This window comes from Micromonospora sp. NPDC003816, from assembly GCF_042874705.1.
Taxonomy (GTDB): Bacteria; Actinomycetota; Actinomycetes; order Mycobacteriales; family Micromonosporaceae; genus Micromonospora.
Window position 1 is genome coordinate 798,506 of record NZ_JBIANP010000002.1, and the last position, 55,092, is coordinate 853,597.

Consider the following 55,092-nt stretch of genomic DNA (forward strand, 5'->3'; position numbering starts at 1 on the left):
CTGCGACAGGTCACCCCGGGCCACCGCCGTGGAGACCTGGGCGATGTTCCGGACCTGGGCGGTCAGGTTCGACGCCATCGAGTTCACGTTGTCCGTCAGGTCCCGCCAGGTGCCGGCGACGCCCTTCACCTGAGCCTGACCGCCGAGCTTGCCCTCGGTGCCCACCTCTCGGGCCACCCGCGTGACCTCGTCGGCGAAGGACGAGAGCTGGTCCACCATCGTGTTCACGGTCGACTTCAACTCCAGGATCTCGCCCCGGGCGTCCACCGTGATCTTCTGCGACAGATCGCCCTTCGCCACCGCCGTCGTCACCGACGCGATGTTCCGCACCTGACCGGTCAGGTTCGACGCCATCGAGTTCACGTTGTCCGTCAGATCCCGCCAGGTGCCCGAGACACCCTTCACCTCGGCCTGACCACCGAGCTTGCCCTCCGTACCCACCTCACGGGCCACCCGCGTGACCTCGTCGGCGAAGGACGAGAGCTGGTCCACCATCGTGTTGACCGTCGACTTCAACTCCAGGATCTCGCCCCGGGCATCCACCGTGATCTTCTGCGACAGGTCACCCCGGGCCACCGCCGTGGACACCTGGGAGATGTTCCGCACCTGGCTGGTCAGGTTGCCGGCGAGCTGGTTGACGTTCTCGGTCAGGTCCCGCCAGGTGCCGGAGACACCGCGCACCTGGGCCTGGCCGCCGAGCTTGCCCTCGGTGCCCACCTCGCGGGCCACCCGGGTCACCTCGTCGGCGAACGACGACAACTGGTCCACCATCGTGTTCACGGTGTCCTTGAGTTCCAGGATCTCGCCCTGGGCGGCCACCGTGATCTTCTGCGACAGGTCACCCCGGGCCACCGCCGTAGAGACCTGGGCGATGTTGCGGACCTGGGCGGTCAGGTTCGACGCCATCGAGTTGACGCTGTCGGTCAGGTCCTTCCAGGTGCCGGCCACCCCGGGCACCTCCGCCTGACCGCCGAGCTTGCCCTCGGTGCCCACCTCGCGGGCCACCCGGGTCACCTGCTCGGCGAAGAGACGCAGCGTGTCGGTCAGCGAGTTCATGGTGTCGGCCAGCGCCGCCACCTCGCCGCGCGCGCTGACCGTGATCTTCTGCGACAGGTCACCCTTCGCCACCGCCGTCGCGACCTGGGAGATCGACCGCACCTGGCCGGTCAGGTTCGAGGCCATGGTGTTCACCGAGTCGGTGAGGTCCTTCCAGGTGCCGGCCACCCCGCGGACGTCGGCCTGACCGCCGAGCTTGCCCTCGGTGCCCACCTCCCGGGCCACCCGGGTCACCTCGTTGGAGAAGGACGAGAGCTGGTCGACCATGGTGTTGACCGTGCGGCCGATGCGCAGGTACTCGCCGCGCAGCGGGCGACCGTCGATCTCCAGCGCCATGTGCTGGGAGAGGTCGCCGTCGGCGACGGCCACGATGACCCGGGCGATCTCGGTGGTGGGCCGACCCAGGTCGTCGATCAACGAGTTGACCGCGCGCTGCCCCTCCGCCCAGGAGCCGTCCAGCCCCTCCTCGTCCAGGCGTTCGGTCAGCCGACCGTCGCGACCCACGACGCGGCTGATCCGGCGCAGGTCCAGATGCTGCCGCTCCTGGAGCGACACCACGTCGTTGAAGGCGTCGGCCACCTCACCGGCCGCCCCCGAACGCCGGGGCAGCCTGACCTTCAGATCGCCTCCGCGGACCCGCCGCAGCGCCTCGGCCAGCTCGGTGAGGACCGCCTCGTGGTCGGCGGCGGAGGTGTCCGCGATCGCCGACTGTTTCGCCGTGGTCATCATTCCTCGCACTCGCATCGGGGTACACCGGCTCGCGCCGGCCACCCCATCATTGTCCCCGTGACCTCGAAACCGCCACGGCGCACCGCCGTCCGTATTCCGGACCCGACCCGTGATCGGCTTGGCACGGGCCGGGTGCCGGGGCAGGATACGGGAGTGTCAGCGGCGGTGGGGCCAACGACGGACGGGGGCCCGGAGGAGCACGTCCGGCGGGTCCGGCTGCCCGCCGATCGGCGTACGCCGGCCGCCGCGCGAGCCGTCGTCCGGTCCGTACTTGCCGAGGCGAACCTGGACGAACTTCTCAACGAGGCGCTCCTGCTCACCACGGAGCTCTCCACCAACGCGGTCGAGCACGCCCGCACCGAACTCGACATCGAGGTCAGCGCCGACTCGACCGGGCTGACCGTGACCGTGTCGGACTTCGCCTCCGGGCCGGTCGACGAGCTGACCGTCGGCGTCCGGAACGTGGAGACCGACATCACCGAGGTCGCCGAGCGCGGGCGCGGCCTGCTGCTGGTCGACCACTTCGCGAGCCGTTGGGGCACCACCTACCTGCCCAGCGGCAAGGGCGTGTGGTTCCGGTTGGAGCGCGACGGGCCGCAGCCCGGACGCCCGGACGACTTCGCCCCGCCGATCGGCCGTTCGGACGGCGGCCACTCCTCGGTGCCGAGCGCCGGGGCGATGAGCGCCCTGATGCAGCCCACCCCCGACCCGTACGCGGACGATCCGCTGCCGGACTTCGCCACCAGCCTGCTCACCCGGGTGGCGGAGATGGTCGGCGCGGCCGGCGGGGTGGTGCGCCTGGACCGGGGCGACGGGCACGGCCCACAAGTCCTCGCCCGGTACGGCCGACAGCCCCGCCCCGGCAACGACCTGCTCCGGGTGCCGCTGGCGGTGCACCGCCCGTACGCCGGTGAGCTGGAACTCGACGCCGCCCCCACCGCGTACGCCCGGCCGTTGGCCCTGCTGACCGCCGAGCGGCTGTCGCTGCACCTGGAGAACGACCGGCTGCGCCGCGCCGACGTCCGGCGACAGGCCTGGTTGACCTTCCTCGCCGAGGCCAGCGAGCTGCTCGCCCAGTCCCTGGACGTGGAGCTCACGATGGCGCTCGTCCCGCAGCTCGTGGTGCCCCGGCTCGGTCAGTGGTGTGCCGTGCACACCACCGACGAGTGGGGTCGGCTCAAGCTGGCCGCGGCCAGTCACGCCGACGAGTCGATGCTGCCGCATCTGCACGCGACGCTGCGCGAGGCGGGACCGGACTCGGTCCAGTCCCGGCTGCGCGAGGCGAGTCGCAACGGCACCCAGACGCCGTTGGGCGCGCCGATGGAGGGCTTCGCCGTGCCGCTGATCGCCCGAGGTCAGCGCCTCGGCACGCTGGCCGTCGGCCGGCATCAGCGGCACCGGCACGATCCCGACGAGATCGCGGTGCTGGAGGACGTGGCCCGGCGTGCCGCCCTGGCGATCGAGAACGCCCGCATCCATGCCGAGCGTCGGCGGGTGGCACAGACGTTGCAGCAGTCGCTGCTGCCACCGGTGCTTCCGGTGGTGGAGGGCATCGGCTTCGCCGCCGAGTACGTGCCGACCGGCGACGACGCCGAGGTCGGCGGCGACTTCTACGACGTGGTGCCGATGCCGGACGGCCGTTGGCTGGTGGTGATCGGCGACGTCTCCGGCAAGGGGGTGCAGGCCGCTGCGGTCACCGGGCTGGTCCGGGACGTGATCCGGGTGCTGGCCGGGGACGGCAAGCCGCTGCCCGAGGTGCTGTCCCGGCTCAACGAGACGCTCGTCGAGCGGGGTGCCGGACGGTACTGCACGTTGGCGCTGGCGGCGGTCGGGCAGGGTGAGAACGGGCAACTCGACGTGGGGCTGCACCTGGCCGGCCACGACCGGCCGGTGCTGGTGCGCGCGTCCGGTGGCCCGGCCGCGTTCGTCGGCACCGGCGGCACCGCGCTCGGCCTGCTCGACACGATCACCTCGCCGACCCTGGACATCGCCCTCGATCCCGGCGACTGCCTGGTCTTCTACACCGACGGCGTGACCGAGCGACGCCGGGGCCGGGAACTGTTCGGCACCGGTCGGCTCCGGGACGCCGCCGGGCCGCTCGCCGGCTACTCGGCGGACGTGGTGGCGGCCCGGCTGCGCGCCACCGCGATCAACTTCTCGGTCGAGGCACCCCGGGACGACATCGCCATCCTGGTCCTGCGCAACGACGCGGTCTGACCGACGGAGCTGCGCTTCGTCTCCCCAGGGCTGCGCAGCGCCACGGCCGGCGTGGCTCAGAGGCCGCCGGGGAGGCGACCTGGGGCCAGCCGGTGACCCGGGTCGAGGTGCTGCTTGACGGCGCGCATCCGGGCCACGCCGGTCAGCTCGCCCCACAGGTCGACGGCTCGCCGGACGGCGGGCGGCGCGGAGAGCACCAGGCAACGCCCCTGTCGGGCGAGCAGCACGCCGCGCACCGCGACCAGGATCGACGCCACCCGGTCGGGTGCCATCGTGCCGGGCAGTGCGGCGTGCACCACGCCGAGACCGGCGGAGCCACGGACCGGCACCGGCGAGCCGGCCGCGTCCCGCAGCGCGTAGACGGCGGCGTGCAGGTCACTGATCGGCACCTCCAGCCGGAGCGCGGTGTCACCGGGGGCGAACGGGTAGCTGCGCCACCAGGACGGTGCCGATCGGGCGACGACGGCCCGGGAGCCGAGCATCGACCGGAGCCGGTCGGCGCGCTCCGCCACGTCGGACGGCCCGCCTTCGAGCAGCACCACCAGCGAGCCGGCCCCCGCCGGGCCGGTCGACGGGCGCCCCGTCATGGACGGATGGCGCGCCATCGACTCGGCCCGGCGGTCCCTCGGCCGGGGTCCCGTGCCGGCCGGCAGGTCCACCTCGATGGCAGCCGGGTCGAGCCGGGCGGCGAGCACCGCCCGGACCAGGTCGTGCACCTCCAACGGCGTCCACACCGGGCGGGTCACCCAGACCCGGCTGGCCGGCAGGGGCTGCACCCGCAGGGTGGCGCTGACCAGCACGCCGAGCGCGCCCTCCGACCCGCACAGCAGCCGGGCCTGGGCCAGCCCGGCAGCCCCGCCACCGGCCTCGGCCAGGTCACCGTCGGCGGCCAGGTAGCGCAGGCCGACGAGCTGGTCGCAGGCGGTGCCGTGCCGGTGGCGCAGTGGACCGGCCTCGTCCGCGGCGAGCACCCCGCCGACCGTGGCGCCGGGCGAGGGCGCGTCGAGCGCGAGCCGTTGACCGGTGCGTTCCAGGCTGGCCTGCACCGCGCGCAGTGGCGTGCCGGCACCGACCTCGGCGGTGCCCCGCTCGGACGGCTGGTGACCGATGCCGGCGAGCCGACCGGTGTCGAGCATGATGTCGACCCGTTCCGGAACGGCGCCCCAATCGATCTTGGTGCCGGCACCGCGCGCCACCACCGTCAGGTCGTGCCGCGCGGCGAGCCGCAGCACCTCGGCCGCCGCGTGGGCGCCACCGGGCACCGCGACCCAGCGGGCCGGTCGCCCGGCCACCTCGTCGGCTGGGCCGGCGAACCGGGCGAAGCGGGAGCCGCAGATGTCGGTAAGGCGACGGGCGATGTCGAGGGCACCGGACCCGCCGGTGGAACGCGCTGGCACCATGGCAGCGATCGTACATGTGTTCGAACGACGAAGTGGGCATTTGCGCCGCCCGAGACGCCCGGCCTGCCGGTAACGTGGCGCCGTGACCACCGAGACCCCCGTACCCGTAGCCAGGCAGGTGCCGAGCGAACGCGTCCACCACGGCGACGTCGTCGTCGACGAGTACGCCTGGCTGGCCACCAAGGACGACCCTGAGACGATCGGCTACCTCAAGGCCGAGAACGCCTGGACCGAATCACGTACGGCGCACCTCGCCGACCTGCGCACGGAACTGTTCGAGGAGATCCGTCGGCGCACCCAGGAGACCGACCTGTCGGTGCCGACCCGCAAGGGCGGGCACTGGTACTACTCCCGGACGGTCGAGGGCAAGCAGTACGGCGTGCACTGCCGTCGGGCGGTCCGTGACGGCGAGACCACGCCGCCGATCAGCCCTGCCGGTGCCCCGCTGGAGGGCGAGGAGGTGCTGCTCGACGGCAACCTGCTCGCCGAGGGCCACGACTTCTTCTCGCTGGGCGCCTTCGACGTCAGCCCGGACGGCCGCTTCCTGGCGTACTCGACCGACTTCTCCGGCAAGGAACGCTTCACCCTCCGGATCAAGGACCTCACCACCGGCGAGCTGCTGCCCGACGAGATCCCGGACACCTTCTACGGCACCGCCTGGGCCGCCGACGCCTCGGTGCTGTTCTACGTGACGGTGGACGACGCCTGGCGTCCGCACCGGGTCTGGCGGCACGTGCTCGGTACGGCCGCCGCCGACGACGTGGTGGTGCACTCCGAGGACGACGAGCGGTTCTGGGTCGGGGTCGAGCTGACCCGCTCGGAGCGCTTCATCCTGATCGACATCGCCAGCAAGCTCACCAGCGAGGTACGCGTCATCCCGGCCGGCAACCCCACCGGCGAGCCGGCCGTGATCGCCCCCCGCCGGCAGGGCGTCGAGTACTCGGTGGAACACCACGGGCACCGGTTCCTGATCCTGCACAACGACGGCGCGGAGGACTTCGCGCTGGCGTACACCTCGGCCGACGCCCCGGGCGACTGGGTGCCGCTGATCGCGCACTCCCCCGGCACCCGGCTGGAGGCCGTCGACGCCTTCGCCGACCACCTGGTCGTGACGCTGCGCGCCAACGGGCTCACCGGGTTGCGGGTGCTGCCGGTCGGCGGCGGCGACGGGCACGACATCGCGTTCCCGGAGTTGCTGCACACGGTCGGGCTGGACTCGAACCCGGAGTACCGCACCGGGCGGGTACGCCTGCGCTACACCTCGCTGGTCACCCCGGACTCGGTGTACGACTACGACCTGGTGACCCGCGAGATGACGCTGCTGCGGCGGCGACCGGTGCTGCCCGGACCGGACGGGCGGGAATACCGCCCGGAGGACTACGAGCAGCACCGGGACTGGGCGCTGGCCGACGACGGCACCAAGGTGCCGATCTCGCTGGTCTGCCGCCGGGACACCCCCCGCGACGGCTCCGCACCCTGCGTGATCTACGGGTACGGCTCGTACGAGGCCAGCATGGACCCCTGGTTCTCGGTCGGCCGGCTGTCCCTGCTGGACCGTGGAGTGATCTTCGCGGTGGCCCACATCCGGGGCGGCGGCGAGCTGGGCCGGAGCTGGTACGAACACGGCAAACTGCTGGCCAAGAAGAACACCTTCACCGATTTCGTCGCCTGCGCCCGGCACCTGGCCAAGTCGGGCTGGACGTCGTCGGACCGGCTGCTCGCCCGGGGCGGCTCGGCCGGTGGACTGCTGATGGGCGCGGTGGCCAACCTGGCGCCGGACGCGTTCACCGCGATCGTCGCGCAGGTGCCGTTCGTGGACGCGCTCAGCACGATCCTCGACCCGTCGCTGCCGTTGACCGTCACCGAGTGGGAGGAGTGGGGCAACCCGCTCGCCGACCCGGAGGTGTACGCCTACATGAAGTCGTACACCCCGTACGAGAACGTGGCCGACCGCGACTACCCCGCGATCCTGGCGATGACCAGCCTCAACGACACCCGGGTGCTCTATCACGAGCCGGCGAAGTGGATCGCCCGGCTGCGGGCCGTCGCGCCGCAGGGTGAATACCTGCTCAAGACCGAGATGGAGGCGGGCCACGGCGGGCCCAGCGGTCGCTACGACGCCTGGCGGGAGGAGGCGTTCGTCAACGCCTGGACCCTGGACCGGCTCGGCCGCGCCTGACCGTCCCGTCATCCGGCCACCGGACGCTCATGGCCCAGGGCGCGCCTGCCCTGGGCCATGGCGGACGCCGTCTCAGGTGGTTCGTAGTTCCTCCATCGCGGTGTTGGCCCGCAGGAACAGCAGCCCCAGCCCGACCGTGACCAGCACCGCGAGCAGCGCACCGCCGCCGACCAGCGCGAGCTGTTCGAGGGGTACGTCCGGCGTGCGGACCACGCTCTCGACCGGCACGAGTTCGACGTGCAGCGGGCGGGTGGCCGGGTCGTCGCACAGTTCCGCGCGCGCCCGGCACACCTCCTGGGTGTAGCCGCCGCTGACCACGTCGCCGGTGAACAGCCGCCCGACCGCGTACCCGACGCCGACCGTGAGCAGCACGGCGGGCACCACCGGCGCGAGCACCTGGACCAGGATCGAGGTGCCGATGGTGGTCCGGGGCACCCCGGTGGCCACCAGCGCGGCGTACGCCCGGCGGCGGGAGACGATGCCCTCCACCAGCGTGACCAGCAGGCCCGCCGTGGCGATGACGACCGCCACGAGGACCGCCAGGTCGATCAGGTCCATGGTGTTCAGATAGAAGGACCGGTCGTCGCCGACGTATCCGGCGGCCAGGCTCTCCTCCTGTTCGATCCGTTGCCGGAGCTGGAAGTAGGCCCGGAACGCCGCCGCACCGGCACCGATGAGGACGCTGGCCAGCAGCGCCGCGAAGGTGCGGCTGCTGGTCCACGGGTCGTCGGTCAGCCGTCGCGCGGCCAGCAGCGTCGCCGGACCTCGGGCGAGGCGGTGCAGCAGCCGCCCGGCGGCGTGCGACAGCCATCCGGTCCCGAGCACCACCCCCGTCACGACGGCGAGGAGACCGAGGGCCAACAGGATCGCGATCCAGTCCGTGTCGACGCCCTCGACTGCCTCCCGCAGCGGCTCGGCCAACGCGGTCACCACCACACCACCGCCGATGAACAGTGCCGGCCAGGGTTGGGGTGACCGGGTCCGACCGGCCCGCCGGAACACGCCCAGCGGTGTGGTGGCGACCCGGCGCAGCAGCAACGCGGTGCCCACCGCCGCGAGCAGCGGCAGCCCCAGCGTCACCGCCGCGATCGCCGGCACCGAGGGCAGGACGTCGGTGGGCAGGGCGAGCTGACCCTGGGCGTCCGGGCGGTGCAGCAGTTCCCGCCCGCCGAGGTACACCGCCAGGCCGACAAGCGTCCCGACCAGCGCGGCGAGGCCGGTCTCCAGCATCGCGACCCGGGTGACCTGACCCGGGGTCGCGCCGGCCAACCGCAGGGCGGCCAGGCGGCGGTCCCGGGCCGGGGCGCCGAGCCGGGCACTCTGCCCCGCCAGAGCCAGCACGGGTACGGCCAGCAGCAGCGCGAAGGCGGTGCCGCCGCGCAGCCCTGGCTCGCGCAGCAGCGCGTTCGCGTACTGCTGGGACTGCTCCCAGTCGTGGCCCGGTGGCTTCTCGATGGCCAGCACGGTCATCGCCGCCAGCCCGGCGAGGGCGGCCAGGGTGGCGCTCAGCGCGGTCAGGACCACCCGGGCGGCGTCGGTGCGGTTGCCGGCCAGGGCCAGCCGGGCCAGCGTCCCCGGTCTCACCGCGCGCCGCCGGTCAGCGGCGCGTCCAGCCCGAGACCGGTGTGGTCGATGACGCCGTCGCGCATCACGATCTCGCGGTCGGCGTACGCGGCGATCCTGGGCTCGTGGGTCACCAGCACCACCGCCGTGCCCTGCTCGCGGGTGAGCCGGACGAGTGTGGTGAGCACCTGCTCGCCGGTGAGCGAGTCCAGCGCCCCGGTCGGCTCGTCGGCGAAGAGCATCCGTGGCTCGGTGACGAGGGCTCGTGCGGTGGCGCAGCGCTGCTGTTGCCCGCCGGACATCTCGCCCGGCCGCACGTCGGCGCAGTCCGCCACGCCCAACCGGTCGAGCCAGGTAAGCGCCGCCGTCCGCGCTGCTCGCCGCCCCGTGCCGGCGAGCAGCAGCGGAAGCGCGACGTTCTCCGCCGCGGTCAGCTCCGGGACGAGCTGACCGAACTGGAACAACACTCCGAACTCGGTACGCCGCAGGCGCGACCGGGCCGCCTCGGACCAGGTGTCGATGCGGTGGTCCCGCCAGGTCACCTCACCGGCGTCGGGCCGCAGGATGCCCGCCAGGCAGTGCAGCAGGGTCGACTTGCCGCAGCCGCTCGGCCCGGTCACCGCGACGATCTCGCCCTCGGCGACGTCGAGGGTGAGGCCCCGCAGTGCGGGTGTCGGCCCGTACGACTTGACCAGCGCGCGTGCCTGAAGTTGCGTCACGAGTGCACCTCCCGGTGCCAGTCGGCGACCCGCTCCAGGGTGGTGCGCAGCCAGCGCAGGTCGGCGTCGAGATGGGCGATGGCGTAGTCGGCTGCCACGACGTCGTCGACGGTGGCCTCCGGTGCCGTTTTGAGCGCGGTCAGCTCGCGCAGCCGATCGGTGTGGGCCCGCCGCTGCGCGACGAGGTATGTCCGGGCCCGGTCCGCGTCGGCGTCCAGGAGCGCCACCACCACCTTGGCGAACAGCGCGCTGTTGACGTGCGGCATGGGTGGCTCGACGCTGCCCAGCCACTGGTCCAGTGCCGCCCGTCCCTCGTCGGTCAGCGCGTAGGCGGTGCGGTCCGGTCCGGCGAGGCGTTCCTGCCCCGCCGGGACCACCAGACCGTCGCGGAGCAGCCGGTTGATCGTCGCGTAGACCTGCCCGAACGCCAACGGGCGGGCCTGCGGCAACCGCTCGTCGTACGCGCGCTTCAGCTCGTATCCGTGCATGGTGCCGGTGGCGAGCAGCCCGAGCAGAACGTGCGACGTGGACACCAGCCCACTATTCACTCAGCGAATAGCTGCCGTCAAGCACTCCACGCCGAGTCCCGTCCGGTCGCTCCAAGTAGCCGGGACAGCTCCGTCAGGGCGGGGCCAGCGGTCACTTCCTCGGCGAAGACACCCATCTGGCGGCCCTGCGCGCCGAGCTGTGCGACCAACTCGCGCAACACCGGTACCGTCTGCGGGGCCGCCTCGTACGGCTGGCCGGTGGCGACCGCCAGGTCCCAACCGTGCACGGTGAGGTCGAGCAGCGCCATGCCGCCGACCACGGGCTGCGGCATCCCCATCCCCGGCGAGACACCCTCCTCGCTGGCCGGGTCCGACCAAGCCGCGACCAGTCGACGGGTCTCCGCCTCGAACCGGTCCCGCCAGCCCTCGCGCAGGTGATCGGGCTTGGCGGCGAAGGTCACCTGCTCCCGGGCGGCGAGCGCCTGGAAGGCGACCACCACGTCGTACAGATGGTTGAGCAGATCGCGGACGGCGTAGTCCCGGCAGGGCGTCGGCAGGTGCAGTTGGTCGTCCCGGACCGCCCGCACCACCGCCACCGTACGCGGCGCCGCCAGCGCCAGGAGATCGCTAGTCTGAGTCGCCATATGGGCAGCGTATGAGGGTGGTCTTGAAGAAATGCGACAGCTGCGCGGGGACAGCCGGGGCATTCTCGAACCGGCCGGGCTGATGCGACGGGTCCGCTTCCGTCGGCACCTGCCCGCCGCACCGCTACGCCCATGGGTCGAGCACTACTGGCTCGTCGACTGGGCTCTGACCGAGCCGTTCGAGCAGCGGGTAGTGGCGCACCCAGCGGTCAACGTGGTGTTCGCGCGCGTGGGTGACGGTCCGGAACACGCCGAGGTGGCCGGGCCCGGCCTGAGCCTCTTCTCGACCACACTCGCCGACACCGGGCAGGTCTGCGGTATCCAGTTCCGGCCGGGCGGCTTCCACCCGTTCTGGCGTCGCCCGATGGTGGAGTTGACGGGCCGACGCCGGTCGTTCGCGGACTTGGCCGACCACTGGCCGCCGGCCGCCGCACCGAGCCCGGCGATCTGCGCCGGTACGGATGCCGCCCGCTGCCGCGCCCTCGACGACCTTCTGACCGGCTGGGAACCCCGGCCCGCCCCGGTCACCGACGAGGCGATGCGGCTGGCCGAGGCGATCCGGACCGACCGGAACGTACGGCGGGTCGACGGGTTCGCCCGCGACAACGGTCTCTCAGTCCGCCGACTGCAACGCCTCTTCCTCAGCCAGATCGGTGTCGGCCCGAAGTGGATGATCCGCCGCTACCGGCTGCACGAGGCGATCGAGCGAGCGGCGGGCAACACACCCGACTGGGCCGCCCTCGCCGTCGAACTCGGCTACAGCGACCAGGCACACCTGATCCGCGACTTCACCGCCGTCACCGGCGTCTCCCCCGGCGCGTACGCCGACCAGGATCGCGCTCGGCCATCTTCCCGGCGACACTGACCGCGTCGCCACTCGCGCCGACGGAGGCCCGCCAGGGGGTCTTGGTCGGCGGCGTGAGCGGTCATCGGGGCGGATTGCGGACCCAGCCGAGGAACCGGACGTAGAAGTACAGCGGCTCGGGTGGCGCTCCGAGCCGGGTCAGGTCGGCGGTCGCCTCGGTGAGCAGGTCGGCCATGTCCAGCGCGAGCAGTCGACCGGGGCCGTAGTCGGCCGCCAGCTCGACTCGGGCCGGCGCACACGGCCAACCGTGCGCACAGGCGGCACAGAACCAGAGGGGTCTGACGGGGGCGTGCCGTTGCGCCATTCGGGGCTCCTCCCGGGGGTGGGACGGGCGGCAAGCCCTCGGCCGCCGGGCTCGGCCTCCAGCAGCCGAGGGGCCTACCCCGATCCCAACCCAACACCGCCACCCCTGTCAACATTGGCGCGCCCCCAAAGGTGTACCCACTCATGCGCGACCCTATTGACAGGCTACCGTGCGCCTACCTTCCTTGACATGGGCAAGGACCGTGGGCCAGGGCCTCTGGTGGCCGCTGGCGAGATCCTGGCGATGCTCGGTGTCGGCCGATCCCGCTTCCGCCAGATCGCCGCGCATCCGAACTTCCCGCAGCCGTACCAGGTCCTGTCGGTTGGCAAGATCTGGCTACGCGCTGACGTCGAGGAGTACATCCGCCAGTACCGGCAGCCACGCCAGGCGGACGACGACGAGCAGGGGTAGATCGACGCCTCAGCGGCGGCGGAGGGCGACGACGGCGACGTCGTCCTGGATCTCGTGCGGGGCGAGTTCGACGAGCAGGCGCTCGCAGAAGCGGTCCAGGTCGTCGTCCACCCGGGACGCGCTGACCGACAGGGCGGCCAGTCCGTCGTCGATGGTGGCGTCCCGCCGTTCGATCAACCCGTCGGTGTAGAAGACCATCGTCGCGCCGGCCGGCAGGACGAACTCCAGATCCGCCGGACGGGGCGCGCGTACGCCGAGCAGCGGCGCGGAGTGCTGCACGTACTCGACCTTGCCGTCCTGATTGATCAGCGGCGGCAGGTGCCCGGCACTGGCCAGCCGGACGTGTCCGGTGGACGGGTCCAGCAGCAGCACACAGATGGTCGCCAGCTCGTCGGGCAGCAACGTCCGCATCAACTCGTTGACCCGGTGCAGGATCTCGCCCGGCTGGTGTCCCTCCACCGCGTACGCCCGCACCGCGTGCCGCAGCTCGGCCATCACCGTCGCCGCGTGCAGCGAGTGGCCCGCCACGTCGCCGATGGCCAGCAGCAGGTGGCCGTCGAGCATCACCAGCTCGTAGAAGTCGCCGCCCACCTCGGTCCGGGCGCTGGCCGGCTCGTACCGGACGGCCAGGTCGAGCCCGGCGATCTCGGGGATGCGCCGTGGCAGGAGGCTGCGTTGCAGGGTCACCGCGATCCGGTGCTCCTCGTCGAAGGAGCGCTGTGCCTCCGCCGCCGACGCCACCGCCTGCGCGAGCTGGACCAGCACCGGCGTACGGGCGGTCTGGGTGCCGGTGGGGACCACGATGTAGATCGGCGCGCGGTCCTCGCGCAGCCGGGCGGCGGCCACCGTGACCGTGTCGTCGGTCGGCCAGTCGGCGAGCGCCCAGTCGGCGGGATCCTGTACGGAGACGACGGTGCCGGTCGGTACGCCGGTGTCGTCGACCACCCAGGGCACGATGCGGCCCTCGGCACCGGGACCGGTGGAGACCCCGGCCAGGCAGTCACCGTCGAAGGTCTCGGCGACCACTGCGGCCGGGCTCTTGAAGATCTCGGCGGCTCCCGCCGCCGCCGATTCCAGCAGCCGGGCGAAGTTCGGCGCGGAGTGCACCGCCAGGGTGGTGTCGGCCAACCCGGTGAGGCGTTCGGCGAGCAGTTCGGCCCGTTGTCGCGCCTGGTAGTAGCGCAGCACCGCGTGGGCGGTGGCGATCAGTTCTTCCGGCTCGATCGGCTCCGCCAGGTAGGCGTCCGCCCCCCGGGTCAGCCCCTGGGTGCGGTCGGCGGTGTCGATCGCGTGCGCGGAGACGTGGATCACCGGCAGCGCCGGGTGCGCCGCCTTGATCTGCTCGCAGACCTCGAAGCCACTCATGTCCGGCAGCCGGACGTCGAGTACCACCAGGTCGACCGGGTCGACCCCGACGCGGCGCAACGCCTCGCCGCCCGTCTCGGCTTCGAGCACGGTGAAACCGGCCCGGGTCAACCAGCTCACCAACAGGTAGCGCTTGGTCCGGCTGTCGTCGACCACGAGAACTGTCGCGGCGCCGTCCACGTCAGACTCCGTCCGCTGGCAGCGAGACCGTGAAGGTGCTGCCCCGGCCGGGTTCGCTGGCCAGGTCGAGGGTGCCGCCGAGCAGGGTCACCAGCCGTCGGGCGTACGGCAGGCCGAGGCCGGTGCCGCCGGTCCGCGTCGGGCCGGGTGCCTGGTAGAACTCCTCGAATACCCGCTCGTGCAGCTCGGCAGGGATGCCCGCCCCGGTGTCCGACACGGAGAGTCGCCAGCCACCGTCGTGCTGCTCGGCGCGCAGCCGCACCTCACCCTCGGCGGTGAACTTCAACCCGTTGTGCAGCAGGTTGCGCAGCACCTGGGCGAGCAGCACCTCGTCGGTCCGCAGCGTGGCAGGTGCCGGCGGCTCCTCCACCACCAGCGCCACGTCACCGGCGGTGGGCAGCGCCCGCAGGGTGCCCCGCAACTGTCCGAAGAGGGCCTTGAGGTCGACGTCCGCCATGGCCGGCTCGATCCGGCCGGACTCCGCCTTGGCCAGGTCGAGCAACTCGTTGACCAGGGACAGCAGATCCGAGGCGGAGCCACGGATCAGGCCGACCTGGCGCGCCTGCTCGCTGGTGAGCGGGTCGGAGGCGGAGTCGCCCAACAGCCGGGCCAGCCCGATGATCGCGGTGACCGGGGCCCGCAGCTCGTGGCTGACGTTCGCCAGGAACCGCGTCTTGGACTCGCTCGCGGCACGCAACTGCGCCGACTTCTCGTCCAGCTCGGCGTAGAGCGCCACGACGCCCGTGTTCGTCGCCTCCAGCTCGTCGGTGAGCTGGTGGTACAGCGCCATCACACCTTGGTTGGTCTGTTCCAGTTCCTCGTTGAGCCGGGCCAGCTCGTCGCGCTGGGTGCGTACCTCGTCGAGGGCGGCGATGAGCTGGGTGTTCTGGGTGGCGAGCTCCTCCTCCGCCGTGCCCGGCGCGCTCTCGGCGAGTCGGGCGCGCAACTGGGCGAGGCGCTCGGGGGTGAGCGCCGCAGCGGTGGCCGGGATCCGTCGCGACATCCTGACGACCGTAACTTGCTCCTCGGCAACCACGCCGAGTGTGTCCACCAGACGCGCCACCGCGCCGGACTCGGGCTGGTAGCGCCCGTCCGGCAGCGGCGCCACCGGAACGAGGTCGACGCGCAGGTGGTGACGGCCGTCCACGGTGTCGGCGACGGCGAAGACCACGTCCGCCCCGCCGACGGCCCGCAACAGGTCCCGGGCGACCTCGCTGATCGCGGTGGCGATCCGGACCTGGTCCTGGTGCTCCAGGCCGAGTACGCCGGCCACCTCGCGGCCACGCTGGCGGACCACGAAGATGTCCTGTTCGACCCGGAGCGCCATCTGCATCAGCGAGGCGGTGGTCATGACCAGGACCTTGCCACCAGTACTCCGGCGTCGTCGCGTCGGGTCCCGGCGTCGCGCAGCAACGTGGCGGCCGTCACCAGCGGCGACCGCCCGACGAGGCCGGGATAGTCCTCGATTCGCCAGCGGTCCACCACCCCGTCGGAGTGCATCACCAGCAGGCTGTCCGGGCCGAACGGGTAGTCGTACTGCCGGATCGTGGGCCGCTGGTGCCCGGCGATTCCGGGCAGCGAGACCAGGCCACGCCGCCGGCCATCCGCGTCGATGACCACGCCGCTGATGTTGCCCAACCCGGCGTACCGCAACACCGCCCCCGCCGGGTCCGGCTCGGCCACCGCGAGCGCGGCACCACGGGTGTGCGACAGCGAGCGGTGCAGGTGGGCGACGACCTCGGCCGGGGCGGCGGCCGGGGCACCACGGAACGCGGCGAGCGCGGCGTCGGTGGCGGCCCCGGCCAGCGGGCCGTGCCCGAGGCCGTCGGTGACCAGCACCTGACGGCGATCGCCGACGACCCGCCAGGCGTAACCGTCCCCACAGACCGTCTCGCCGGCCAGCGGCCGGGTCAGCCCGCCGGCCCAGGGCAGGTCGGTGTCCGCGCCCCCGAACACGCGTACCGCGATGACGGTGCCCCGGCCGGGCCAGGAGTACGCGTCGAACCAGCTCGCCTGGCGCACGATCGCGCCCAGACCGATGCCGAGGGTGCCGGTGGTGGAGTGCCCGTCCCGCGCGGACTGCGCCAGGTCGGCCATGCCCGGACCGGAGTCCAGGGCGATCAGCTCGACCCCGGCGTCCATCTCGCGGCGTACCGGCCGGAGCAGCAGCATACCGTCGTCGGCGTGCTTGATCAGATTGCTGGTCAGCTCGGCGGCGACGATGGCCAGGTCGGCGATCCGGCCCTCGGGCAGCGCCAGTTCATTCCCCAGGCGCTCGGCCGCCCGCCGCACCGCACTGCCGGTGCTGCCGTTCTCCACGCGGTACCAGGTGCCCCGGTCGGAGACCGGCGCGGCGGTCACCGGGACCACTTGGTGATCGTGATCCGGGTGCCCTGCCCGGGCGCGGTCTGGATGTCGAACTCGTCCACCAGCCGGCGGGCACCGCTCAGGCCGAGACCGAGGCCGCCGCCGGTGGTGTAGCCGTCGGTCAGGGCGAGGTCCAGGTCGACGATGCCCGGACCGTCGTCCGCGAAGACGATCGTGATGCCGGACCTGCGGCCGTTGTCGACTTTGGAGACCTCGACCGTGCCGCCACCGCCGTACACCAGTGTGTTCCGGGCCAGCTCGCTGGCCGCGGTGACCACCTTGGTCTGGTCGACCAGCGACAGCTTGACCGCCACCGCCACGGTACGCACCAGTTGCCGGACGCGTACCACGTCCTCGTCGCTGCCGACCGTCTGCGCCTGGGGACGCCCCAGGTCGACACCGCTGGTCATGACGACGCCGTCGGCTCGGGATCCGCCCCGTCGTGGAAGTCGTCGTCGTGGAGGTCGTCGGCGCGGTCGGCCGCGATGAGTTCCATCCCGCGCTCGACGTTCAGGGCGGTCCGGATGCCGTTGAGCGACAGGCCCAGCTCGACCAGGGTGATGGCGACCGCCGGACGCATCCCGACCACCACCGTCTCGGCATCGAGCACCCGGGAGATGGAGGCGATGGTGGAGAGCATCCGGCCGACGAAGGAGTCGACGATGTCCAACGCGGTGATGTCGATGATCACGCCGTGACAGCCGGTGGCGACGATCCGCTCGGCCAGGTCCTCCTGGAGGGCCACGGCCGTCTGGTCGGACATGTCGAGCTGGATGGAGACCAGCAGGATGTCGCCGATCTTGAGAATCGGCACCCGCTCCATCAGACCTCCCGGCGGGTCTGTCGCCGGTTCGCCTCGACGCCGGTGAGCCGCAGCACGTGCCGCAGCGCGTCGGCGAGGCTCGCCTTGGTGGCGATGTCGCCGAACTCGATGCCGAGCGCGACGATGGTCTGGGCGATCTGCGGCCGGATGCCGGAGATGATGCAGTCGGCGCCCATCAGGCGGGCCGCCACCACGGTCTTCAGGATGTGCTGGGCGACCTGGGTGTCGACCGCCGGTACGCCGGTGATGTCGATGATCGCGTACGGCGAGCCGGTGTCGACCAGGGTCTGCAACAGCCGCTCCATCACCACCTGGGCGCGGGCCGAGTCGAGCGTGCCGACCAGCGGCACCGCCACCACGCCCTCCCAGAGCTTGACCACCGGGGTGGAGAGCTCCAGCAGCTGCTCCGCCTGGTCGGCGATCAGGCTCTCGCGGGTGCGGACGTAGGTCTCGAAGGTGAAGAGGCCCATCTGGTCGACCAGCGCCGAGAAGGCGACGAAGTCGCGCAGGGTTCCGGTGCCCTGATCGGTCTCCATGACCGTCAGCAGGGCCTCCTTGAGGGCGAACACGCTGCTGGCGGTCTCGCTGGCGGTGAAGCCCTGCCGGGCCTGGCCACGGGAGACCTCGGCGAGCACGGCCCGCAGCTCGGTGGCCTCCTCGGCGGCGAGGTCGCCCACGCCCTTGCCGAGCGCGTCCACCAGCACCCGGTGCATCTCCTGCACCTGCCGGACCAGTTCGGCCTGGCTGAGTCGGCCCCGCAACTGGGCGGCGAGGACCTCGGTCCACCGCTGGACGACCTGTCCGGCCTGACCGGTGAGCAGGTCGGCCAAGCGGCCACTCTCGTCAGCGCTCAACGCCATCGCACTACCCCCTAGACCTGGACCGGCCGGACTCTATCACCGCGGACCCACAAACTACTTGTCACGAAGCAAGGGAATGACGGGGGCCACCTCATCGTGCTCCCGTTCTGCGTACCGGGCCCGGCGTGGGATACCGTTCCTCCGATAAACAGGAGGTCTGGCATATGTCCCTGACGGTGCACACGGAGCAACGCGGTGACGTGGTCGTGGTGTCGGTCGCAGGTGAACTGGACATGGCCACCGCACCGCAACTGCAGGACCAGATCACCGACCTGCTCGACAAGGGGCGCAGCCGCCTCGTGTTCGACCTGTCGGATGTCTCGTTCTGCGATTCCACCGGTCTGTCGGTGTTCGTCCGCGCGAAGAACAGCTCCGACGAGGCCGGCGGGGTGGTCCGGTTGGCCGCGCCACAACGCGGCGTGCTGCGCATCCTCGAGGTGAGTGGCCTCGTGGAGGTCCTGCACACCTATCCGACGGTCGACGAGGCGGTCGCGGGGGAACCCACCACCTCCTCCTGACCCCACCGCGCTACCCACCGGCCACGGCCGGGCCTCGCTCGTCCTCGATGTACCGAGGGCGAGCGATGACGATTCCTGCCCCGGTCTGCACGGCGAGTGCGACCAGCAGGAAGCCCAGGGGTGCCGTCCACCCACCGGTGGACTCGTGCAGGATCCCGACCAGCAGCGGCCCGAGCGCCGCGATGAGGTACCCGACGCTCTGCGTGAAGGCCGACAACGCGACCGTCCCGTCGGCCGTACGCGCCCGCAGCCCGATGGTGGCCAGGATGAGCGGGAAGGCACCCTGCCCCAACGCCAGCAGCACCACCCAGAGCACCGCCCCGCCACGCGGCGCGAACGCCAGCCCCAGATAGGCCACGCTGGAGGCGGCGGTCAACGCCAGCACCAGCAGCCGCAGGTCGCTCAGCCGACCGGCCAGCGTCGGCATCAGCAGCGCGATCGGCACCCCGAGCGCGGTCACCCCGGCCAGCAGCAGGCCGGCGTCCTGCGGCCGGAAACCGGCGTCCCGGAACAGCACGGCCAGCCAGCCCATGATCGCGTACGCGCTCAGCGACTGCGCGCCGAAATAGAGCGCCATCGCCCAGCCGAGCCGGGTGCGCGCGGGACTGATCCGCAGACGCGCCCGCCCGCCGTGCCGACCCGACCGCCGCGCGGCCCCACCGGTCCGCAGCGCCGCCGGCAACCACGGGAGTACGGCCACCGCCGCGAGCGCCGCCCAGACACCCAGTCCGGCCCGCCACGAGCCGAAGGCGTGCGCCACCGGCACCGCAGCGGCGGCAGCCGCCGTCGCCCCCACCGTCAACGTCATCATGTACACCCCGGTGACCAGGCCGGTCCGGTGCGGGAAGTGTTGCTTGACCAGCATCGGCAGCAGGATGTTCGCCACCGCGATCCCGGCCAGCGCGAGCGCGCTGGTGGCCAGGAACACCACGGCGGACCCGGTCACCACCCGCAGCACCTGCCCGACGGTGAGCGCGATCATCGCCAGCACCAGCAGTCGCGGGGCGGAGAGCCGCCGGACCAGCCACGGCGTGGTCGCACCCAACCCGGCGAACGCCACGGCCGGCAGGGTCGTGACGGCGCCCGCCATCGCGCCGGAGAGCGCCAACCCGACGCGTACCTCGTCGAGCAGTGCGCCGAGGCTGGTCATCGCGGCCCGCAGGTTCAGCGCCACCAGCAGCATCCCGACCAGCAGCAGCCACCCGGCACGCGCCCGATCCGCCCCGCCCACCGGGTTTCCGGCGTCAGCGGTCCCGGTCGCAGCGGGTGCGGCGCCGACGGTCGGTGCAGTGGTGGCGGGGGTGCCGGCGGCTGGCGGAGTCATGACCTCGAACCTACAATCATGGGATGAATTTCGGCGAGTGGCTGTAACCAGTGCCACCAGCGATTGATTCCGCCGTCCCGCCCCGGGGCCGACGGACGAACGAGACCATCACTCGACTGCGGCGACGGATCATGGCCGGCGAATGGCCGGTGGGCAGCCGCATCCCGACCGAGCCGCAACTCGTCGAGGATCTCGGCGTGGGGCGCAACACGGTCCGCGAGGCGGTCCGGGCCCTGGCCCACGCCGGAGTGCTGGAGTGCCGGCAGGGCTCCGGGACCTACGTGCTCTCCACCGACGAACTGGCACCCGTGGTGGCCCGCCGCCTCACCGACGACCGGATGACCGAGGTGATCGAGGTACGCCGTGCCTTCGAGGTGGAGGCCGCCCGGCTCGCCGCGCGCCGACGTACCGCCGAGGACCTGGCCGCCCTCGACGCCGCGCTGGCGGCCCGCGAGGCGGCCTGGCGCGGCGGCGAGGTCGCCGAGTTCGTCGAGGCCGACGTGGCGCTGCACACCGCCGTCGTCGCGGCGGCGCACAACGGCATGCTCGCCGAGCTGTACGCCTCGGTCGCCACCGCCCTGCGCAGCACCGTCACGCAGGCCATGGGCGACGCCCTGACACCGGACCGGCACGTCGACCACGCCCGCCTGGTGGCCGCCATCCGGGCCGGCGACCCGGAGCTGGCGGCCCGGGAGGCCGGTGCTTTCCTGGAGTCCGCACCCAAGGCATAGGTTGTCCTCGACGAAAAACCGGACACCTCAGGAGTACGGATGCTCAAGGGCTTCAAAGACTTCATCATGCGCGGCAACGTCGTCGACCTCGCGGTCGGCGTCGTCATCGGTGCCGCGTTCACCGGCGTGGTCACGCAGCTCACCAAGTCGTTCCTGGAACCGCTGATCCGCGTCTTCGTGGTGCTGATCACCGGAAGCGACAAGGGCCTAGAGGGCACCGCACCGACAATCGAGGGCATCCCGTTCGACTGGGTCGCCTTCGTCAACGCGCTGATCACGTTCCTGCTCACCGCGGCGGCGCTGTACTTCCTGGTCGTCTTCCCGATGAACAAGCTGGCCGAGCGCCGCAAGCGGGGCGAGGAGCCGCCGCCCTCGGCACCGAGCGAGGAGGTCAAGCTGCTCACCGAGATCCGGGACGCCCTGGTCGCCTCCGGCCGGACCACCCCGGCCCAGCAGCGCGGCGCCCTGGACGACGTGCTCGGCCGCCGGGAGGAACCGCCCACCGGGCGCTGAACCCGGCACCCGCACATCGGCCCCTGTGGGAATCCCGCAGGGGCCGCTCCATGTCGAACACATGTTCGATAGAGTCCCGCCATGGAGCAGCGAAAGCACTGGTGGAACGGGAAATGGGGGCGGCTGGCCCGACGGGACGTCTTCCTCCGGGCGGACGCCGATCGCTGGTACGTGGAACAGCGTGCCGGCGGGGCCGAGGGCGCATCCCGGTTCTACGAGTACGACACCGTCGACGACGCCGAGGAGACGGTCCGCGCGCTGCTCCAGGGCCCCGACACCTGGCGCGAACTATCCCCCCGCCCCCCATCCCCCTGGCCCTCCCCCCCACCCTCCACCCCCAGCCCGGGTTGATCAAGAAGTTTTCGTCTCGCCACCGCCGCGAACGCGACCCGAACTTCTTGATCGACAAGGCGGAGGGGTGGGGCGTACCGGATGGGGTGGGTGGTTTAGGAGCAGTGGGGGGCGGGAACCGCGCGGAGTATGGAGCAGCAGGGCATCGATCAACAGACCACCGTCTCGCGGGTCACCACCGGCATGCGGGTGGTGGACGCCGCTGGCCTCGACGTCGGCACGGTGGACCTGGTCCAGCGCGGTGACCCGAACGCCGTGACCGTGCAGGCGCCCACCGCCGACCCTGGCAGCAGCCTGGACGAGTTGATCGAGTCCGCCGCCACGGAGGAACCCGACGTTCCTGCGGACCTGGCCGCCCGCCTGCTGCGCACCGGTTACCTGAAGGTCTCCACCGAACTGGTCCCCACCGGTGCCGTCTACGTACTGGCCGACCAGATCAACACCGTCGTCGACGGAGAGGTTCGGCTCGACGTCCTCGCCGCCGACCTCCCTCCGGAGGACTGACCCCGCCTCGGCCCGCTCACGACGTCTGAGTCGGGACGGACCCGGCGGTCGGGGCGGGCGCGGCAGCAGGCCGGTCGGGTTCGGTGACCGGGGTCGACAGCGTCGGCGTGGGGCGGCGGGGACGGAAGATCAGGAACATCAGGCAGCCGGCCACCAGGCCCCAGAAGGCGCCGCCGATGCCGATCAGCGACACCCCGGAGGCGGTGACCACCAGGGTCACCACGGCGGCCTCCCGGGCCGTGGGACCGGCCAGCGCCGCGGTCAGGGCGGTGGCCAGCGCGCCGAGCAGAGCCAGTCCGGCGACCGCCTCGATCAGTACGGGTGGCGCCCAACCGACGAGCGTGGTGACCGCACCGGCACCCAATCCGAGCATCGCCAGCCCGATGCCGGCGGTCACCGAGGCGATCCAGCGGCGGTCCGGGTCGGGGTGCGCGTCCGGTCCGGCAGCCAGCGCGGCGGTGATCGCCGCCAGGTTGACCGCGTGACCACCGGCGGGCGCCACGGCCATGCTGGCCAGTCCCGTGGTCCGCAGCGCCGAGCCGAGCGGGGGCCGGTAACCGTAGCCGACCAGGACGGCGGTGCCGGGCACGTTCTGCGCGGCCATGGTCACCAGGAACAGCGGCAGTGCCACACCGATCAGCGCCGACAGGCTCCACGCCGGCATGGTCAGCGTGAACACCGGCCGCAGTCCACCGGTGCCACCGCCCGACGTGGTCAGCGCGATCGCGACGGCGGCGACCACCAGTGCCCCGGGGACCGCCCAACGCCGGGCGAAGCGGTGCAGCACCAACCAGGAGACCAGCACCGGCGCGGCGAGGTGCGGCACGTCGACGAGGGCGCGTACCGGTGCGGTGCAGAGCGGCAGCAACACCCCGGCGAGCATCGCCCCGGCGATGGGTTTGGGTATCGCGGCGACGGCGCGGCCGAGGGCCGGGAACAGGCCGGCGGCGACGATGAGCAGGCCCGAGACGAGGAACGCGCCGACGGCGACCGGCCACCCGCCGGGCACCGGGCCGGTCGCGATGAGCAGCGCCGCGCCGGGCGTGGACCAGGCGATGCTCAGCGGCATCCGGTGCCGCAGGCCGAGCCAGACGGCGCAGAGCCCGGAGGCGACGCAGAGGACGAGCAGCCCGGAGGCGGCCTGCGCCTCGCTCGCGCCGGCCGCGCGCAGCCCGGCAAGCACCACCGTGAACGAGCTGGCGAACCCGACCAGCGCGGTCACCACCCCCGCGAGGATCGGCTGTGTCCGTCCCGCCATGACCCCACCCCTTCCCGACCGTTCCGTTTACGGAACAGCGGCGTGTAGCACCATATCGGGGTGTCGCAGCCACCACCAGATTCGGACACCGCCGCGATCGGCCAGCGGGTCCGCGCCCTCCGCGAGGCGCGCGGCATCTCGCTCTCCGCGCTGTCCCGGCTGGCGGGAGTGGGCAAGGCGACGCTCTCCGGACTGGAGAACGGCGTCCGCAACCCCACCCTGGAGACGTTGTACGCGATCACCGCGCAGCTCGGCGTACCGCTGACCGCCGTGCTCTCCGGGCCGTCGGCCGGGCCGACCGTACGCGGCGCGGCGGTCAGCGCGACGCTGCTGGAGGTCTTCGACGACTCGGACGCGACGTACGAGCTGTACCGGATGCGGGTGGCGCCCGGCCCCGGCCAGCTCTCCCCCGCGCACCAACCCGGGGTGACCGAGCACGTGACCGTCTTCGCCGGGGTGCTGCGCGCCGGCCCGGTCGACGCGCCGCTGACCGTCGCCGCCGGTGGCCACCTGCGCTGGACGTCCGACGTGCCGCACCTCTACGCCGCCGTGGGCGACGAGGAGGTGGCCGCCAGCCTGCTCCTGCGCTACCCCCGGATGTAAGGAAGGGCCCCCTGCTAACGCCTCGTGTATAGGAAGGGTCCCTTCCTTACATCTCGGCGGGGGTGGGTTCGGCGAGCCGTCGGCGTACCGCCCAGAGCGCCACCTCGGTACGCGAGGCCGAGCCGGTCTTGCGCAGCAGGTTGGACACGTGCACGGTGACCGTCCGCACCGAGATGCCCAGGGCGCTCGCCACCTGCTTGTTGGACATCCCGGCGACCAGGCAGTCGAGCACCTCCACCTCCCGCCCGGTCAACTCGGCCGACAGTCCGGTGCCGCCCGCCGACGCCCCCGACGACTCCGGCGTACGCGACAGCCCCGACGCCGCCCGCCCACCGTCGGCGTCGAACGGCGGCACACCTCGACGGGCAGGCCGAGGCCGTACGTCGAACGCGGGCGGGACGTCGACCGGGGCGAGCAGCGCCTCGGGTGGCTGTCCGGCGTACGCGGCGAGCAGCTCGGTGAGCGCGTACGGGTTGCCGCCGGTGCTCCGCCAGACGCCGCGTACCAGTCGACCGGGCAGCGGGTGGCCGGCGTACACCTGGGTCAGCACCTCGGCCACCTCGACCGGGCGCAGCGGCCCGAGGTGCTGGCGCACCGCCCCGGGTACGCCGCAGAGCCGGGCCAGGGTGCGGCCGGCGAGTTCCGGGGCGACCGCGTGCGCGGCGGGTCGGGTCGCCACCACCAGCAGGGCGGGCAGTCCGGGGGCGGTGGCGAGTTCGCCGATCAGGTTGAGGCTGGCCGGGTCGAGCGCGTGCAGATCCTCGACCACGAGGACGGCCGGGCCGGTGCCGACCAGCGCCCGGACGGCACGTACGGCGAGGCGCAGCAGCGTGCCGGGGGCGTAGCGCTCGCGTGGCGCGGTGGGTTGTTGGGCGAGCCAGGCCAGCGCGTCCGGCGGCACGGTGTCGGCCGGCAGGTCGAGCCGGTCGGGGTCGCGTCCGCTGAGCACGGCGGCCAGCCAGTCGTACGGTGCCGGACTGTGCACCCGGGCGGCGCCGCTGAGCACCATCGCCGGTCGTGGGGTGAGTTCGTCCAGCGCGGCGGCGACCAACAGGCTCTTGCCGACGCCCGCGCCGCCGGTGACGACCACGACGGCCGGTGTTCGACGCCTCCGACCAGCCACGGTGGACCACACTCGGCCCAGCTCAGCCAGCTCGTCGGCGCGCCCGACCATGGACATCGGCAACATTCCTCAACCCTACGCAGTAGTGCGTAGAGACGCGGGAAGGGTGTTCTTGGCAAGCTTGACCCATGACGCTGATCCTCCGCTCGGCCATCCTCAACGACATCGGCCTGGTCCGCACCAACAACGAGGACTCCGCGCTCGCTGGTGAACGCCTCGTCGCGGTGGCCGACGGCATGGGTGGGCTGCCCGCCGGTGAGGTCGCCAGCGAGATCGTCATCCGGATCCTGGACGAGTTGATCCCGCCCACCGCACCGGACGCCGCCACCGACTCGCTACGGGCCGTGGTGAGCACCGCCAACCAACGTATTCACGCGGCGATCGCCGCCGAGCCCGCCCGGGACGGCATGGGCACGACGCTCACGGCGGCCCTGCTCGCCGGGGACACGCTGGTGCTGGCGCAGGTCGGCGACTCGCGCTGCTATCTGCTGCGGGAGGGCCGGCTGCGGCAGTTGACCCGGGACGACACGTTCGTGCAGGCGCTCGTCGACCAGGGCACGTTGACCCGTGAGCAGGCCCGGCACCATCCGCAGCGGTCGCTGGTGACGCGTGCGGTGCAGGGCGCGGACGCCCCGCCGACGATGGGCTCGGTGAGCGTGGCGGCCGGCGACCGGCTGCTGCTCTGCAGTGACGGGCTCTCCGACTACGTGACCGACGACGCGATCGCCGCCGCGCTGAGCCTGCACACCGACCGCCACCAGTGCGGTGAGCAGTTGGTGAAGCTCGCCCACCAGGCCGGCGCGCCGGACAACGTCACCGTGGTGATCTCCGACGTCGTGCCGAGCTGACCCGCCACCGCCTCGGGACCTCCGTGGTCCCGAGGCGCCGCCAGGACCGAGGCACCACCGTGGTCCCGAGGCGCCGCTGTGCGCAACTAGGTAGTTGTGCCATCTAGGTAGCGCCACTAGGGTTCGGCGGGTGGATCCCGATCGTCGTGGGCAGTGGCTGCGAGGTGTGCTCGACCTCTGCGTGCTGGCCCTGCTGCGCGAGGGCGAGTCCTACGGCTACCAGCTCGCCCAGTCGCTCGACGCCGCGGGCGTCGGACCGATCCAGGGCGGCACGCTCTATCCGGTGCTGCTGCGATTGCAGCGCACCGGTCTGGTCACCGCGCAGTGGCGGGAGGGCGGGTCGGGTCCGGCCCGCAAGTACTACCAGCTCACCGACGACGGGCGGGCGGCGCTGCACAATGGCGGTAACGCCTGGCTGACGTTCGTGGCGCCGGTGACCGACATCGTCTCGAAGGGGGTCGAGGGGTGAACGTCGACGACTGGCTGCGGGGGTTCGCGGCCGAGTTGCACAGGCGGCGGGTGGCGACCGACGCCGCCCGGCACGTGGTCGCCGAGGCCGCCACACACCTGCGCGAGGGCGGCGGTGACCCGTGGCAGGTCTTCGGCCCGCCGCAGACGTACGCCGCCGCGATCGTGGAGAGCATCGGCACCGCGCCCGGCCCGCGTCCCGGGCCGGTGCGCTTGTCCGCCAAGGGCATCACCAAGCGGTACGGGCGGCATCCGGTGCTGCGAGACGCCTCGCTGACCGTACGCGCCGGGCAGATCGCCGCCGTGGTCGGCGCGAACGGCTGCGGCAAGAGCACCTTCCTGCGGATCTGCGCCGGGTTGATCTCGCCGGACAGCGGTGAGGTGACCGTCTCCGGCCGGCTCGGCTACTGCCCCCAGCAGGGCGGCACTGCCGACTTCCTGCTCCCCGACGAGCACTTCGTGCTGGTCGGCGCCGGTCAGGGTGTGGCCCGTGGCCCGGCCCGGCAGGCCGGTCGGGCGGCGGCCCGGAACCTCGGCTGGGACGCCGAGGGCACCGTGCTCGCCCGGCACCTCTCCGGCGGTACGCGCCAGAAGCTGAACCTGACCATGTCCACCCTCGCCCAACCGGACGTGCTGCTGCTCGACGAGCCGTACCAGGGCTTCGACCAGGGCAGTTACGTCAACCTCTGGGACCAGTTGACCCGGCTGCGCGACGAGGGAAAGGCCATCGTGGTGGTGACGCACCTGCTCAACCAACTCGACCGGGTCGACATCGTGCTCGACCTGACCTCCGCCGAGCAGGGAGGTCGGGCGTGAAGCGGCTGCTCACCGTCGCCGAGATGACGTTGCGGGAACTGGCGCGTCGTCGGGGCGTACTCCTGCTCCTGTTGTTGATGCCGTTGGTCTTCTGGATGATCCGGCGGGACTCGCACGTCGGGCAGTCGATCCGGGCGCTGTTCCTCGGCATCAGTTGGGCGGTCAGCACCGCCGCGCTCTTCGCCACCAGCGCCGCCCGCGAGCTGGAACCCCGGCTCCGGCTCGCCGGCTACCGGCCGCACCATCTGTACCTCGGCCGGATGCTCGGCCTGTGGGCGCTCGGCCTGACCGTCGCGGTGCCGTTCTTCCTGCTCACCGTGCTCGACACGACCAACCTGCGGTACGCCGGGATCGCCGTGGCGATGCTCTGCTGCGTGATGGTGGCCGCGCCGTTCGGCATGTTGATCGGCGCGCTGCTGCCCCGCGAACTGGAGGGCACCCTGCTGTTGCTCACCGTGGTGGCGATGCAGATGCTGCTCGACCCGGCCAGTCAGGGCGCGAAGCTCACCCCGTTCTGGTCCAGCCGGGAGATCGCCACCTGGGCGGTGGACCACGCCGACGACGGCTACCTGGCCCGGGGCGTCCTGCACGGGCTGGCGGTGACGCTGCTGCTGACCGTGACCGTGGCAGGGGTGTTCAGTGTCCGGCTGCGCCGCCGCCGGCACCTGCACCACGTACCCATCACCTGAGAGTCACCACGGGGTCCGCGACCGGTCGCGGAACCCGGCGCAGGCTCTAGCATCACCTGGTGCGTCTCAGATCCCTCGCTCCCGTGGTCGCGCTCGGTGTCGCCGTCGGTCTGACCGGCTGCGGCGGCCCGTCCGTACCCCGCGTCGACCCGCGCAGCGTCCAGCAGCCGGCCGGCGGCGATCCCGCCGAGCCGACCTCCGAGGCACCGCCCGGACAGCACCAGAGCGCCGAGACCAGCCCGTCCGGCAACGCCGCGCTCGGCACCCCCGCCGCCGGTGCCGACCCGACCCGGTCGGCCGACAACCCGGGCGTACGCGACAGCGCGCCCCCGGCCGACGCGGCCCCCGTGCCCGCCGTGGCCCAGGCCGTCGACACCTCGAACCCGACCCGCACCATCGGTGACGGCACCCCGGCCAGTTGCACCTCGGCAGCGGTGGTGCGGGCGGTCGCGGCCGGCGGGATCATCACCTTCGACTGCGGCCCCGACCCGGTGACCATCACGATGGCGGCGACCGCGAAGGTCCGCAACGCCAACGGCCCTAAGGTGGTGCTGGATGGCGGCGGCAAGATCACGCTCAGCGGGCAGGGCAAGCGCCGCATCCTCTACATGAACACCTGCGACCCGCTCCAGGGCTGGACCACCGCGCGCTGCCAGAACCAGGACCACCCGCAGCTCACCGTGCAGAACCTGACCTTCGCCGACGGCGACTCCACCGGCCAGCGCGTCGACGGTGGCGGCGGTGGCGCGATCTTCGTACGCGGCGGGCGGCTCAAGGTGGTCGACTCGCACTTCGTCGGCAACCGCTGCGACCGCACCGGCCCCGACGTGGGCGGCGCCGCCATCCGGGTGCTCGACCAGCACGACGGCCAACCGGTGTACGTGGTCGACAGCACCTTCACCGGCGGCACCTGCGCCAACGGCGGCGCACTGAGCAGCATCGGCGTCTCCTGGGTCATCCTGAACAGCGTGCTGCGGGACAACGCGGCCGTCGGCACCGGCGCCAACCCGGCCCGCTCCGGCACTCCCGGCGGCGGCAGCGGCGGCGCGATCTACGCCGACGGCAACGAATTCTCGGTACGCGTCGCCGGCACCCTGATCGAGGGGAACGACGCCAAGGAGGGCGGCGGGGCGATCTTCTTCGTCAGCAACAACCGCACCGGCACGTTGCGCATCGAGAAGTCGACCCTGCGCCGCAACCCCAGCCACGGCTTCCAGACCCACCCCGGCATCTTCTACCAGGGCGCCGGCTCCGGCCCCACCATCACCGCCTCCACCATCCGCTGAGTCAGTAGGGGTTGCCCTGGCCGGCGGGGCGGGCCTTGAGGAGGGCGGCGGGACGGCCGGGCAGGTCGGGGGTGGCGGAGAGCGGCGGACTGGCCGTGTGGGCGCGCTCCGCCATGCCCGCCACCAACTCCTTGAGCGCGGTGACCGCGTCCACGCGTGGCCGCCAGCCCAGCTCGGTCTCGGCGCGCTCGCTGGACATCAGCGGCGCGTTCAACGCCAACTCCACCCACCCCGCGTCGACCGGTTGCAGCCGGGCCCGCCAGGTCAGCGCGGCAGCCGTCCGCAGCACCGGGGCGGCCACCGGCACCGTCCAGCCGTGGAAGTGCCGGGCCACCAGTTCCGGCGTCAACACCGGGTCCGCGGCGACGTTGAAGGCGCCGCGCGCGTCACCCAGAATCGCCCGGGCGTACGCGTCGGCCACGTCGTCGGCGTGCACCGCCTGCATCCGCAGCCGGCGGTTGGCCGGCACCAACGGCAGCCGCCCGAACCGGAGCAGCCGCACCGGCACCAGTGGCCCCAGGAAGTAACGGCTGATCTCCGTACCCGCCTCCCGCTGGAAGATCAACCCCGGCCGCAGGCGTACCACCCGAAGCTCCGGACGGGTCCGCTCGACCCCGTCGAGCATCTCCTCCACCGCCGCCTTGTCCCGGCTGTACGACGACTCGGCCACCCCGGTCGCCGGCCACCGCTCGCTGATCGGCAGGTTCTTCGGCCCCGGCGCGTACGCCCCCACCGACGACGCGTACACCAGCGCCGGTACGCCCGCCCGCAGCACCGCGTCCACGACATTCCGGCTGCCGCCCACATTGGTACGCCGCAACACCTGCTGGTCGTGGCTGGGCTGGATCTGCCAGGCCAGGTGCACCACCGCGTCCGCCCCGGCGAACACCTCGGTCAACTCGTCAACGGCACCGGCCTGCCCGATGTCGCACGAGTGCCACCGCACCCCCGCGTACGGCTCACCGGCCCCCGCGTGCGGCAGCCGCCGCGCCACCCCGACGATCTCCACACCGCGCTCACGCCACAACCGGCGCAGCAGTGCCGTACCCATGTTGCCGCTCGCGCCCACCACCACGATCCGCATGTCCGGTCCGTACCCGGTCAGTCGCTTTCCACGCGTCCACCTGGCTCCCGACCGGCGGCGCTCCCGTGCGCGGCCCCGGCGGTCGCGGCCCCACCCGGCCGACGTCCCGCGTGCGCGGCGTCCGCTACCGGGCCAGCAGCGCGCCGATCATGCTGGCGAAGGCCCCGACCGAACTGCCCGTCCGGACCAGGTTCCAGCGCACCCACGGCACCTCGAACCGACGCCGGATCGCCGCCAGGTCGGTGATCCCGTCGACCGACCCGGCGGCGTCCAACTGATCATTGAGCGGCACGTTGCACCGCGCCGTTACACCGAGCGTCACCAGATGCAGGACCAGCGCGGCAATCAACCACCACAGCACCGCCCCGCCGTCACCGAAGTACCCGACGACCGCCACCGCCACCAGCACCGGCCCACCCAGGAACACCGAGATGAACCAGCCGTTGACGATCTTCCGGTTGATCGACTGCATGGTGCCGACCAGCGTCCGATCGTCGGTCGCCGCCAACCCCGGCATCACCGAGCAGGCGTACGCGAAGAACAACCCCGCCACCAGCCCCGTGGCCGCCACGCCCCCGGCCAGCACCACGACCCGTACGCCTTCCGGCACGCTTGCCTCCCCCCTGTCGAACCGACGCCCGAGCCGATCCTGCCAGCCTCGATCCACCCGCCCGCCCCGGCGGACATCGACGGCTGCTCGACAGCCGCGAGCCCGATCCGCGCAGTGTCCGGTAGCCTGAGCGCGCGGGCCGCTAGCTCAATGGCAGAGCTGTGGACTTTTAATCCATAGGTTCAGGGTTCGAGTCCCTGGCGGCCCACCTCAGACGGATACCCAAACGGAGGGGCCAGTGCGGCGAAGCCGCAGGCCACGGCCGATATCTCGTGTGCTCGTATCGCGGCTCGACGCCGCAACCCCGGACAGCTCGCTGCCCCCGGGGGCAACGTGGCCAGAATTCTGACCAGTCGCTAGAATGGTCGCTATGGAGACCATTCCGATCACGGAAGCCAAGGCCCGGATCGCCGAGCTTGCCGACCGGGTCGCTCGGGAGCACGACCACTTCACGATCACCCGCAACGGACGTGCCGACGTGATGCTGATCTCGGTCGCCGAGTACGAGTCGATGCGGGAGACGCTCGACCTGCTCTCCGACGACGATGCCCTCGCGGATCTACGCCAGTCGCGGGAGGATTTCGCGGCCGGCGACACGTTCTCGATGGACGAGGTTCGCGCCGAGTTGGAACGGCGTCGCGGTAGGGCAGCCTGATGCCTCCGCAAAGCGGGCGACGGGACGACACGCAGGAGGCGACCAGCCCGTACACGGTGATGTTCTCCCGGCAGGCCCGCCGCAACCTGTACGAGGACCTGCCGCTGGAGGTCGCGGTCGCGGCGACGGAGACCATCCAGCACGCGATAGCGGTCAACCCCTATCGGGCGGGCAAACCACTCGACGAGCCCTTCGACGGCTTCCACTCCGCCCGCCGTGGCACCTACCGGGTCATCTACCGGATCAACGAGGCCAAGCGTGTCGTGGAGATCCACTCGATCCGCCACCGACGCGACGCCTACCGCTTCTAAGGCCTGTTTCACAAGCTGCTCAGAGCCAATCGGTGATGATCATGACGGTTGAGACGACTTGGAAGCGGAATGCGAGCCTGTCGGATCAGGTAGCGATGCCCATCCGACGTTCGGACCCCTTGAAGGCGCGAGATCCCTACTGTTTGGCCCAGTGGCGGAAGACCTCTTGGACCGAGCTGTGCCACGGGACGCCACCGTCGTCGTAACCCTTGCCCGGCGCCCCGGTCTTCTCGTTGACGACGAGGGCTGCCAGCGAGGGCTCGCCCGCAGCGATGCACAGATCCGAGAGTTCATCGAGCACCGGTGGCATCTGGTGACCGAGAGGCACGCCAACCATGCCGATTGCTATGCCCAATTCCTTGTACGTCACCAGCGAGCGACGGCGGGCTGCCATGATCAGGGCCCCTCGCGCTTGAAGGACCTGCTGCTGTCTCGTCGTCGATGCCACGGAGCACATACTGCCGTCCGTGGCACGTACAGGGAAGGCCGGTAGCCCTGGACCTGCGGAGCAGCCGATCGAGCAGCTGACCGGGCGATCGGCAGCGGACGGTTCGGTCGGCGAAGTTGGACATGGCCACGCGGTCGAACGGCAATAGATGTCGAATGGCGACCCTTGATGACCGCTGCCCCACTCTTCGGCAATGTCACGCCATCTACCGCGACCGCCTCAGCCGATTCAGGTCGATGCCGTAAGCGAGCGCGATTGCGAAGGTCAGCGCCGCGCCGGCCCAGGCGGCGAGCCAGAACAAGAAACCGCGCAGGTCAAGCCCGCGGCCACTGGCGAGGATCGGATCGTGCGGTGGGGGAAACAGCCCGTGGAAAGCGGGACCACCGAAGAGGAGGATCGTCCCAGACACGACTATGCCGCCGGCCACAAATAGCCGCAGGGAGCGTCTGCCGAATTCCCGCCGCCTGATCAGGTGGGCAGCCAGGCTCAGGCCGATGGGTCCGCCGAAGACGAGAGCACCACAACCGAGCAGGGTTGCTGCCCCGTACGTCACGGATCGATACTACTCCCATGATCCACCCGTCACCGCCCTGGTCAACTAGATCGTGGACCGTGGCGCCATGGATGCGGCCGACGGCGGGACTGAACAAACGCGACAAGTCACCTGGCGTCGGCGAAGACCTGGCTATCGGCAGAGGGCGTCGATCTGCGTGTCGAAGTCGGGGAACTCCGCCCGCGCCGCCGCGACCACCTCGTCCGCCGATCGACGGCGATCCGGCGCGAAGCGCTGTGCGATCTCGGTGAGGCGCGCGTCCGGCTGCGGCTCGTGCTCGTGCTCCGGGTACTGCGCCGCCTCCCACGGACCGAATCCGTCCGCCAGCAGCCACAGGTAGCTCCCCAGGTCCGGTGCCACGACCCCGGTCTCGCCCTCCGATCCGAGGAACACCACCGGCTGTCGTTCGATCGGCTCACCGGCGCGGACCAGCCAGAACGCGGCGTAGCCACCGGTGCCGTCCTGCCCGAAGACGCGGTACTCGGCCCCGTCCAGCTCGGGGTTGCCGGTCCAGGAGCGCCACCAGTCGGCGGTCTCGTCCGGGTCCAGGAACTGCGGGTACGGCTCGAAGTCGACGCCGGCTCCGTCGCGGTAGTCGAATTCCCCCGCGTGCGCTTCGGCCAGCGCTGCGGGCAGGCTACGACGGTTCTCTTCCACGGCAGCACCCTAACCACGACGACCGACATCCTCTCGGCCCGTCCGTGCCGTCCCGCGCCACGCGGAGAGCCGGCTAACCAGCGGCAACGGGGCACCACCAAGATCGGCTTCTTGCTATGCTGCCGCCCTCAGATGCGTGGGGACACCGGGCAGCACGTCTGCCGATCCGATGGTGTCCTTTCTCCGCACCACTTTTCTTGTGGTTTCCGAGGAGGAGACGGTGGCCCTGACCGGGCAACTGCCGGCCGTGCGTACGGCGCGGAACTCGACTGTTCTGACCTTGACGATGTGCCTCGTCGGCACGCTCGCCGCAGTGCCCGGCACGGCGATCGCCGCCTCCCCCGAGCCGACTGCGGAGTTGGTGCTGCCCGCCGAGGCGCGGGCCATCCCGCGCGCCACCCGGATCCTCAACGCCGGCGACACCGGATTCCTGTGGGCACAGGAGGGTGACGACCGTCTGTTGTGGACGGTGTACGCAAACGGCACGACCACCGCGCTCGACCAGCGGCTGCCCGCACCGGTGCAGTACGACTTCCGAGGCTGGTGGCCGTCGGCCCCCTCGTTCCACCCGGGTTGGTACGGGGCGGGTTCGGACACGGTGGCCGTCTATTCGGCCGAGCCGTCGCCACGGGTGACGCTGCTGCGGGGTGCCTCGAACGGCCGCACGGTGACGTTGCCCGAGGGACGGTCCTACCAGGGCACCTTCGGTGACACCATTCTGACCCGCACCGACGACCTGGCGTACCACCTGCTCCGGGACGGCGTCGAGAGGCCGGTCTCCGGCTTTCCCGATGGTGTGACGGAGGCTGCGGTCGAGGACGCCGACGCCCGTTCCGTCATCGTTCGCTACCGGCTCGCCGATCCGGTCGACGAGTGGCGCAAGTGGGGCCTGATCGACGTCGCCAGCGGTGTCTTCACCCGGCTTCCGGACCGGCTCGACCCGTTCGACGCTTGGGAGGTGAGCGGCTTCCGGCTCGCCACCGAGTCGATCCTGAGGCTGCGCAGCGGGCGTTCCCTACTGGACGTCCTGGACCGGGAGGACTTCTCGGCACCGACCCACACGGTCACCACGGGCCACCTCAACTACCAGGCCGCGCACGGGCTGGTCGGTGCGAGCCTGCTCTCGGTCGATCCGATCGCCACGGGCAACAACATCTATCGTGGGCAGCGGCTCTGGGCCGAGCGCGTCGACGGAACGCGACGCCCGGCCACGGTCATGAACCCGGCCGCGCACCAGATCGTCCAGGCACCGGACGGGTCCGCCCTGGTGGCGGGTGCGCGGGAGTACGTCGAGGAGGGCGACCTGGACTGGGGGATCTGGCGGATCTCGCCGACCCCGGACGGCTCGGTCACCCGGCACCGGATCACGTCGGTGCAGCCGGTGCCGGCGCAGATCCACGGGCTCGCGCTCGGCAGCGGCATCCTCAGCACGGCCGACAACAGCACCATCTACAGTCCCAGCGACTTCCTCGGCACCTACCGCAGCACCTGGTTGACCACGCCGACCGGCGGGGGCGTACCGGCCGTCGAGCGCGCCACCCGGGACGCGCTGGTCGGTGGCCGCGACGGCTCCTGCGGCACGTCCGACAACCCCCGCTGCATCACGATGTTCGCCGACGGCACCGGCCATCACGGTCGCGCCAATGCGACCTACCGCGACGTGACGATGTTGTACGCGAACGGGTCCGCCGAGACGGGCCCGAGCATCGAGACGAAGCACTTCGCCCCGAGGCTCATCGACCTCTCCGGTCGGTACGCGGTGATCGACGGTGGCACGTACAGCACCCAGTACATCGGCGAGTTCCGGCCCGGGGCGGCGGGTGTCGTGCTCCAGAACCGGTCATTCGTCGGGGCCGCCGTCTGGGGCTCGACGCTGTGGAGCGGCTCGGCCGCCTCCGGTGTGGTGACCGCCACCCAGCTTCCCACCGGCACCGTCCTGGAGAGTTTCACCACCAGCAACGGATGCTCGGCCACCCGGCTGCAGGCCGTGGGGCGCTGGGTGTACTGGGCGTGCGTGGACTACACGTACAGCGAGCGGGGCTCGGGTGTCTGGGACCGGGTGGCCAAGCGCCACCTGCCCGCCCCGGCACGTGACGTGCTGCTCGGCGACGGCTACCTGGTCGAGCAGGTGAACGGCGGGCTCCGGCTGGTCGACCTGAACGGCCAGCGCCCGGCCCGGATGCTGGTGGACGCGGACGACCTCGGTCCGGGTGCCGCGCCGCGTACCGCCTGGACCGTCGACCGGTTCGGCGGTGCGGTCGCGTACACCGACCGGTGGCAGCAGGTCCACATCGTGCCGACCGGCATCCCGGCATCGGCGTTGAGCGTGATCGACTCGACCGTGTCCGGCGAGACCGATGCCTGGTCCGGTCAGTGGTGGCTGTCGAAGCCCGCCGCCTCCTGGCAGTTCGTCGTCCGTGACGCGGCGGGCACCGCCCTGCGTACGCTGTCCGGCTCGTCGGTCCGGGGCTTGCTGCGGGTGGCCTGGGACGGCCGGGACTCCGCCGGTAGGCCGCTGGCCGACGGTGCCTTCGCGTGGACGTTGACCGCCCAGCCCGCTGACGGCGTGGGTCCCGCCCTGACCGTCGCCGGCCCACGACTCGCCCCGCCGCCGCCCCCGCCGCCTCCGGCTCCCGCACCGCCGACGGCGACGAAGAAGCCGTCGATCTCGGGCACCCTCGCGGTCGGCTCGACGGTGAAGGCGGCACCCGGCACGTGGAGCCCGGCCCCCACCTCGTACGCCTATCAGTGGTCGGCCAACGGCACCGCGATCAAGAGCGCGACCGGTGCGTCCCTGAAGGTCACGCCGTCGATGGTGGGCAAGCGGCTCACCGTCACGGTGACCGCGAGGCGTACCGGCCATCCGTCCGGTGTGGCCACCTCACCCGCATCGGCCGTGGTCGCCAAGGGTAAGGCGTCGAAGGCGACGAAGAAGCCGTCGGTCAGCGGTACCCCGAAGGTGGGCCGGACGGTGAAGGCACTGGTCGGCACCTGGTCGCCGAAGGTCGACTCCTACCGGTACGAGTGGCGGCTCAACGGCAAAAGTGATCAAGGGCGCGACGGGGAAGACGCTGAAGCTCAAGTCCTCGATGCGCAACAAGAAGCTGACCGTCGTGGTGATCGCCCGCAAGGCGGGGTACGTGGACGGCAGGTCGACCAGCAAGGCGGTGACCGTACGCCGCTGAACCAGTGGCTCCCGCGCCCTAGGTAGCGGGGTCGGCCGGGCCGACCCACCCTAACCCGGCCGGGCATACCCGATCGGGTATGCCCGGCCGGGCGCTCTTTCCGCCGCCCGGCGGTGTCTTATCGAAACTCTCTCACCTCCGCAGACTCGTCTTCGATGAGACAAGCGGGGGAGAGAGGGGCGGTACCGGTGAGCAGAGCCGTGGCCACGGAAGACATCACGCAGCTACCCGAGCTGCCCCTGAAGCGTCAGTGCCCGTACCAGCCGCCGGAGGAATACCGGGAGCTGCGGGAGCGCGGGACGGTCACCCGGGCGCGGCTGTTCGACGGCCGTCCGGTCTGGGTCGTCACCGGGTACGCGGCGACCCGGGCGATCCTGGCCAGCCCGGACACCAGTGTGGACGTCCGGCAGCCGACCATGCCGGTGCCGGTGCCCGGCATGGCGGGGCTGCGGCAGAGCGGTTCGGCGACCATCGAGGCGTTGCTGCGGACCGATCCGCCGGCGCACTCGCGGCAGCGGCGGGCGGTGCTGCCCAGCCTGACCTACAAGCGGATCAGCGCCTGGGAACCGGAGATCGTCCGGTACACCGACGCCTACCTGGACCGGATGCTGGCCGAGTCGCCGCCGGTGGACCTGCTCGACGTGTTCGCCAAGCCGCTGGTCGCGGAGGTCCTGGGTCGGCTGCTCGGGGTGCCGGAGGCGGACGTCGCGCACTTCCAGACGGTGACCTACAAGCGGTTCAATCCGGTCCGGTCGATGACCGGCTACCTGACCCACCTGCTCACCGAGGGTCGGGACACGCTGCGGGACGGCCAGTTGCGGGATCTGGTCGAGCGGATCGACGAGGGCGAGCTGACCGTCGAGGAGGCGACCGGCCTCGGCATCGCCATCGTGCTCGCCGGACAGGACATCACCGTCAACACGCTGGGCATGAGCGTGCTCACTCTGCTCACCGAGCGTACCCAGCTCGACCTGTTGCGGGCCGAGCCGGAGCGGTGGCCGGACGCGGTCGAGGAGTTGCTGCGGTACCTGTCGCTCACCGGTGCCACGGTCCGCGTCGCCACCGCCGACCTGGAGGTGGACGGCGAGCTGATCCGGGCCGGGGAGGGCATCGTGCTGCTGCTCCCCGGGGCCAACCGGGACGCGGAGCGGTTCGCGGACCCCGACGTGCTGGACGTACGGCGGGCGGCACGCGGTCACCTGACCTTCGGCTTCGGCATCCACCAGTGCGTCGGCCAGCACCTGGGACGGCTGGAGCTGCTGATCGCGCTGCGGGCGCTGTTCACCCGGATCCCGGGGCTGCACCTGGCCGTACCGGTCGAGCAGGTCCCGGTCAAGCAGGGCGTGGTGTTCGGGCTCGGCCGGCTGCCGGTGCGGTGGTGACCCGATGACGGTCCTGCTCACCGTCGCGGCGGAGCGCTGTCTCGGCGCCGGGCACTGCGTCCGGCTCGCGCCGGAGGTGTTCGACGAGGACGACCACGGGACGGTCGTGCTGCTGGTGGCCGAGCCGGAGCCGGACCGGGTCCCGGCCGTGCGGGAGGCCGCACACCTGTGCCCCAACCGAGCGATCTCGATTCAGACGACTCAGCAGGAGCGTGAACGGTGACCAGCTTCAGTGCCCGGATGGAGGTCAACGTCGCGCAGTTCGGCGAGCGGACCGCGTTCACCTACGTGGCCGACCCGATGCGTGACGACGCCCCGATCAGCTACTCGTACGCCCAGATCCACGACGCGGCCCGCCGGGTCGGCGCGCTGTTCCAGGACCGGCTGGCCGCCGGCGACCGGGCGATGCTGCTCTATCCGCCGGGCCCGCAGTTGGCCCTCGCCGTCCTCGGCTGCCTGTACTCCGGCGTGATCCCGATCGTGGTGCCGGTGCCGGACGGGCAGCAGCACCGCAGCCAGCGGCTCACCGCGATCGTCCGCAACGCGCGGGCCGCCGCCCTGCTCACCGAGGAGCGGGTTGCCGGTGACGTGGCCACCTGGGCGGAGGCGGCCGGGGTGGGCGACCTGCCGCGTCTGGTGACCGACGCGACCGCGCTGCCCGACGTCGGACAGTTCCGTGCCCTGCCCGACGACCCGGACCGGATCGCCTTCCTCCAGTACACCTCCGGGTCCACCAGCCAGCCCCGGGGCGTCGTGGTGACGCACGGCAACCTGGCCGACAACGCCGGGGTCTACCAGCGCATCCTCGGCGCGCCGTCGGACGCCCGGCACGGCGGCTGGCTGCCGATGCACCACGACTTCGGCCTGATCGGTCTCTTCCTCTCCCCGCTGTACGTCGGCAGCACCACCGTGCACATGCCCGCCTCGGTGTTCCTGCGGCACCCGCAGAGCTGGTTGTTCCTGGTGGACCGCTTCGACGTGCAGATCTCCCCGGCACCCAACTTCGCCTACGAGATGTGCCTGAACCGGATCGCCGAGGAGAGGCTCGCCGGCCTGGACCTGTCCCGTTGGCGGGTCGCGGTCAACGGCGCCGAGCCGGTCCAGGCGAGCACGCTGGCCCGTTTCCGCGACCGGTTCGCGCCCTACGGCCTGCGGCCGGAGGCGGTCGGCCCCGGCTATGGGCTGGCCGAGGCGACGCTTGCGGTCTCCTGCGTCGGGCAGTACCGGCTTCCCCGCATCACCCGGGTCGACGCCGCGCACCTGGGCCGGGGGCAGGCCCGACCGGTCGGGCCGGACACCGACGAGGCCACCCGTGACCTGGTCGGCTGCGGCGCGACGTCCGAGATGGACATCCGCATCGTCGACCCGGAGCGCCACGTGCTGCTCCCCGACGGTGAGGTGGGCGAGATCTGGCTGCGCGGACCGAGCCTCGCGCGCGGGTACTGGGAGAACCCCGAGGCCACCGCCGCCGTCTTCGACGCGGAGACCGCCTGTGGCGAGCGCGGTTTCCTGCGCACCGGCGACCTCGGGGTGCGCCTCGACGACGAGCTGTACATCTCCGGGCGGATCAAGGAGCTGCTGATCATCCGGGGCCGCAACCTGTATCCGCAGGACCTGGAGGCCGAGGCTCGCACCGTGCATCCCGCGCTGGCGCTCGGTGTCGGTGCCGCGTTCAGCGTGCCGGTGCCCGAGGAGCAGGTGGTCCTGGTGCACGAGGTACGGGCCGGCCGGGCGACGCCGGAGGAGCTGGCCCGGATCTCGGCGGCGGTGCGGCACCGGTTGTCCCGCGAGTTCGGCGTGGAGGCGAGCGTGCTGCTGGTCCGCCCGGGCGGGGTGTCCCGGACCACCAGCGGCAAGATCCAGCGGGTCGCGGTCCGTCGCGCCTTCCAGGAGGGCTCGCTCACCGGCACGTACGCCGACCTCACCCCGGAGGTCCGCGCCCACCTGGACGCCACCGACCGGGATCGTGAGCTGGCCGGGGTGGCCCGATGAGCGCCGTCACCACCATCTCGCCGGGCCTGCTGGACGCCGCCCTGGCCACGGCCGAGCCGTTCCGCCCGGACCGGGTCGCCGAGCTGGACCGGACCGAGACGTTCCCCACCGACGCCGTACGTCTGCTGGACGAGCTGGGGGTTCCCGACTGGTACGTGCCGGCGCGCTTCGGCGGCGCGTCGACCGATCACACGCAGCTCGTCGAGGTGGTCCGGACGATCGCCCGGCACGACCTGACCGCCGCGATCGCGCACGCCAAGACCTACCTGGGCGCGGTCTGCGTCTGGGTGGCCGGTGACCCGGAACGGGCCGAGCGGCTCGGGGCGCGGATCCGGGCCGGTGCGGTGGTCTCCTGGGCGCTGACCGAGCGCGGGCACGGCAGCGACCTGGTGGCCGGCGAGCTGACCGCCACCGAGTGCCCGGACGGGTACCGCCTGGACGGCGAGAAGTGGCCGATCAACAACGCCACCCGGGCCGGGACGGTCTGCGTGCTCGCCCGCACCTCGGCCGACGCCGGGGCACGCGGCCACAGCCTGTTCCTGGTCGACAAGGACCGGCTCGCCCCGGGCAGCTACCGGACGTTGCCGAAGGCGCGTACGCACGGCATCCGGGGCGCGGACATCAGCGGCATCGCCTTCGACGGTGCGGTGGTGCCGCCCGAGGCGCTGGTCGGGCGGCCCGGTGCGGGCCTGGAGATCGTGCTCAAGGCGCTCCAGTTGACCCGGGTGATGGCGGCCGGGCTCTCGCTCGGCGCCGTCGACCACGCCCGGGAGCTGACCCTGCGGTTCGTGCGGGAGCGGGAGCTCTACGGTCGTCGGCTGATCGAGTTGCCGCACGTGCGGCGCAGCTTCGGGGAGATCTCCGCCGCCGCGCTGGTGGCGGAGTCGGTGGTGCTGTTCGCCGGGCGGGCGGCCGGCGCGCTGACCGGCGAGATGAGCGTCTACTCGGCGGTGGCGAAGGCGCTGGCGCCGACCCTGGTCGACGAGGCGATCGCGCGGTGCGGCGAGCTGCTCGGCGCCCGCGCGTTCCTGACCACCGTGTACGCCGACGGCGCGTTCCAGAAGCTGGAACGGGACCACCGCATCGTGGGCATCTTCGACGGCAACACCTTCGTCAACCGGCACTCGCTGATCACCCAGTTCCCGCGTCTGGTGGCCGGCTGGCGGCAACGGGTCCGGGACGTCGCCGGGCTGCGGGGCGTCGAGGTCGGCGCAGGGCTGCACGGCGTCGAGGTCGGCGCACCCACCGACCCGGGTCGCCTGGAGCTGTTCTCCCGCACCGGATGCAGCCTGGTGCAGAGCCTGCCCTTCCTGGTGGAGCAGGTCCGCACGACGGCGCCGGAGAGCGTGGTGCGGCTCGCCGCGTACGTCCTGGACGCCGCCGAGCGGCTGCACGACGAGATGGCCGCCCTGCCGCCGCAGGGCGTGACGGCCGGCGTCGAGGCGTTCGACCTGGCCCGACGGTACGAGTGGTGCCTGGCCGCCGCCGCCGTGCTGCACCGGTGGTCCGCCGAGCCGGCCCGGCCGGAACTGGCCGCCACGCTGGCCCTGATCGTCGACCGGATCGGCGGTCACCGGCCCGACCCCGCCGCCTTCGACCGGCTCACCGACGACCTCAAGGAGCTGTCATGACGGCCCCCGCCCGGCTGGACGAGCTGGAACACCTGCTCGGCGACCCGTCCGACGACGGCAACCCGCTCGGCGGCACGGCCGCGCTGGTGGCCGACGAGAAGGACGAGGTGTTCGGCGCCGCCGAGCGCGCCCTCGACGCGTACTGCCTCAACGCCGAGTTCGTGCCGCGCCGCCACGGCGGGCGGCTGGCCGGGGCCGACGACCTGATCCAGGTGCTGCGGACGGTGTTCCGGCGGGACCCGTCGCTGGGGCTCGGCTACGGCGTCAGCTCGTTCATCTCGTCGGTCAACGTCTGGGCCGCCGGCTCACCGACGCAGACCCGATGGGTGGCCGACACGCTGCTCTCCAACCAGAAGATCGCCTCGGCCTACCACGAACTGGCGCACGGCAACGACTTCTCCCGCGCCGAGTTCGCGGCCCGGCCGGGTACGACCGGCGGGTGGCGGCTGACCGGACGCAAGGAGGTGGTCACCAACGTCACGCGGGCACGGGGGCTGGTGCTGCTGGCCCGCACCGACGAGCGGCCGGGCAGCCGCAGCCACTCGCAGATCCTGGTCGACAAGCAGACGCTGCCGGACGGCGTGATGCGTGACCTGGCCCGCTACCCGAGCGTAGGCATGCGCGGCGTGCAGTTGGGCGGCATCGAGTTCACCGACTGCCCGGTGGACGACGAGGCGGTGGTGGGTCGGCCCGGTCAGGGCATCGAGACCGCGCTGCGCTCGTTCCAGCTCACCCGCACCGCGATCCCCAGCATGCTCGCCGGTGTCCTCGACTCGGGTCTGCGGTCGACCATGGACTTCGCCGCCGACCGGCGTCTCTACGGCCACCGCGTCGCCGACCAGCCCGAGGTCCGGCGGCTGCTCGTCGACGCGTACCTGGATCTGCTGATCTGCGACAGCCTCGGCCTGGTCGCGGCCCGCGCGCTGCACCTGCTGCCCGGCCAGACCAGCATGTACGCCTCCGCCGTGAAGTACCTGGTGGGCAAGCGGCTGATGGACGCGATGCACCAGCTCTCCCTGGTGCTCGGGGCGCACTTCTACCTGCGCGAGGGCCGGTACGCGATCTTCCAGAAGCTGCTGCGCGACCTGGCCCCGGCCGGGTTCGGGCACGCCGCCCGTGTCGCCTGCCTGGGCACCATGCTTCCCCAGGTGCCGCTGCTGGCGCGGCGCGGCTGGGTGCATCCGGAGCCGGCCGACCCGGCGCTGTTCCGGATCGGCGAGGAACTGCCCGAGCTGCCGTTCGCGCGGCTAAGGGTCTCCGCCGGCGGGCTGGACGGCCTGGCCGGATCGCTGGGCGCGGCCGTGGACCGGCTCACCGGCGACGGGCCGGAGCAGCAGCGACTCCGCCGGCTGGCCGGGCAGTTCACGGCCGAACTCGGCGACCTCGCCGAGGCGGGGGCCGCGCTGCACCCCTCCGACCTGGGCGTGGACGCCCGCGTCGAGGTGCTCGACCTGCCCGCCCGGTACGCCACCGTGCTCGCCGCCTCGGCCTGCCTGAACGTCTGGCTGGCCCGGGACGACGACCCGGCCTGGGTCACCGGGGCACTGGACCGGCTGGCCCGCAGTCTCGGCCGTCCGGGCGACGACCGCGCCGGCGACCACCGCGAGCCGCTCTATCAGGAACTGGCCGCCCGGCACGCGGAGCGACGCAGCTTCGACCTGTCCCGCCGACCGCTGCCGGGATGACCCGGAGGCCAGTCCGCACCGCCAACCATCCGAGGAAGGAAACCCACATGGCATCCACCGCCGAGGGCGCGGGCGACCTGCGTTCCTGGTTGACCCGCTGCGTCGCGGAGTACCTGCGCCGGCCCGAGGACGAGATCGACCCCACCGTCCGCCTCGCCGAGTACGGCCTGGACTCGGTCTATGCGCTCGCTCTCTGCGGCGACATCGAGACGCACCTGGACATGCGGCTCAGCGAGACCCTGGTCTGGGACCACCCGACCATCGACGAGCTGACCGCGCACCTGACCGAACTGATCGCCGGACAACAACCCGCGGGTGCCCGGTGACGTCCATCGAGGCGGTCTCCGCCTATCTTCCGTCGGCGGTCGTACCGATCGAGGAGATCGGTGCCCGACTGGCGATGGACCCGAAGCAGGTGGCGACGTTCCGCCGCTTCTACGGCCTGTCCGAGGTGCGCTACGACCCGGACGGCGACCTGACCCAGATGATGATCAACGCGGCCGGCAAGCTGACCGCGCTGACCGGACGCGAGAGCCAGGTCCGGTACGTGCTCCAGGCCCGCACGTTGCAGACCGTGGCGCCGTACCCGGAGAACCCGCTGCACCAGGTCCGCACCGCGCTCGGCCTGGAGCACGCGGTCTCGTTCGCGGTCACCCAGCACGCCTGCGCGTCGGGGCTGCTCGCCGTGCACCTCGCCGGTGAGCTGCTGGCCGCCGACGGGGACCCGGACGCGTTGGCCCTGGTCTTCGCCGGGGAGAAGGCGTTCACCCCCACCGCGCAGCTCATCCCGAACACCACCTTCATGGGCGAGGGCTCGGCCGCCGTCCTGGTCGGGCTCAGCGGCGACCACGACCGGCTGCTGGGCTACGCCACCCGGACGTACGGGCAGTTCAACGCCGGTCTGCGAATGGACGCCGCGCGGGCCGCCGAGTTCGAGGCGATCTATCAGGACGGTCTGGCCGAGGTGGTCCTGGCGGCGGTGGCGCAGGCCGGTGTCGCGCTCTCCGACGTGGACCTGATCCTGCCGCACAACGTGAACCGGCTCTCCTGGGTGCGGCTGTGCAAGCAGCTCGGTTACCCGGTGGACCGGGTGCTGCTGGACAACGTCGCCTCGACCGGCCACTGCTTCTGCGCCGACTCCTTCATCAACTACCAGACGGCCCTGGAGCTGGAGCGGCTCGCGCCGGGCGACCGCTACCTGATGGTCGCCGTCGGGCTCGGCGCGACCTTCTCCGCCATGGTCTTCGAGCACTAGGAGGCATGATGACCGCACCGTTCATACCCCGGCTCAAGACCGCGGTGACCGGCGACCCGGAGGCGCGTTTCGTCTTCCTCGGCAACTTCGAGGTGGAGGACGTGTGGGGCGAGGACGAGCCGGGCCTGCCCCGGATGGCGTTCGGCTCCGGCAGCGCGGTGGTGAACCGGATGGACGAGTTCGCGCTGCTGTTGGCCGGGGCGGGTGACCGGGTGCTGCTCAAGGCCGCTCCCGACCCCGACTACCTGGCCTTCCTGACCGGCCTGGGCGTCGAGCTGCCGGAGATCCACACCGTGTCGGCGCAGAACCCGCAGCACACCGTCAGCCAGGACGTACTCGCCGACTCCGAGCTGCTGAGCCGGATGGCCCAGTGGGCGGAGCAGGGCGCGTACCTGTCGGTGCACGGCGTCTCGGTGCTGGAGGAGGAGATCGCCGCCCGCACCGGCATCCGGATCGCCGGCAGCTCCGCGCAGACCTGCAAGGCCGTCAACAGCAAGGTCTACAGCCGGCAGGTCGCCGACGAGGTGGGCCTGCGGCAGCCGGCCGGTCGGGGTTGCGTCACGATCGCCGAGTGGTCGGCGGCGGTCGCCTGGGCCAAGGAGATCCTCTCGGACGGCCGCCGGGTGGTGGTGAAGGACGCGTACGGGGTCTCCGGCAAGGGGATCGTCGTGGTCGACGACCCGCGCCGGCTGGACCAGATGGACCGGATGGTGAGCCGCAAGGCCCGCACCACCGGCTCCGACCGGGTCGCCCTGGTGGTGGAGGAGTTCGTGGCCAAGCGGGCCGACCTCAACTACCAGATGACCGTGGGGCGCGACGGCGACGTCCGGTTCGACTTCGTCAAGGAGGCGATCACCGAGTCCGGCGTGCACAAGGGACACCGCATCCCGGCCCGGCTCGACGACCGCCAGGAGGCGGAGATCCGGGACGCGGCCCGACTGCTCGGCGAGCGGCTGCACGCCGACGGATACGTCGGAGTGGTCGGCGTCGACGCGATGGTCGGCGACGACGAGCGCCTCTTCCCGGTCACCGAGATCAACGCCCGCAACAACATGTCCACCTACCAGCTCCCGTTGCAGGAGCGCTTCGTCCCCGCCGGCTGGGTGGCGCTGGCCCGGCAGTACCCGCTGCGACTGCCCGAGCCGCTGCCGTTCAAGCGGCTGCACGGGGCGCTCGGCGACGTCCTGCTCACCCGGGCCGGTGAGGAGGGCGTCCTGGTGAACAACTTCGCCACGGTCAACGCCGCCGCCGGTGGCGACGGCGACTTCGACGGCCGGCTCTACGCGCTGGTCGTCGCGCCGACCGAGGAGCGGGTGCGCCAGCTCGACGAACACGTGGCCGGCGTGGTCGCCGGCCTGACCGAAAGGACCGGATCATGACCGCCGAGCACGAGGTGCAGGGCATCGGCATCACCGAGTTGGCCGAGCGATTCGGCACGCCGATGTTCGTCTACGACGGCGAGCAGCTGCGGCGGCAGTACCAGGGCCTGCGGGAGCGCCTGCACCCCGCCGTGGACATGTTCTTCTCGCTGAAGGCCAACCCCAACCTGTCGGTCTGCGCGGTGCTGCACGGCTACGGCGCCTGCGCGGAGGTGTCGTCGCTGACCGAGCTGATCACCGCGCGGCGGGCCGGGGTGGCACCCCGGGACATCATCTTCCTCGGACCCGGCAAGAGCCGCGACGAGTTGGCCGCCTGCCTGCGCGAGCAGGTGTACGCGGTGGTCGTCGAGTCCTTCGGCGAGCTGGAACTGCTCAACGAGGTGGCCGCCGAGCACGACGTCGTCGCGCCGGTCGCGCTCCGGGTCAACCCGGAGTTCGCGGTCAAGGGCGGCGGGCTGACCATGGGCGGCAAGCCGCGCCAGTTCGGCATCGACGAGGCGCAGCTCCTCGCCGCGCCCGACCTGGGCGCGTACCCCCACATCCGGGTGATGGGCGTGCACGCCTACCTGGGCACCCGCATCCTCAGCGAAGAGGTCATCGCCGAGAACACCGCGCGGATCCTGGAGCTCGCCGAGCGGCTGGCGCTGCGGCACGGCTTCCCGCTGGAGATGGTCGACATCGGCGGCGGGCTGGGCGTGGCGTACTTCGAGGGCGAGACCGACCTCGACCCGGCCCTGGTGGCCGAGCGGGTGAACCCGGTGGTGGAGGCGTTCCGCGACCGGCACCCGGACACCCGCGTGATCATGGAGCTGGGTCGGTACCTGACCGCGCCCTCCGGTGTGTACGTGGTGGGCGTCCGCTACGTCAAGGAGTCGATGGGCCAGCGCTTCGCCGTCGCCGACGGTGGCACCAACCACCACATGGCGGCCGTCGGGACCGGCTCCTTCGTCAAGCGCAACTACCCGATGGTCCTGCTCAACCGTCCGGCCGAGCCGGCCGTGGCGGAGTGGCAGGTCACCGGCCCGCTCTGTACGCCCAACGACACCATCGGCAAGAACGTGCCGCTGCCGACGGTCCGTCCCGGCGACCTCATCGGGGTGCTGCGCTCCGGGGCGTACGGGCCGACCGCCTCCCCCGTGCACTTCCTCAGCCACGGCTACCCGGCCGAGGTGCTGGTCCACGAGGGACACGCCTACCTGGTCCGGCACCGGGACGACCCGGAGGACCTGCTCAGCCGACAGCCGACGCACGACGAGCTGGCCGCACCGGCCCGACTCGTGTCGACCGTCACCAGCAACGGACACCCCTCGAACGAAAGGATTCGCGTGTCATGACCGAGACGATTGTGCAGGGTCAGCCCCCGGCGCCGGTGGTGGACGAGGCCGTGGTGGCCAGCGTCCGCACCGCACTCGCCGCCGTCCTCAAGCGGGACGTCGCCACCATCACCCCGGACACCCGGCTCTTCGACGACCTCGGGCTCGACTCGACCAGCGTGCTGGAGTTGCTGCTCGAACTGGAGAACGAGCTCGGTGCCGAGTTCGACCCGGACGACCTGGAGCAGCGGCACTTCGAGACCGTCACCACCCTCTCCGAGTACGTCAACGAGCACGTGAGCCGCTGACCGTGTTCACCACAGTCGCACCACGGCTCGCCGCCGACCGGACCGGCCTCCTTCGGGAGCTGCCGGTCCGGCCGGCGGCGTCCGCCGCCCGCACCTTCCGCGGCAACGGGCCGATCGAGGACGACGGCCTGGACCGCTACCTCGCCGACATGGTGGGCGCCTACGGCCGCTCCTACGACCCGGAGTTCCTCGCCAAGGCCCAGGTCACCTCGTACACGACGATGGCGTCGACGGTGGTGGCCGAGCTGACCCCGGGCGTGGACACGCTGCGCCGGATCGTCCTCGCGTTCGCCACCCCGGACATCGACTCCCGGGCCTCGGCCGGGTGCTACCTGGTCGAGGCGGCACCCGGTCGCCCGACCGTGTTCTGCGTCAGCGACCAGGGCGTCACCGCGCCGTTCACCGCGCTGCGGCTGGCCGCCGACCACCTGCGCGACGCGGCAGCCGACGCGCGTACCGCCCTTGTCGTCCTCGACCAGCGCAACCTGCCGTGGGAGGTGGACGCGACCGAGCGGGTGCCGGCCGAGGACGTCGCGGTGGCGTACGCCTTCCGACCGACCGCGCCCGGCGAGACCGGCGTGCTGCTCGGTCAGCGCACCGAGGTCGACCCGGCGGCGGCAGCGGCGCTGCTGGTCGACGTCCTGGACGAGATCTCGGCCCGCGACGGTCGGCCGTTCGCGCTGGTGGCCGGCTACGACGTGCCGGTCACCGCCGAGGTCGCGCTGCGGGCCGAGCGGGTGCACCGGGTGGGGCGGGGCACGCTCTGCACCGGAATCTGGACCACCGCCCGGCAGCTCACCGGCCGGACCGTGCTGGCCGAGTACGACCCGGTGCTGCGCTACCTCACCGTGCTCGCCTGGGACCCGACGTGGTGACCGCGCAGGCGGTGGTCACGCTGGCCCACTGTCGGACGGTGGCCCGCCGGGACGGCCTGGTGGCGGGCTGGACGGCGTTGCTGACCGCGACCGGCGCACCGGAGACGGTGCACGGGCCGCGCGGACACGGGCTGCGCCCGCCCGAGCGGCAGCACCTCTCCGGTGGGACGGACGACCGGCCCGCCGGGTGGGTGCTCGGCCTGACCTGGATGCGGCTCGGCGTCTCGCAGTGGCTGCTCGACCAGGCCAGGGAGTACCTGACCGGCCGGACGACCGGTGGGGTGCCGCTGATCCAGCAGCAACTGGTCCAGGGCAGCCTCGCCGAGATCGTCACCGAGCAGCAGGGCGTCGCCGCGGTCCTCGACGCACTGGAGCACGACCCGGACCCGTCCCTCGCCGCCTACCTGCACCGCCAGCTCACCGACGCCGACCGCGCGTCGTTGCGGCTGCTCGGTGCCGGCGGCTTCCTGACCGACGGGCCGGGCGGGATCGCGCACCTGTCCGAACTGCTCGCCGACGCGTACCTCGACGGAGTTGACCATGGCGATCATCGAGCCGGATGACCGGCTGCGGGTACTGCGCGAGCACGCCCGGGAGTGGGCCGCGGAGCTGCGGCCGTACGCCTTCGACCTGGAGCGCGACCCGGACACCGTCTATCGGCACCTGGACCTGCCCGCGATCAACTACGTCGGGAAGACGATGATCCCGGCGCACCTGCAACCGGACCCGATGCGGATCGGCAGGTACACGTACTACGGCAGCACCGCCGTGGAGCGGGTGGTCGCCGCCGAGGAGATCGCCTTCGGCGACGCGGGGATGTTCCTGGCCTCACCGGGTGCCTCGCTCTCCGGCGTGCTGGTCGGGATGCTCGGCGACGAGGCCCAGCAGGAGTGGTATTTCGGGCGGGTGCGGTCGCGTCCCACCTGGACGTTCTTCGCCCTGACCGAGCCGGCACGCGGCTCCGACGCGATGTCGCTGAGCACGCAGCTCCGCAAGGCGCCGGACGGGTCGGCGACCCTGCACGGCGAGAAGCGGTACGTCGGCAACGCCACCCGTGCCGAGGTGGGCACGGTCTTCGCGCGTACCGGCTCGGGGCCGCTCGGGGTGGTCGCGGTGCTGGTGGAGACGTCGGCTCCCGGCTACCACGCCCAGGCGCTGGACACCGTCGGCCTGCGGGGCGCGCAGATCAGCGCGATCCGCCTCGACGGCGTACCGGTGGCGCCCGGCCGGATCCTCGGCGCCCATCTGCCGGCCTCGGCACGCGGCATGTGGAGTGCGTTGCGGACGTTCAACCTGCTGCGCCCCGGGGTGGCCGCCATCGCGTTGGGGATCGCGCGGGCCGCCATCGAGTATGCTCGATCGCAGTCCGGACGGGGTCGCGACGAGCTGGACCGGCTGGGTCATCGGGTACACACCACACGCCAACTGATCCTGCGCGCCGCTCACGAGGTGGACCGGGACGCCCGCAACGGCTACTACGCCTCGGCCGCGAAGGCGCAGGCCGCCCAGCTCGCCGAGGAGGCCACCCAGCAGGCGTTGCGGATCCTCGGCCCGGGGTCCCGGTTCGCGCATCCCTGGCTGGACAAGCTGGCCCGCGACGCCCGGGGGGTCGAGTTCATGGAGGGCACCCGCAACGTGCAGCGGCTCACCGTCTGTCACGCACTGACCAAGGGCAGGTTCGACGATGACTGAGTACCGCCGCCAGGTGCTGCGCCAGGCCTCGCCGATGGTTCTCGGCGACCTGGTGGGCGTCCTGGTCCCGCTCGTGGTGGTCGCCCTGATGAGCCGGATGGGCGACGACTCGCTCTACATCCGCTCGCTGTTCACCCCGATCATGTTCGTGATCATCGCCCTGCACGCCGGGCTCGCCGTACCGAACCAGGTCGCGTCGGCGCTCAGCGGCGACGACGCCGGGAGCCGCATCCGGGCGCTGGCCGGGTTCGCCCGGATCGGCGCCGTGGCGTCGGTCGTGGTGCTGCTGCTGCTCGGACTCGCCGCACCCGGGATGGGTCAGTTGTTCGGGGTCGACCCGGGGGCGCAGAGCGACTTCGTGTGGTTCGTCCGGTGGGTCTGCCTGGCCGCGCTGCTCGGGCTCGGGTCGGTGCTCTGCGGAGCCACCCTGCGGGGCGCGGGACGCCCCCGGGAGGGAGCGGCGGTACTCCTCGCCGCCGCCGCCGTGGAGATCGTCGGCGTGGCCGCGCTCGGCCTGCCCGGCGGTCTGGGCCTGGGCCTCTGGTCGGTGCCGATCGCCATCGCCGCGTCCGGCGTGGTCGGCAGCGCGCTCGGTGGCTACCTGCTGTGGCGTACCGGCGTGTGGCAGCCCGGCACGTCGCTGGCCTGGCGACCCGACCTGTTCGGCCTGCTGGCCGGCGTGGGTCTGCCGGTCTTCGCGTCGTACGTGGCGATCTTCGCCAGCAACTTCGCGCTGACCTGGGTGGTGAGCGCCTTCGGCGCGACCGTGGTGTCCGGCTTCGCGGTGGCGTACGTGGTGCAGAGCGTGGTGGTCGTCGCCGGTGTGGCGATCGGCGCGGCCACCGCGATCGTCGCCAACCAGTACCGGGGCGCCGGGGAGAGCCACCGGATGCCGGGCGTGCTGCGCGCCGGCCTCCAGGTGACCGCCGCGTTCTACGTGGTCTGCGCCCTGGTGGTGTGGACCGGCCGGGACTGGCTGGCCCGGGTGACGGCGGCCGACCCGGCGGTGGCCGCCGAGGCGTCCCGCTACCTCGGCATCGTCGCACCCACCTTCGTGCTGATGGGCCTGGTCCTCGCCGCGCTCACCGTGCTGGAGCAGGTCGGCGGCGGGCCACTCGCGATCGCCCTGAACGTCGTCTACTTCGGCGGCATCGTGGCGGTCGGCGGCTACCTGGCCCGGTCCGCCGGTGGGCCGGAGCCGCTGTACTGGACGATCGCGATCGCCAACCTGTTCGGCATCGCCGCCGTGTTCGCCACCGTCCTCTTCGTCCGCCGACGAGCGGGCACCCCGACCCCGGAGACCACCGACCACGACCAGGACGAGAAGGAGGCGGCGGCATGGCGCGAATGACCCGGCAGGCGGTACGCATCGACGGCGAGCGGGGCGTACTCGCCCCCGCCACCCTGGGCCAGCGCAGCATCTGGGTGGACATCGACCGGCAGATGCCGGACACCTCCTTCTACAACTCGACGGTCTTCACCCCGGTGCCCGAGGGGGTGGACCTGCCGGGCGTGCTCGCCGCGCTGGGCGCCCTGGTCCGCCGGCACGAGGCGCTGCGCACCCTCTTCCACCGCGATCCGGCCGGGGACCTGATGCAGCAGGTGATGGCCGCCGGGGAACTGCCGGTGGAGATCTGCGAGGCCACCGCCGAGGATCCCGATCCACGGGCGCTCGTCGACGACCTGGAGGCACAGGTCCGGGGGCACCGGTTCGACCACACGACCCAGTGGCCGATCCGGCCCGCCGTCGGTGTGCTGGACGGCGCACCCCGAGTGGTGATCACCTGTGTGTCCCACGCGGCCACCGACTACCTGGGCACCCGGGTGATCGGTGCCGAACTGGCCCGGCTGCTGGCCGGCGAGGAACTGCCGCCGCCCGCGATGCAGCCGGTCGAGTTGGCCGAGTTCGAGCAGAGCGAACCGGGGCGCCGGGTCCAGGAACGATCGTTGGCCCACTGGCGGGAGCAACTGGCGACCGCCCCACCGGCGATCTTCACCCCTCGGGAGCCGGAGTCCCCCCGGTACGCCGTCGCGACGCTCAGCACCAGCGCGGTCAAGCTGGCCCTGGACGCCATCGCCACCCGGTACGCCACGGGCAGCTCCGTCGTGCTGCTCACGGCCACCGCGAAGGTCCTCGGTCGGCGTACCGGCCACGACCGGGTGCCGATGACCCTGATCGCCGGCAACCGGCACCGGGCGGAGCTGCGGGGCTACGTCGGCAACCTGGTGCAGGACGTCCCGGCCACCGTCGACGTCTCCGCCGAGGACTTCGCCGTGCTGGTCAAGAGCTGCTGGGGTACGGCCATGAAGGCGTACCGCAGCGGCATCAGTGACCGGCAGGCGATCAGCGCGTTGCGCGGCACGCTGGCCGCCACCGCCGACCCGTCCTGCTACTTCAACGACCTGCGACAGGCCGGGCCGGACACGGGCCCGATCGAGGAGGTGACCGCCGAGCGGCTGCGTGCCGCGCAGGCGACCGGCCGACTCACCTTCGGCACCGGGTACGAGGTGGACGAGCTGACCTTCTTCCTCAAGGTGATCGAGGACGGGCCGGACCGGCTGGAGCTGACCGTACGGGCCGACACCGCCCGGCTCAGCCGCGACGACGCCGCCGGGATCCTGCGGGAGATCGAGGAGTTGCTGGTGACGGTGGCGGCGCAGGAACGGGTCCTGGCGGCCACCGGAGCAGCGTGATGCGGCTCGACGGCGTCGTCCACGTCTGGCGGATTCCGCTGGGCCGTCCACTCGCCGGTGATCCGGATCCGGCTGACCTGCTGGACCCGCACGAGCGTCGCCGGGCCGACCGGCTCGGCGACGCCCGGGTGCGCCGCCGCTACGTCCACGCCCACGCCACCAGCCGGTTGATCCTCGGCGGGTATCTCGGCGTACCGCCGGAGGGGGTGGTCTGGCACCGGGGGCGGCACGGTAAGCCGGCGCTGCTCGGACAGCCGGAGACGAAGGTCAACCTGACGCACTCGGCCGACCTGGCCCTGCTGGCGGTCACCACCGGCCGGGAGGTCGGGGTCGACGTGGAGCGTCTCGCCCGGCCGGACCCGGACGGCACGCCGTCACCGGTGGGTCGGCTGGCGACGCGGTTCTACCCGCCGGGCGAGGCGTCCCGGGTCGGCCGCGCTCGCGGTCCGGCCCAGGACTGGTGGTACCTCCGCTACTGGACCCGCAAGGAAGCCTGCGTGAAGGCCAGCGGTGGGCGGCTGGTGCAGGGACTCCGGGTACGGGTCGCCGGATCGCAACCGTACGGTCGCGGCCTGCGGTGCCGGGGTGGGACGGGTCTGCCCGGTCCGTGGGTGGTGCGGGATCTCACGCTCGGCGACGGGCACCTGGCGTCGGTCGCGTTGACCGGGACCGCCGACTACCGGGTGGTGGTGCGAACCTGGCCGGGGTTACGCCGGTTCGGCCTGGATCAGCCGTTCCCGCAGGGCGATCGCCACCGCGAGCGTGCGGTTCGGTGAGTCCAGTTTGGTCATGATGTTGCCCACCAGCCTTTTGGCGCCGTGTTCGGAGACACCGAGCCGACGGCCGATCTGCCGGTTGCTCAGCCCTTCGGCGAGCAGCGCCAGCGTCTCCCGCTCGCGAGCGGTGAGCACCGGTGCCCGGACGCGGTCCCGTCTCGTCCGGCCGGTCGCCAACCTGAGCAGGTGCCGGCTCAACTCGGTGGGCACCACCAACTGGCCGTCGGCCACCTGCGTCAACGCCAGGTGCAGGGACTCCGGGGTGAGGTCCGTGGCCAGGAGGTAGCCGTCCGGCGTCAGCCAGCGCACGATGTCCACCTGGTCCGGCTCGTCGAGCAGCACGAGGAGCTTGTGCTGCCGCCCGTCGTCGTGCCCCAGCAGCGAGTCGGCGCGACTCAGCGCCCGGGGCGAGGCGATGACCACGTCCGCCCCGTCCGGACCGGCCCGTAACCGCACCTCCGGCACCTGCTGCACGACGGCTGCCACCCCGCGCCGGGTCACCTCGTTGTCGACCACCACGGCGATCGTCAGGGCGTCGGCCGGCACTGCCGGCCGGTATTCGGCGGACATAACCGGCCAGATCATCTGCTGCACCATTTCCCCCGTTCGCTTCCGCTCGTCGAAATAGCGTCGCAGGGCCACCATAAACATTCGGGATGGGCCGCAGTAGTGGTAGCTACGGAGGTGGTGCACGCACCGCGCGAAGGGGGCAGACGACCTACGACCAAAGTAGTAGACGTAACTGCCGTCGTTGGCGGAGCCGAATTACCACCCGACTGACCGAGAATAGACGCATCGATAATTTTTCGCTATTCGAGGGGCGCCGATGTCTGTTCAGTCGATTGCGGATCCGCTGTCGGGCGGTTCACTGTCCCGCGTCGTCGGCCTCTCATTCTCGGAGAGCCGGCCGGTGGTGCAGGCCGTCTTCCAGCTCCGCTTCCTGACGGGCGCGCTGCTGGCCGCACCGCCATTTCATCCGACCGCGGTACGGGACCTGACTATCGGCGCGCTGGCCTGGCTCTGCGCCACCTGGCAGGTGTATCTGCTCAACGGCCTCTGCGACCGCACCGAGGACCGGCACAACGGCTCGGGCCGGCCGCTCGCCACCGGTGCGCTGTCCGCCGCCTCCGCCGGTGGGGCGGCGGCCGCCCTCAGCGTGCTCGCGATGACCCTCGGCCTGCTGGTCTCCCCCGGCTTCGCCGTCCTGGTGGCGGCCATGCTGGCGCTCGGCTGGCTCTACTCGGCGGCGCCCCGACCGCAGAAGTCCAACCTGCCCGGCTTCGTCGGCGTGGTGGTGGCCGGCGGCCTGGTCACCTACCTGGCCGGCTGGTACGCGGCCGGTGGCGGCGTACCGGACCCACGGGCGGTGGCGGTGGCCGTGGCCCTGTCGTTCTGGATGGGCCTG

The 55,092-nt window shown here is 72.1% G+C and carries 57 protein-coding genes and 1 tRNA gene (2 of these 58 only partly in view); 36 read left to right on the forward strand and 22 right to left on the reverse strand.

Features of this window, described 5'->3' with window-relative positions; translation table 11 throughout:
- Positions 1 to 1,782: the start of a HAMP domain-containing protein gene (locus ACFYTT_RS09480; RefSeq protein ID WP_131053682.1), read on the reverse strand. Its footprint begins 2,589 nt before the window's first position; only the first 1,782 of its 4,371 coding nucleotides appear in the window; the start codon lies at positions 1,780 to 1,782; its stop codon lies off the left edge, out of view.
- A 156-nt stretch (positions 1,783 to 1,938) separates the two neighbouring features.
- On the opposite strand from ACFYTT_RS09480, the gene ACFYTT_RS09485 reads away from it, so the two are divergent.
- Positions 1,939 to 4,002 (forward strand): SpoIIE family protein phosphatase, encoded by a 2,064-nt coding sequence (locus tag ACFYTT_RS09485; RefSeq protein ID WP_387258381.1) that lies wholly within the window; start codon positions 1,939 to 1,941, stop codon positions 4,000 to 4,002.
- Positions 4,003 to 4,058: 56 nt separating this feature from the next.
- Here ACFYTT_RS09485 and ACFYTT_RS09490 read toward each other — a convergent pair whose 3' ends face one another.
- Positions 4,059 to 5,402, reverse strand: a complete 1,344-nt coding sequence (locus ACFYTT_RS09490; protein ID WP_387258383.1) for an FAD-binding oxidoreductase — start codon at positions 5,400 to 5,402, stop codon at positions 4,059 to 4,061.
- A gap of 82 nt (positions 5,403 to 5,484) precedes the next feature.
- Between ACFYTT_RS09490 and ACFYTT_RS09495 the strand changes: the two genes are divergently transcribed.
- The gene (locus tag ACFYTT_RS09495) at positions 5,485 to 7,581 is read left to right on the forward strand and encodes a S9 family peptidase (protein WP_387258385.1); all 2,097 of its coding nucleotides are present in this window, start codon (positions 5,485 to 5,487) and stop codon (positions 7,579 to 7,581) included.
- A gap of 72 nt (positions 7,582 to 7,653) precedes the next feature.
- On the opposite strand, the gene ACFYTT_RS09500 is transcribed toward ACFYTT_RS09495, so the two are convergent.
- From ACFYTT_RS09500 to ACFYTT_RS09515, 4 genes are read right to left on the reverse strand one after another with little or no spacing between them, the layout of a single operon-like run.
- A complete protein-coding gene (locus ACFYTT_RS09500; RefSeq protein ID WP_387258387.1) occupies positions 7,654 to 9,165 on the reverse strand; it encodes an FtsX-like permease family protein in 1,512 nt (503 codons plus the stop codon).
- Positions 9,162 to 9,863, reverse strand: coding sequence for an ABC transporter ATP-binding protein (locus ACFYTT_RS09505; protein WP_387258388.1), 702 nt, complete (start codon positions 9,861 to 9,863; stop codon positions 9,162 to 9,164). Before ACFYTT_RS09505 ends, ACFYTT_RS09500 begins: the two co-directional genes overlap by 4 nt.
- A complete protein-coding gene (locus ACFYTT_RS09510; protein ID WP_357211059.1) occupies positions 9,860 to 10,396 on the reverse strand; it encodes a PadR family transcriptional regulator in 537 nt (178 codons plus the stop codon). The genes ACFYTT_RS09505 and ACFYTT_RS09510 overlap by 4 nt, the downstream gene beginning before the upstream one ends.
- Before the next feature lie 32 nt (positions 10,397 to 10,428).
- Positions 10,429 to 10,995 carry a TIGR03086 family metal-binding protein gene (locus tag ACFYTT_RS09515; protein ID WP_387258391.1) on the reverse strand — a complete coding sequence of 189 codons (567 nt, stop codon included), beginning with the start codon at positions 10,993 to 10,995 and terminating at the stop codon, positions 10,429 to 10,431.
- Between the two features lie 31 nt (positions 10,996 to 11,026).
- Here ACFYTT_RS09515 and ACFYTT_RS09520 point away from each other — a divergent pair, with 31 nt between their 5' ends.
- On the forward strand, positions 11,027 to 11,860 hold the full coding sequence (locus ACFYTT_RS09520) for a DUF6597 domain-containing transcriptional factor (protein ID WP_387258393.1): 834 nt from the start codon (positions 11,027 to 11,029) through the stop codon (positions 11,858 to 11,860).
- A gap of 61 nt (positions 11,861 to 11,921) precedes the next feature.
- Here ACFYTT_RS09520 and ACFYTT_RS09525 read toward each other — a convergent pair whose 3' ends face one another.
- Complete coding sequence (locus ACFYTT_RS09525; RefSeq protein ID WP_131054235.1) at positions 11,922 to 12,164, reverse strand: flavin reductase; 243 nt, start codon at positions 12,162 to 12,164, stop codon at positions 11,922 to 11,924.
- Between the two features lie 189 nt (positions 12,165 to 12,353).
- On the opposite strand from ACFYTT_RS09525, the gene ACFYTT_RS09530 reads away from it, so the two are divergent.
- Entirely contained in the window at positions 12,354 to 12,575 is a 222-nt protein-coding gene (locus tag ACFYTT_RS09530; protein ID WP_387258395.1) for a helix-turn-helix transcriptional regulator, read from the forward strand.
- Positions 12,576 to 12,584: 9 nt separating this feature from the next.
- Here the strand turns inward: ACFYTT_RS09530 and ACFYTT_RS09535 are convergent, their stop codons facing one another.
- The 6 genes from ACFYTT_RS09535 to ACFYTT_RS09560 are packed head-to-tail and all read right to left on the reverse strand — an operon-like array spanning position 12,585 to position 18,170.
- Positions 12,585 to 14,120: a SpoIIE family protein phosphatase gene (locus tag ACFYTT_RS09535; protein WP_387258397.1), complete on the reverse strand. Its 1,536-nt coding sequence runs from the start codon at positions 14,118 to 14,120 to the stop codon at positions 12,585 to 12,587.
- A 1-nt stretch (position 14,121) separates the two neighbouring features.
- Complete coding sequence (locus ACFYTT_RS09540) at positions 14,122 to 15,471, reverse strand: ATP-binding protein (RefSeq protein WP_387258399.1); 1,350 nt, start codon at positions 15,469 to 15,471, stop codon at positions 14,122 to 14,124.
- Entirely contained in the window at positions 15,468 to 16,490 is a 1,023-nt protein-coding gene (locus tag ACFYTT_RS09545; protein WP_387258401.1) for an ATP-binding SpoIIE family protein phosphatase, read from the reverse strand. The genes ACFYTT_RS09540 and ACFYTT_RS09545 overlap by 4 nt, the downstream gene beginning before the upstream one ends.
- Positions 16,478 to 16,897: an ATP-binding protein gene (locus tag ACFYTT_RS09550; RefSeq protein ID WP_131056583.1), complete on the reverse strand. Its 420-nt coding sequence runs from the start codon at positions 16,895 to 16,897 to the stop codon at positions 16,478 to 16,480. Before ACFYTT_RS09550 ends, ACFYTT_RS09545 begins: the two co-directional genes overlap by 13 nt.
- Entirely contained in the window at positions 16,894 to 17,310 is a 417-nt protein-coding gene (locus ACFYTT_RS09555) for an STAS domain-containing protein (RefSeq protein ID WP_176092306.1), read from the reverse strand. The genes ACFYTT_RS09550 and ACFYTT_RS09555 overlap by 4 nt, the downstream gene beginning before the upstream one ends.
- Positions 17,310 to 18,170, reverse strand: coding sequence for an STAS domain-containing protein (locus tag ACFYTT_RS09560; RefSeq protein ID WP_131056587.1), 861 nt, complete (start codon positions 18,168 to 18,170; stop codon positions 17,310 to 17,312). Before ACFYTT_RS09560 ends, ACFYTT_RS09555 begins: the two co-directional genes overlap by 1 nt.
- A 164-nt stretch (positions 18,171 to 18,334) precedes the next feature.
- On the opposite strand from ACFYTT_RS09560, the gene ACFYTT_RS09565 reads away from it, so the two are divergent.
- Positions 18,335 to 18,688 carry an STAS domain-containing protein gene (locus ACFYTT_RS09565; protein WP_131056589.1) on the forward strand — a complete coding sequence of 118 codons (354 nt, stop codon included), beginning with the start codon at positions 18,335 to 18,337 and terminating at the stop codon, positions 18,686 to 18,688.
- 10 nt (positions 18,689 to 18,698) lie between these two features.
- On the opposite strand, the gene ACFYTT_RS09570 is transcribed toward ACFYTT_RS09565, so the two are convergent.
- Entirely contained in the window at positions 18,699 to 20,012 is a 1,314-nt protein-coding gene (locus ACFYTT_RS09570; protein ID WP_387258404.1) for an MFS transporter, read from the reverse strand.
- 50 nt (positions 20,013 to 20,062) lie between these two features.
- Here ACFYTT_RS09570 and ACFYTT_RS09575 point away from each other — a divergent pair, with 50 nt between their 5' ends.
- The 4 genes from ACFYTT_RS09575 (at position 20,063) to ACFYTT_RS09590 (ending at position 22,111) form a co-directional block, all read left to right on the forward strand.
- Positions 20,063 to 20,743 (forward strand): FadR/GntR family transcriptional regulator, encoded by a 681-nt coding sequence (locus ACFYTT_RS09575; RefSeq protein WP_387258406.1) that lies wholly within the window; start codon positions 20,063 to 20,065, stop codon positions 20,741 to 20,743.
- 39 nt (positions 20,744 to 20,782) lie between these two features.
- Entirely contained in the window at positions 20,783 to 21,256 is a 474-nt protein-coding gene (gene mscL / locus ACFYTT_RS09580; protein ID WP_176092303.1) for a large conductance mechanosensitive channel protein MscL, read from the forward strand.
- Positions 21,257 to 21,337: 81 nt separating this feature from the next.
- On the forward strand, positions 21,338 to 21,607 hold the full coding sequence (locus ACFYTT_RS09585; RefSeq protein WP_176092302.1) for a hypothetical protein: 270 nt from the start codon (positions 21,338 to 21,340) through the stop codon (positions 21,605 to 21,607).
- Positions 21,608 to 21,736: 129 nt separating this feature from the next.
- Positions 21,737 to 22,111 (forward strand): hypothetical protein, encoded by a 375-nt coding sequence (locus ACFYTT_RS09590; protein WP_131057715.1) that lies wholly within the window; start codon positions 21,737 to 21,739, stop codon positions 22,109 to 22,111.
- Between the two features lie 16 nt (positions 22,112 to 22,127).
- Here ACFYTT_RS09590 and ACFYTT_RS09595 read toward each other — a convergent pair whose 3' ends face one another.
- Positions 22,128 to 23,369: a benzoate/H(+) symporter BenE family transporter gene (locus ACFYTT_RS09595; RefSeq protein WP_387258409.1), complete on the reverse strand. Its 1,242-nt coding sequence runs from the start codon at positions 23,367 to 23,369 to the stop codon at positions 22,128 to 22,130.
- A gap of 60 nt (positions 23,370 to 23,429) precedes the next feature.
- Between ACFYTT_RS09595 and ACFYTT_RS09600 the strand changes: the two genes are divergently transcribed.
- Complete coding sequence (locus tag ACFYTT_RS09600; RefSeq protein WP_176092300.1) at positions 23,430 to 23,972, forward strand: helix-turn-helix domain-containing protein; 543 nt, start codon at positions 23,430 to 23,432, stop codon at positions 23,970 to 23,972.
- Positions 23,973 to 24,018: 46 nt separating this feature from the next.
- Here the strand turns inward: ACFYTT_RS09600 and ACFYTT_RS09605 are convergent, their stop codons facing one another.
- On the reverse strand, positions 24,019 to 25,161 hold the full coding sequence (locus tag ACFYTT_RS09605; protein WP_387258410.1) for an AAA family ATPase: 1,143 nt from the start codon (positions 25,159 to 25,161) through the stop codon (positions 24,019 to 24,021).
- Between the two features lie 62 nt (positions 25,162 to 25,223).
- On the opposite strand from ACFYTT_RS09605, the gene ACFYTT_RS09610 reads away from it, so the two are divergent.
- The 5 genes from ACFYTT_RS09610 to ACFYTT_RS09630 all read left to right on the forward strand — a co-directional run bounded on the left by ACFYTT_RS09610 (position 25,224) and on the right by ACFYTT_RS09630 (position 29,202).
- The gene (locus tag ACFYTT_RS09610) at positions 25,224 to 25,943 is read left to right on the forward strand and encodes a PP2C family serine/threonine-protein phosphatase (RefSeq protein ID WP_357211029.1); all 720 of its coding nucleotides are present in this window, start codon (positions 25,224 to 25,226) and stop codon (positions 25,941 to 25,943) included.
- Between the two features lie 130 nt (positions 25,944 to 26,073).
- Complete coding sequence (locus ACFYTT_RS09615; RefSeq protein ID WP_131056968.1) at positions 26,074 to 26,412, forward strand: PadR family transcriptional regulator; 339 nt, start codon at positions 26,074 to 26,076, stop codon at positions 26,410 to 26,412.
- Positions 26,409 to 27,227: an ATP-binding cassette domain-containing protein gene (locus ACFYTT_RS09620; RefSeq protein WP_131056970.1), complete on the forward strand. Its 819-nt coding sequence runs from the start codon at positions 26,409 to 26,411 to the stop codon at positions 27,225 to 27,227. The genes ACFYTT_RS09615 and ACFYTT_RS09620 overlap by 4 nt, the downstream gene beginning before the upstream one ends.
- A complete protein-coding gene (locus ACFYTT_RS09625; protein ID WP_357211025.1) occupies positions 27,224 to 27,916 on the forward strand; it encodes an ABC transporter permease in 693 nt (230 codons plus the stop codon). The genes ACFYTT_RS09620 and ACFYTT_RS09625 overlap by 4 nt, the downstream gene beginning before the upstream one ends.
- 59 nt (positions 27,917 to 27,975) lie before the next feature.
- Complete coding sequence (locus tag ACFYTT_RS09630) at positions 27,976 to 29,202, forward strand: hypothetical protein (RefSeq protein ID WP_387258413.1); 1,227 nt, start codon at positions 27,976 to 27,978, stop codon at positions 29,200 to 29,202.
- Between the two features lies 1 nt (position 29,203).
- Here the strand turns inward: ACFYTT_RS09630 and ACFYTT_RS09635 are convergent, their stop codons facing one another.
- A complete protein-coding gene (locus ACFYTT_RS09635; protein WP_387258415.1) occupies positions 29,204 to 30,286 on the reverse strand; it encodes an NAD-dependent epimerase/dehydratase family protein in 1,083 nt (360 codons plus the stop codon).
- Between the two features lie 124 nt (positions 30,287 to 30,410).
- Entirely contained in the window at positions 30,411 to 30,896 is a 486-nt protein-coding gene (locus tag ACFYTT_RS09640) for a DUF1772 domain-containing protein (RefSeq protein WP_387258416.1), read from the reverse strand.
- Between the two features lie 136 nt (positions 30,897 to 31,032).
- Here ACFYTT_RS09640 and ACFYTT_RS09645 point away from each other — a divergent pair.
- The 3 genes from ACFYTT_RS09645 to ACFYTT_RS09655 all read left to right on the forward strand — a co-directional run bounded on the left by ACFYTT_RS09645 (position 31,033) and on the right by ACFYTT_RS09655 (position 31,862).
- Positions 31,033 to 31,104: transfer RNA gene (locus ACFYTT_RS09645), tRNA-Lys, on the forward strand.
- 162 nt (positions 31,105 to 31,266) lie between these two features.
- Positions 31,267 to 31,551, forward strand: a complete 285-nt coding sequence (locus ACFYTT_RS09650; protein WP_387258418.1) for a type II toxin-antitoxin system Phd/YefM family antitoxin — start codon at positions 31,267 to 31,269, stop codon at positions 31,549 to 31,551.
- On the forward strand, positions 31,551 to 31,862 hold the full coding sequence (locus ACFYTT_RS09655) for a type II toxin-antitoxin system RelE/ParE family toxin (RefSeq protein ID WP_387258420.1): 312 nt from the start codon (positions 31,551 to 31,553) through the stop codon (positions 31,860 to 31,862). Before ACFYTT_RS09650 ends, ACFYTT_RS09655 begins: the two co-directional genes overlap by 1 nt.
- A 136-nt stretch (positions 31,863 to 31,998) precedes the next feature.
- On the opposite strand, the gene ACFYTT_RS09660 is transcribed toward ACFYTT_RS09655, so the two are convergent.
- The 3 genes from ACFYTT_RS09660 to ACFYTT_RS09670 form a co-directional block, all read right to left on the reverse strand.
- The gene (locus ACFYTT_RS09660; protein WP_387258422.1) at positions 31,999 to 32,310 is read right to left on the reverse strand and encodes a hypothetical protein; all 312 of its coding nucleotides are present in this window, start codon (positions 32,308 to 32,310) and stop codon (positions 31,999 to 32,001) included.
- A 205-nt stretch (positions 32,311 to 32,515) separates the two neighbouring features.
- Complete coding sequence (locus tag ACFYTT_RS09665; protein ID WP_387258424.1) at positions 32,516 to 32,863, reverse strand: hypothetical protein; 348 nt, start codon at positions 32,861 to 32,863, stop codon at positions 32,516 to 32,518.
- 132 nt (positions 32,864 to 32,995) lie between these two features.
- Positions 32,996 to 33,520, reverse strand: coding sequence for an SMI1/KNR4 family protein (locus ACFYTT_RS09670; protein WP_387258426.1), 525 nt, complete (start codon positions 33,518 to 33,520; stop codon positions 32,996 to 32,998).
- 199 nt (positions 33,521 to 33,719) lie between these two features.
- On the opposite strand from ACFYTT_RS09670, the gene ACFYTT_RS09675 reads away from it, so the two are divergent.
- The 17 genes from ACFYTT_RS09675 (at position 33,720) to ACFYTT_RS09755 (ending at position 53,687) form a co-directional block, all read left to right on the forward strand.
- Complete coding sequence (locus ACFYTT_RS09675; RefSeq protein ID WP_387258428.1) at positions 33,720 to 36,731, forward strand: FlgD immunoglobulin-like domain containing protein; 3,012 nt, start codon at positions 33,720 to 33,722, stop codon at positions 36,729 to 36,731.
- A gap of 174 nt (positions 36,732 to 36,905) precedes the next feature.
- Positions 36,906 to 38,087 carry a cytochrome P450 gene (locus ACFYTT_RS09680; protein ID WP_387258430.1) on the forward strand — a complete coding sequence of 394 codons (1,182 nt, stop codon included), beginning with the start codon at positions 36,906 to 36,908 and terminating at the stop codon, positions 38,085 to 38,087.
- A gap of 4 nt (positions 38,088 to 38,091) precedes the next feature.
- Positions 38,092 to 38,310, forward strand: a complete 219-nt coding sequence (locus ACFYTT_RS09685) for a ferredoxin (RefSeq protein WP_176092293.1) — start codon at positions 38,092 to 38,094, stop codon at positions 38,308 to 38,310.
- Positions 38,307 to 40,079, forward strand: coding sequence for a fatty acyl-AMP ligase (locus tag ACFYTT_RS09690; RefSeq protein ID WP_387258431.1), 1,773 nt, complete (start codon positions 38,307 to 38,309; stop codon positions 40,077 to 40,079). The genes ACFYTT_RS09685 and ACFYTT_RS09690 overlap by 4 nt, the downstream gene beginning before the upstream one ends.
- Positions 40,076 to 41,710 (forward strand): acyl-CoA dehydrogenase family protein, encoded by a 1,635-nt coding sequence (locus tag ACFYTT_RS09695; RefSeq protein WP_387258433.1) that lies wholly within the window; start codon positions 40,076 to 40,078, stop codon positions 41,708 to 41,710. Before ACFYTT_RS09690 ends, ACFYTT_RS09695 begins: the two co-directional genes overlap by 4 nt.
- Positions 41,707 to 43,395: an acyl-CoA dehydrogenase gene (locus ACFYTT_RS09700; RefSeq protein WP_357214675.1), complete on the forward strand. Its 1,689-nt coding sequence runs from the start codon at positions 41,707 to 41,709 to the stop codon at positions 43,393 to 43,395. Before ACFYTT_RS09695 ends, ACFYTT_RS09700 begins: the two co-directional genes overlap by 4 nt.
- Before the next feature lie 47 nt (positions 43,396 to 43,442).
- On the forward strand, positions 43,443 to 43,721 hold the full coding sequence (locus ACFYTT_RS09705; RefSeq protein WP_131051894.1) for an acyl carrier protein: 279 nt from the start codon (positions 43,443 to 43,445) through the stop codon (positions 43,719 to 43,721).
- Positions 43,718 to 44,650 carry a ketoacyl-ACP synthase III family protein gene (locus ACFYTT_RS09710; RefSeq protein WP_131051895.1) on the forward strand — a complete coding sequence of 311 codons (933 nt, stop codon included), beginning with the start codon at positions 43,718 to 43,720 and terminating at the stop codon, positions 44,648 to 44,650. Before ACFYTT_RS09705 ends, ACFYTT_RS09710 begins: the two co-directional genes overlap by 4 nt.
- Before the next feature lie 8 nt (positions 44,651 to 44,658).
- Entirely contained in the window at positions 44,659 to 46,029 is a 1,371-nt protein-coding gene (locus ACFYTT_RS09715) for an ATP-grasp domain-containing protein (RefSeq protein ID WP_387258435.1), read from the forward strand.
- Complete coding sequence (locus ACFYTT_RS09720) at positions 46,026 to 47,363, forward strand: type III PLP-dependent enzyme (RefSeq protein WP_131051897.1); 1,338 nt, start codon at positions 46,026 to 46,028, stop codon at positions 47,361 to 47,363. Before ACFYTT_RS09715 ends, ACFYTT_RS09720 begins: the two co-directional genes overlap by 4 nt.
- Positions 47,360 to 47,650 (forward strand): acyl carrier protein, encoded by a 291-nt coding sequence (locus ACFYTT_RS09725; protein WP_131051898.1) that lies wholly within the window; start codon positions 47,360 to 47,362, stop codon positions 47,648 to 47,650. Before ACFYTT_RS09720 ends, ACFYTT_RS09725 begins: the two co-directional genes overlap by 4 nt.
- A gap of 2 nt (positions 47,651 to 47,652) precedes the next feature.
- Positions 47,653 to 48,525: a hypothetical protein gene (locus ACFYTT_RS09730; RefSeq protein WP_131051899.1), complete on the forward strand. Its 873-nt coding sequence runs from the start codon at positions 47,653 to 47,655 to the stop codon at positions 48,523 to 48,525.
- A complete protein-coding gene (locus tag ACFYTT_RS09735) occupies positions 48,519 to 49,088 on the forward strand; it encodes an acyl-CoA dehydrogenase family protein (protein WP_387258438.1) in 570 nt (189 codons plus the stop codon). The genes ACFYTT_RS09730 and ACFYTT_RS09735 overlap by 7 nt, the downstream gene beginning before the upstream one ends.
- The gene (locus ACFYTT_RS09740) at positions 49,066 to 50,217 is read left to right on the forward strand and encodes an acyl-CoA dehydrogenase family protein (RefSeq protein ID WP_131051900.1); all 1,152 of its coding nucleotides are present in this window, start codon (positions 49,066 to 49,068) and stop codon (positions 50,215 to 50,217) included. Before ACFYTT_RS09735 ends, ACFYTT_RS09740 begins: the two co-directional genes overlap by 23 nt.
- Positions 50,210 to 51,568, forward strand: coding sequence for an MATE family efflux transporter (locus tag ACFYTT_RS09745; protein ID WP_387258440.1), 1,359 nt, complete (start codon positions 50,210 to 50,212; stop codon positions 51,566 to 51,568). The genes ACFYTT_RS09740 and ACFYTT_RS09745 overlap by 8 nt, the downstream gene beginning before the upstream one ends.
- Positions 51,556 to 52,911, forward strand: a complete 1,356-nt coding sequence (locus tag ACFYTT_RS09750) for a condensation domain-containing protein (RefSeq protein WP_387258442.1) — start codon at positions 51,556 to 51,558, stop codon at positions 52,909 to 52,911. The genes ACFYTT_RS09745 and ACFYTT_RS09750 overlap by 13 nt, the downstream gene beginning before the upstream one ends.
- On the forward strand, positions 52,911 to 53,687 hold the full coding sequence (locus ACFYTT_RS09755; protein ID WP_387258444.1) for a 4'-phosphopantetheinyl transferase family protein: 777 nt from the start codon (positions 52,911 to 52,913) through the stop codon (positions 53,685 to 53,687). The genes ACFYTT_RS09750 and ACFYTT_RS09755 overlap by 1 nt, the downstream gene beginning before the upstream one ends.
- On the opposite strand, the gene ACFYTT_RS09760 is transcribed toward ACFYTT_RS09755, so the two are convergent.
- A complete protein-coding gene (locus ACFYTT_RS09760; RefSeq protein ID WP_217705936.1) occupies positions 53,619 to 54,272 on the reverse strand; it encodes a response regulator transcription factor in 654 nt (217 codons plus the stop codon). The genes ACFYTT_RS09755 and ACFYTT_RS09760 overlap by 69 nt on opposite strands.
- A gap of 241 nt (positions 54,273 to 54,513) precedes the next feature.
- Here ACFYTT_RS09760 and ACFYTT_RS09765 point away from each other — a divergent pair, with 241 nt between their 5' ends.
- Positions 54,514 to 55,092, forward strand: the 5' portion of a protein-coding gene (locus ACFYTT_RS09765; protein ID WP_387258446.1) for a UbiA family prenyltransferase. It continues 333 nt past the right edge of the window; the window shows 579 of its 912 coding nt (coding positions 1-579); the start codon lies at positions 54,514 to 54,516; the stop codon falls past the right edge of the window.

Excerpts from the sequence above, each read along its gene's own strand:
- ACFYTT_RS09595 (WP_387258409.1), bottom strand. The coding sequence starts at position 23,369 with ATGGCGGGACGGACACAGCCGATCCTCGCGGGGGTGGTGACCGCGCTG.
- ACFYTT_RS09705 (WP_131051894.1), top strand. The coding sequence starts at position 43,443 with ATGGCATCCACCGCCGAGGGCGCGGGCGACCTGCGTTCCTGGTTGACC.
- ACFYTT_RS09570 (WP_387258404.1), bottom strand. The coding sequence starts at position 20,012 with ATGACTCCGCCAGCCGCCGGCACCCCCGCCACCACTGCACCGACCGTC.
- ACFYTT_RS09695 (WP_387258433.1), top strand. The coding sequence starts at position 40,076 with ATGAGCGCCGTCACCACCATCTCGCCGGGCCTGCTGGACGCCGCCCTG.
- ACFYTT_RS09700 (WP_357214675.1), top strand. The coding sequence starts at position 41,707 with ATGACGGCCCCCGCCCGGCTGGACGAGCTGGAACACCTGCTCGGCGAC.
- ACFYTT_RS09725 (WP_131051898.1), top strand. The coding sequence starts at position 47,360 with ATGACCGAGACGATTGTGCAGGGTCAGCCCCCGGCGCCGGTGGTGGAC.
- ACFYTT_RS09555 (WP_176092306.1), bottom strand. The coding sequence starts at position 17,310 with ATGGAGCGGGTGCCGATTCTCAAGATCGGCGACATCCTGCTGGTCTCC.
- ACFYTT_RS09740 (WP_131051900.1), top strand. The coding sequence starts at position 49,066 with ATGGCGATCATCGAGCCGGATGACCGGCTGCGGGTACTGCGCGAGCAC.
- ACFYTT_RS09755 (WP_387258444.1), top strand. The coding sequence starts at position 52,911 with ATGCGGCTCGACGGCGTCGTCCACGTCTGGCGGATTCCGCTGGGCCGT.
- ACFYTT_RS09635 (WP_387258415.1), bottom strand. The coding sequence starts at position 30,286 with ATGCGGATCGTGGTGGTGGGCGCGAGCGGCAACATGGGTACGGCACTG.
- ACFYTT_RS09560 (WP_131056587.1), bottom strand. The coding sequence starts at position 18,170 with ATGGCGTTGAGCGCTGACGAGAGTGGCCGCTTGGCCGACCTGCTCACC.
- ACFYTT_RS09540 (WP_387258399.1), bottom strand. The coding sequence starts at position 15,471 with ATGACCACCGCCTCGCTGATGCAGATGGCGCTCCGGGTCGAACAGGAC.
- ACFYTT_RS09610 (WP_357211029.1), top strand. The coding sequence starts at position 25,224 with ATGACGCTGATCCTCCGCTCGGCCATCCTCAACGACATCGGCCTGGTC.
- ACFYTT_RS09655 (WP_387258420.1), top strand. The coding sequence starts at position 31,551 with ATGCCTCCGCAAAGCGGGCGACGGGACGACACGCAGGAGGCGACCAGC.
- ACFYTT_RS09685 (WP_176092293.1), top strand. The coding sequence starts at position 38,092 with ATGACGGTCCTGCTCACCGTCGCGGCGGAGCGCTGTCTCGGCGCCGGG.
- ACFYTT_RS09715 (WP_387258435.1), top strand. The coding sequence starts at position 44,659 with ATGACCGCACCGTTCATACCCCGGCTCAAGACCGCGGTGACCGGCGAC.
- ACFYTT_RS09605 (WP_387258410.1), bottom strand. The coding sequence starts at position 25,161 with ATGTTGCCGATGTCCATGGTCGGGCGCGCCGACGAGCTGGCTGAGCTG.
- ACFYTT_RS09590 (WP_131057715.1), top strand. The coding sequence starts at position 21,737 with ATGGAGCAGCAGGGCATCGATCAACAGACCACCGTCTCGCGGGTCACC.
- mscL (WP_176092303.1), top strand. The coding sequence starts at position 20,783 with ATGCTCAAGGGCTTCAAAGACTTCATCATGCGCGGCAACGTCGTCGAC.
- ACFYTT_RS09520 (WP_387258393.1), top strand. The coding sequence starts at position 11,027 with ATGCGACAGCTGCGCGGGGACAGCCGGGGCATTCTCGAACCGGCCGGG.
- ACFYTT_RS09750 (WP_387258442.1), top strand. The coding sequence starts at position 51,556 with ATGGCGCGAATGACCCGGCAGGCGGTACGCATCGACGGCGAGCGGGGC.
- ACFYTT_RS09515 (WP_387258391.1), bottom strand. The coding sequence starts at position 10,995 with ATGGCGACTCAGACTAGCGATCTCCTGGCGCTGGCGGCGCCGCGTACG.
- ACFYTT_RS09490 (WP_387258383.1), bottom strand. The coding sequence starts at position 5,402 with ATGGTGCCAGCGCGTTCCACCGGCGGGTCCGGTGCCCTCGACATCGCC.
- ACFYTT_RS09530 (WP_387258395.1), top strand. The coding sequence starts at position 12,354 with ATGGGCAAGGACCGTGGGCCAGGGCCTCTGGTGGCCGCTGGCGAGATC.
- ACFYTT_RS09565 (WP_131056589.1), top strand. The coding sequence starts at position 18,335 with ATGTCCCTGACGGTGCACACGGAGCAACGCGGTGACGTGGTCGTGGTG.
- ACFYTT_RS09525 (WP_131054235.1), bottom strand. The coding sequence starts at position 12,164 with ATGGCGCAACGGCACGCCCCCGTCAGACCCCTCTGGTTCTGTGCCGCC.
- ACFYTT_RS09720 (WP_131051897.1), top strand. The coding sequence starts at position 46,026 with ATGACCGCCGAGCACGAGGTGCAGGGCATCGGCATCACCGAGTTGGCC.
- ACFYTT_RS09650 (WP_387258418.1), top strand. The coding sequence starts at position 31,267 with ATGGAGACCATTCCGATCACGGAAGCCAAGGCCCGGATCGCCGAGCTT.
- ACFYTT_RS09550 (WP_131056583.1), bottom strand. The coding sequence starts at position 16,897 with ATGACCAGCGGTGTCGACCTGGGGCGTCCCCAGGCGCAGACGGTCGGC.
- ACFYTT_RS09760 (WP_217705936.1), bottom strand. The coding sequence starts at position 54,272 with ATGATCTGGCCGGTTATGTCCGCCGAATACCGGCCGGCAGTGCCGGCC.
- ACFYTT_RS09585 (WP_176092302.1), top strand. The coding sequence starts at position 21,338 with ATGGAGCAGCGAAAGCACTGGTGGAACGGGAAATGGGGGCGGCTGGCC.
- ACFYTT_RS09745 (WP_387258440.1), top strand. The coding sequence starts at position 50,210 with ATGACTGAGTACCGCCGCCAGGTGCTGCGCCAGGCCTCGCCGATGGTT.